The sequence below is a fragment of the Terribium retamae genome, assembly GCF_022347545.1.
Taxonomy (GTDB): domain Bacteria; phylum Pseudomonadota; class Alphaproteobacteria; order Rhizobiales; family Rhizobiaceae; genus Mesorhizobium; species Mesorhizobium retamae.
Map to the genome: position 1 here is coordinate 1 of NZ_JAKREW010000003.1, position 54,973 is coordinate 54,973.

The following is a 54,973-nucleotide window of genomic DNA, read 5'->3' on the forward strand; positions in this document are numbered from 1 at the left end:
GGGGGGCGGGCTCGGTGATCCTCGTGGCCGGGCGGCGTGGGGGGGTTTGGGCCCACACCGTTTAATTTTTTTTTAATTTTTTTTTTTAACCGGCGGGACTTTGGGGGGGGCGTTTTCTTTTGGCGGCGCGCTATCCTCAAGAGCCAAGGGTCCTGGCGACGTTGTCGCTAAAGACGGGCTTTGCAATCGTCGCTATTATCACTGCAATGCTTGTGCCTGCAGTTCGCAAGAATCGAGGCGGCACAACGGCGACTCGAACATCCCGGCCTCTTCATGCAGACCTTCGAATGGATCATTGTCCTCCTGCTCGGCGCCGCGCTGCTCTCGGCACTGGCGCGTCGCCTTGGCGTGCCCTATCCGGCCTTTCTGGCCATCGGCGGTGCGTTGATCCCGTTCCTGCCGAACAGTCCGGAATGGACACTCGATCCACATCTGGCGCTCACCCTGTTCGTAGCCCCGGTCCTGGTTGATTCCGCCTACGACACATCTTTGCGTGATCTGCGGGACAACTGGATCCCGGTCGCGGGTCTCGTGTTGATGGCAGTGGGCTTGACGACGCTCACCGTGGCTTTGGCGGCGCGATGGCTGGTGCCGGATATGTCCTGGGCCGTTGCAGTCGCGCTCGGCGCCATCGTGGCGCCGCCGGATGCAGCCGCGGCGACAGCCGTCATGCGGCAGGTCAAACTTCCGCACCGGCTGCTGAAGATCCTCGAAGGCGAAAGCCTGCTCAACGACGCCAGCGCGCTGCTCCTTTACAAGCTGGCTGTCATGGCCGTGCTGGGCGGTGGGCTTTCGCTATCGAGTGGGGCACCGGTCTTTCTGCTGACGGTTTTCGCGAGTGTTGCCGCGGGATACGTCCTGGCGCGCGTGCTCACGCCGGCAACACGTTTCGAGGACTTTCCGACTTCGATCATCGTCCAGTTCGCCATGACATTCGGCATCTGGATCGCCGCCGAGGCGGTCGGCCTTTCGGGCATCCTGACCATCGTCGTCTATGCAATGACGATCGCCAACACACGTGGGCCGAGCATGCCGGCCAGGCTGCGGGTGCCGGTTTATGCCGTGTGGGAGGCTGTGGTCTTCATCCTCAACGCCATGGCTTTTGTGTTGATCGGCATGCAGATCGGCCCGATCTGGGAACGGCTGACGCCCGATATGCGCGACAACTATGTGCTGTTCGCCGCGGCTATCCTTGCTGTCGTCATTCTCACGCGCTTTGCTTGGGTGATGAGCTACAACAAGCTGATCCGCTGGCGCATAGAGCGGTACGGCTTCCACCCGCCTCGGCCGATGGCGCGACCGACGCGCGAGGGTGCGATCATGATCTCCTGGGCCGGCATGCGAGGCATCGTCACCCTTGCCGCCGCCTTTTCCATACCTGAGGTGCTGCGCGACGGTTCTCCTTTTCCCTATCGCGATCTGATCCTGTTCACGGCCTTCGCGGTGGTCTTTGGCACATTGGTATTGCAAGGACTGACGCTGAGGCCGCTGATCCTATGGCTGGGGCTTTCCGACAATGATCCCGTCGGACAGGAGGTGCGATATGCCCGCACCCAGGCTTACAAGGCTGCAGTCGCCTCCATTGGGGAGGATGACAGTCTTGCCGCCAAGCTGCTGCGTAAGGAATACGGCGCCATTGTCGAGCTGTGCGAGGTCGGCGGCGAGCCGTACCAGGCGGCCGGTATGCCGGGCGGTGCATTGCGTCTTCAAGCCATTGCCGCAGCCCGTGCCCGCGCAATCGAATTGAGGCGGACCTTCGTCATCGGTGACGACGCATACCATGTTCTGGAAGAGGAATTCGATTGGGCCGAACTCAGTGCTGTCGGTCGAGGCGAGCCGGCGTGATCCTGACGGAAGCACGCGAGACCATCCGATCCACCATCAGCGCTATATGAGCCTCGATCTCCTCGCGCAGATGCGCGCGGGCCACGCTGTCGCTGGTCACGAGGTAAAGATCGACCATGGTGCCGACAACGACGCTCAGGAAGCGCAACTGCACCGGTTCGACGCTTTGCTGGCTTGGGACATAGCGCGCGAGGAACGGCAGGAGCAGTTCCCCTGTTATACCGGTCTGACCGCCCCCTTGCTGGTCTGCTTCGATAGGGCGGATCGATCGCATCGCAGCGAGCAGGCCGGTGTGGGCAGGAATAGACTCTGCGGCCTCCAGATAGTGTGACAGCAGAATGCCTGCAGCTTCTGCTGCGGTAAGGTCTGCGGGCAGCGCCTCCAGCTTGCTCGCGCATTGCGCGACGATGCGCTTCACCGTCGCTTCATACGCAGCAAGCAGCAGCGCTTCCCGGTCGATGAAATAGCGATAGATCGTACCCACCGCCGTACCGGTTTCTGCGGCAACGCGGGTTGTCGTTACGGCCTCATGCCCATCAACCGCGACTATCGCCTCCACCGCTGCAAGCAAAGCAGCGCGTGTCTTCAGCGCGCGGTCCTGGCGCGGTTCGACGGGTTTCGAGGGAGGTGGTCGCTCCATAAGTGAAACATTTTCATCTTTATTGACAGCTGTCCAGCGCAAGCGCATTGTTTCGACATAGCGACGCTGCGCAGGGAGAGGGCGATGCGTTTACTCTTGGCACGGGGTGCAGTTCTCGCGAGCGGGATCTGCTTGGGCGGTTTCGCCTCGGCTGCCGAACTTAAGGTGGAAGCCGGCGACGGTGCGGCCGAGAAGCTGGTCGAGGTGCTGATTTCGGCACAACCGGGCGACACGGTGGTGATCGGCGCGGGGCGCATCGAACTTACCGAAGGCCTGTCGCTCGACGTCGACGACGTAACCGTGAAGGGCGCGGGGCCCGATCAGACGGTGCTTTCGTTGAAAGGTCAGACAGGCTCGGGGGAGGGGCTTCTGGTCACGTCAAATCGCGTTGTCCTGGAGGACTTCGCTGTCGAGGACGCCAAGGGCGATGGCGTGAAATCCAAGGGCTCCGACCAGATCACCTTCCGCAACCTGCGCGTCGAATGGACGAACGGGCCGAACGAAAAAAATGGTGCCTACGGCGTCTACCCGGTTTCTTCAAAGCATGTGCTGATCGACAAGGTGACCGTGCGAGGCGCTTCGGATGCCGGAATTTATGTCGGCCAGAGCGAGGACGTCATCGTCCGGAATTCGAGGGCGGAATACAATGTCGCCGGCATCGAGATCGAGAACTCGATGCGCGCAGATGTCTACAAGAATGTCGCCACCCACAATACCGGCGGCATCTTGATATTCGATCTTCCTAACCTGCCGGTGCAGGGTGGGCACGATATCCGCGTGTTCGACAATGACGTCGTTGACAATGATACCGCGAATTTCGCCCCGAAGGGCAACACCGTGGCTATGGTTCCGAAAGGCACCGGCATCATGGTGATGGCGAACCGTAACGTTCATGTGTTTGGCAATCGCCTGTCCGGCAACGGCACGACGCATGTGCTCATCGGGGCTTATCCCAAGGACTACGACGACAAAAACTACATGTTCGTTCCGCGCGGCGTCTTCGTGCATGGCAACACTTATGGCGAGGGCGGCAACGCGCCCGACGGCGAAGTGGGTAAGATGATCACGGATATTTCCGGCTCGCCCGTGCCGGATATCGTATGGGACGGGGTGACGAGGATCCCTGAATATCTAAGCTGGGTTTCGGCCGAAAACCGAGTCTATGTAGACGAGGCGGAAGGCACCAGCTTCGTCAATCTGAAGATGCTCTCCCAGCTTCTGCTGCCCTGGGGCTGGTGGCCCGATACCGATATTGCGGACTACAAAGGAAGCCTCCCCGAGCCCCAAGCCGTCAAACTGCCACAGGATGGCGGGGCGTGAAGATTCGAGGGTCTGTCCGGTCGTTGATTGCGGCGGCGGCAGCCGTCATTTCGCTCGGCACTCCCGCTCAAGCCATCTCCGATACAGCCATTCTGGCCACGAAGCCGCCGAAGCAATTGTCGGAATTCGATTTCTTCGAAGACGCACAAAAGCAAATACCGGCAACGGGTGTCTTGCCATTTCGGTTGGCGACGCCGCTTTTCTCGGACGGTGCCGACAAGTTCCGTTTCGTCTATCTGCCGAAAGCACAGCCAGCGAAATACGATCCCGTCGAAGCTTTCGGCTTCCCTGTCGGAACAGCATTGATCAAGACTTTCGCCTTTCCCGCAGATCACCGAAAGCCAGGCGAGAAGCTGCGCTTGATCGAGACTCGCGTGCTCCTGCATCAAACGGATGGCTGGCAGGCATGGGCCTATCTCTGGAACGACCAGCAGACAGATGCGACGCTGAAGATCGCCGGGGCCAAGGTCGGCATTTCAACCGTCGGAACCGATGGTGCACAGCTTTCCTTCGAATATTCCGTGCCCAACAAGAACCAGTGCAAGGCCTGCCACGCCTTCAACGGCAAAATCACGCCACTCGGGCCGAAGGCCCGTAACCTCAATACCGATTATGCCTATGCGAGCGGAAGTGAAAACCAGATCGCTCATTGGGCGGCTGCCGGTCTGCTCTCGGGGGTGCCAACTCCGGCCGAAGTGCCCGCGGCAGCCGACTGGCATGATGCGACGGCGCCGCTGGAAAAACGCGCGCGCACATGGCTCGATGTCAACTGCGCGCATTGCCATCGGGCTGAGGGGCCTGCCAGCAACACCGGGCTGTTCCTCACATTCAACGAGGATGTTCCGGTGCGATACGGCGTCATGAAGCGACCGGCAGCGGCAGGCCGGGGCTCAGGGGATCGTGAGTTCGATATCGTGCCAGGGAAGCCTGATCGTTCGATCCTGATCTATCGTGTGGAAAGCACGGTGCCGGGCATTATGATGCCCGAACTCGGGCGGCACATCGCGGACCGGGATGCGGTTAAGCTGTTGTCTGATTGGGTCGCTTCCCTGCGCTAGTGCGCAGCCAATCTACCCTCGAAGCACGCCCATTTGAACGTGTGCATCCTGCTCTCCGAAAGCCGATCCCGATCATCGGAAAACCGTAGCAGCCAACAAAAAAGGGCCCTCGAACCCGACGGTTCGAGGGCCCTGACGTTCGATGGGTCAAGCCGCTTGATTGCCCTTCAGTCGCTTGCTGCACAGGCTGTAATAACCGCCGCCCTTCTGAATCCAGCGCAGTCCGTTCAGCGTGCCGGCTTCCTTGTTGGCGTGATACTGCTTGAGGCAGGAATGCATGCGTGCCTTTGCCGGCGTCTCGTTCTTGAAATCGGCGGCGATTTCAGTCGGGAACGTAACCCCGGCTGGTGCTTCTGCCGGATTGGAGGTGGCTTTCGCTTCCTTCTTGTCCAGCGAATGGCCGCATTCCGCGGTTCGGTATTCGTCCCATCCGCGTCCGTTCAGCTGATCGTTGCGCTTGGCTTCCTGATAGCGTGCGCCACACTCCTTGAAGGAAACGAAGGCCTTTGTCGCTTTTGTGGCTGCTGCTGCGTCGCTCGTGTTGGCCACGGTAGCGCCAGTATCAGCTGACGCAGCATCGGCGTCTGCCGGCGCGCTGCTGTCAGCCGTAGCTGCGCCGCACTCCGCCTTGCGGAAGGCGGTCCAGTTCATTCCGTTCAGCGTGTCGGCCTCTTTCGCGGCCTGATACTTGGTGCTGCATTCTTTCATCGTCAGTGCACTGGCAGGCGCAGTGCTGAATGAGAACATGATGGTCGCGGCAGTGGCCGCCAGATAGAGAACTCGCATAAACCCCTCCGGTGAGTGCTAAATACTCTATCTGTATACTATTTGTTCTTTCTATGTTCCAGCAGATTCTGCAGCGGGGGACAAAAAAGAATCGCGCAGACGAATCCGCGCGATTCCAAAATGCTTCGTCTTGGCGTGTGCCGTCGATCAGCTCTTCAGACGGGCGTTGCAGAGGCTGTAGTACCCGCCGCCCTTCTGGATCCACTTCAGGCCGCCGAGTGCGTTGGCGTCCTTCGCAGCATAATATTGGTCAAGGCAGGTGTGCATGCGGGCCTTGCCCGGAGCTTCCGAGGAATACTTCCTCGAAATGACGTTCGGGAACTTGACGCCACTTGGAGCCTTCGCGGTCGGGGTTTCCGGCTCGTTGGTGTAGGTGGCTTCATCGGCGGCCGGCACGGTGTCGTCGTCATTGGCGCTGGCGCTGCAATTGGCCTTGCGGAAGTCATTCCATTTCAGGCCACCCAGTGTGCCGCCGCTCTTGGCGGCCTGATATTTGGTCGAGCATTCGGCCATGGTCAGACCTTTGCCGCCGGCTGCATCGGCTGCCTTGGTCGACGCCTTGGTAGGCTTGGTCTCGATCGCAGCCGTGGCGCCAGGGCCGCACTCAGCTTTGCGGAAGTCGTTCCACTTCATACCGTTCAGCGTATCGGCCGCCTTGGCAGCCTGGTATTTGGCAGAGCATTCCTTGGCCGTAAGGCCCTTGGCGTCGTCATCGGCCGCTGCCGCGGCCTTGGTTTTCTTGGTCGTGTCAATGGCTGCAGTGGCACCCGGGCCGCACTCCGCCTTGCGGAAGTCGTTCCACTTCATGCCGTTCAGCGTATCGGCCGCCTTGGCAGCCTGATACTTGGCCGAGCATTCCTTGGCTGTAAGGCCCTTGGCGTCGTCATCGGCCGCAGCCGCTGCCTTCTTGGCGGGCTTGCTGTCGTCCGTGCTCGCCTTCGCTTTCTTCGCCGGTTTGGTTTCTTCGGTGGCGCTGGCATCCGTACCGCACTGCGCCTTCCGGAACTGGTTCCAGGTCTGGCCGTTCAGCGTGCCGGCGTCCTTGGCCGCGTTATACTTGGTGCTGCACTCTGCCATCGTGAGCGCACTGGCCGGCTGGGCCAGGAACAATGTCACGACGGCAAGGCCCGTCAATGTAGCAAGTCGATCGATGAGCATAGCGTTCTCTCCGTTGTGCCACTCACAATCAATCCCATGCGAGCAATAGCGCGTAAGGCTTGCTTGCGCCAGCACGACAGCCGCATCTTCCGCCGTGCATTCGTGTGAGCATCGGAACCAATGCGACACATTTTTGGCGGGGCAATAAATTTCTAAGATTCATAACGTAGAATAACACAAAGTGATGGCTTGGCACGGGGCAGTTGTGGCATTAGCAGCCTTCGGGCAAACAGCCAGGGACTCATAGTAGATGTCGGGACGTTATTTCGGAACGGATGGTATTCGCGGGCGCGCCAACAAGTTCCCGATGACTGCGGAAATCGCCATGAAGGTCGGCATGGCCGCCGGTCTCTCCTTCCAGCGTGGCAGTCATCGTCATCGTGTCGTGCTGGGCAAGGATACCCGGCTTTCCGGTTACATGATCGAAAATGCACTGGTCGCCGGTCTGTGTGCGGCAGGCATGGATGTCTTCCTGCTTGGCCCGATTCCGACGCCGGCGGTGGCGATGCTGGTCCGCTCGCTGCGCGCCGATATCGGCGTCATGATCTCGGCGTCGCACAACCCCTATTACGACAACGGCATCAAGCTGTTCGGCCCCGACGGCTACAAGCTTTCCGACGAGATCGAAGAGCGCATCGAAGCCATGCTCGACGAGGATGTCGAGATGGCGCTGGCCGATTCCGACAGTCTTGGCCGTGCCAAGCGTGTCGACGGCGTCCATGACCGCTACATCGAATTCGCCAAGCGGACCATGCCGCGCTCCATGTCGCTGTCCGGCCTGCGTATCGTCATCGATTGCGCCAACGGCGCCGGCTATAAGGTTGCGCCCGCCGCCCTTTGGGAATTGGGCGCCGACGTGGTCGCGATCAATGTCGAGCCGAACGGCTTCAACATCAACAAGGAGTGCGGTTCCACCCATCCGGCGGAACTGCAGAAGAAGGTTCACGAAGTACGCGCCGACATCGGCATTGCGCTCGACGGCGATGCCGACCGCGTCGTCATCGTGGATGAGACCGGCACGATCGTTGACGGCGATCAGATCATGGCGCTGATCGCCGAATCCTGGCACCAGAACGGCCGTCTCGCCGGCGGCGGCGTCGTTTCCACCGTCATGTCCAACCTTGGCCTGGAACGTTTCCTGACCGATATGAAGCTGCAGCTTCACCGCACGAAGGTCGGCGACCGCTATGTCGTCGAGCATATGCGCGCGCATGGCTTGAATGTCGGCGGCGAACAATCTGGCCACATCGTGCTTTCCGATTTCTCGACCACCGGCGACGGTCTGGTTTCCGCGCTCCAGGTGCTTGCCTGCGTGAAGCGCCAGAACCGGCCGGTCAGCGAGCTGCTCAGGAAATTCGAGCCGGTGCCGCAGCTTTTGAAGAATGTCCGCTTCTCCGGCGGCAAGCCGCTCGAGGAAGCACCGGTCAAGGCCGCCATCGAAGAGGCGCAGAACAGGCTCGGCAAGAAGGGCCGGCTGGTCATTCGTCCGTCCGGTACGGAACCTCTCATCCGCGTCATGGCCGAAGGCGACGATCCCAAGCTGGTTGAAGAAGTCGTCAATGACATTGTCGGCGTGATTGCCGAAGTGCGCAGCGCCGCCTGAAGCTTACCCGCCATCGCAGATCTGAACGCAAGGCCCGCTTTTGCGGGCCTTGCGCTTTTTTCGGGCGAAGTTGTGAGCAGCATCTCCAGACAATTCTAAGCAATTATAGTTAACTGATACGGTTAAACGCCTTTTAACCTTTGCAATTCATTATCCACACCCGAGGTCAATCATGTTCGGGCACGAACCCGACGTCTCAAGGGTGACAAGGATGTACAATTTCGGAAGGAAGGCAGCCGTTGCCGGCTTGCTGCTATCCGGCCTCGCTGCGCCGGCTCTGGCGGCGGATATAGCCGAGCCGCCGGTCGTGGAAGCGCCGGCGCCTATGGCGCCGGTCTATGAAGAGGCCGACTATGGCGGCTGGTACATCCGCGGCGATCTCGGCTACCGCAAGTCCAATATGGACAGTCCGGAATATGTCCTTCCCTTCGGCCAGGTCGGCCGTTTCGACACCCACGAGCTGAAGGGCGGCTTTTCGGTGGGCGGCGGTGTCGGTTATCAGGTCACCAAATACTTCCGCACCGACCTTACGCTGGATTATTGGTCAAAGACCAAGTTCAACGGCGGCACGTCAGGCTTCTGCGGTACCGGCCTGCCCTGTACCTCGACCGACACCAGCTCTTATTCGGCGCTGCTGCTTTTGGCCAACGCTTATGTCGACATCGGCACTTGGCACGGTATCACGCCTTACGTCGGTGCCGGTATCGGTGGTGCGAACCTCAAATGGAACAGCCTGATCAACACGGATCCTGATGGCGAATTCGAACATGAGGGACATTCCAGCTGGCGCTTTGCCTATGCGCTCATGGCTGGTGCTTCCTACTGCCTGACCGATACCACCAAGCTCGACGTCGGTTACCGCTTCAGCCACATCAATGGCGGCCGCATGTTCGGTTATAGGGCGGGCGGCGGCCCCGGCTTCGACGATGGCATCAACACGCATGAAGTGCGCGCGGGCCTGCGCTACCAGTTCGGTGGCCGGTCGGATTGCGCACCGCCTCCGCCGGTCTACGTGCCGGAGCCCGAGCCGGAACCGGTTTACACAAAGTAGTTCCTGCCTCAAAAATTCCAGAACCGCCCGGCAATGCTGGGCGGTTTTCGTTGGAACATCAGCGGATCACCAGCCCAGCCACAGCGCGATAAGCGCCAGAAAGGCCGGGATGGCTTGGACGTATAGAATCTTGCGGTTTGCAGTGGCGGCGCCGTAGAGGCCAGCCACGACAACGCAGACAAGAAAGAAGGTCTTCACCTGGAAGCCGGGCTCTCCGAGATAAAGCCCCCAGACCAGGCCGGCTGCGAGGAAGCCGTTATAGAGACCCTGATTAGCCGCCAGCACTTTCGATGCCTTGGCGAAATCCGGCGTTAGCCCGAATGCCTTATGGCCGCGCGGTGTGTCCCACAGCACCATCTCCAGATAGACGATATAGGCGTGGATCAGTGCGACCAGGCCGATAAGCACGGTAGCGATCATTGTTTCCCTCCCGCATGAAATGCCCATCGATGTTCCTGTAGACTTTGACGCCGTGCAAGGGGCACGGATGGGCTTGCGAACGCAGCCGGCTTGATGTCTGTTCGCGCCAACTCAATCACAATTCCTGGTGAAGCAATGTCGTTCGAGAAACTGGATGAACTTGGCCGTAAGCTAGAGGCGTTGGAACACGCCCAAGCCATACTTGGAGCGGATGAGGCCACCCATATGGCGGTCGGCGGCGGTGAAAAGCGCGCCGAGGCGATGGCGACCTTGGCCGGTATATATCATCGCCAGGCCACGGCACCGGAAGTCGCTGACTGGATCGGCGCTGCCAAGACCGAGAGCCTGGACGAAGATCAGCAATCGGCACTGAGGGAATTCGAACGCCAATATACCAACCTGACCTGCCTGCCGGCGGAATTCGTCGAGCGGCAGACAGCGGCACGACTGCGTTCGGAGCAGCTGTGGCGGGATCTTCGCGCCAAGAACGATTGGGCGGGGTTTCGCCCGGCGCTCGAAAACATCGTCGCATTGGTACGCGAAGAGGCAGGCATGCGGGCGGATGTCCTCAAGCTGTCACCTTATGACGCGCTGATGGAACAATACGATCCGGGAAACCGTGCTGCCGATATCGCGCCGGTTTTTGCCGAACTCAAGATCTTCCTGACGGATTTCGTGCCGGAAGCTCTCGCTGTCCAAGAAGAACGGCTGGCGAACCGGCCGCTGAAACCGCTGTCGGGGGTCTATCCGATTGAAAAACAGCGGGAACTGGGCCTAACTCTGATGGCCGCGGTCGGGTTCGACCTCAACCACGGTTCGCTTTCGGTGTCGCACCATCCGTTCTGCGGCGGTGTACCCACCGATGTGCGTATCACCACCCGCTACAAGACCTCGGATTTCCTGTCGGCATTGATGGGCGTGCTGCATGAAACCGGCCACGCGCTTTACGAACAGAACTTGCCAAAAGCGTGGTCGCACTGGCCGCTTGGCAAGGCACGCGGAATGGCTGTGCATGAAAGCCAGAGTCTGTTCGTGGAAAAGCAGCTCGGCCGCAACCCAGCCTTTTGGCGCTGGGCGCTGCCGGTGGTCGAGAGGGACCTTGGCGAAGCCTGGACGCTGGAAGATCTCCTGCCACACGTGCATCGTGTCGAGCGGGGGCTGATCCGCGTCGATGCCGACGAGGTCACCTATCCGCTGCACGTCATCTTGCGCTTCGAACTGGAGCAGGATCTGGTCTCGGGCCGTCTGGAGGTCGCCGAGCTACCGGAAGCGTGGGATGCCAAGATGCGTGCATATCTTGGGCTTTCCACCATCGACAATGCGGCCGACGGACCAATGCAGGACGTGCATTGGCCTTCTGCTGCCTTCGGTTATTTCCCCTCCTATACGCTGGGTGCCATGATGGCAGCGCAGCAATGGGCGGCGTTGACCCGTGAGCATCCCTCCGCGGATGACGATATCGCTCGCGGCGATTTCGACGCCGTCAACGCCTGGCGGCGGGAGCGCATCTGGTCGCAAGGTTCGCGCTACTCCACGCCGGAACTTCTTGAACGCGCGACCGGCGAAAAACTGAATGCTGCACATTTCATCGCGCACCTGAAGCGGCGCTACGGCAAATCGTGATAGGTTCGCAGCGCGAAGAACAATGCCGGACCGCCTTTCGTGACCGAACGCGACACCCTTTCGACAGCGCAGCAAGTTGCATCAGCTATCGCGCAGGCCGTGCGTGGCGGTCATCTCGTACCAGGCCAGCGTCTCACCGAGGCCGAACTGGCCTCCCGGCACGGCGTATCGCGCTCTTCAGTTCGGGAGGCGTTCCAGCGGCTGACGGCTGACAGGCTGCTTGCTTTCGAACCCCATCGAGGGGTGACGGTACGCAGGCTGTCGCGCAAGGAGGTCGATGATCTTTTTGCGGTGCGTGGTGCACTTGAAACATTGGCTGTCGGCCTTGCTGTGCCGGTGCTGCGCGCATCGCCGGCAAGGCTGCTTGCCCTGCAGGCGGAGATGGACGACGCGGTCGCGGCCAATGATATGACGAAGTTCTCCAACGCCAACACGCGTTTTCATGCCTTGTTTCCTGAGGTCATCGATAACGCCCTGCTGGCTGAAACACTGACCAGGCTGTCCAACTCGCTCTACTGGCTGCAGTTCCGCATGCTGGTCGATCGTCAGGACGTCTTTGCCAGCAATGCCGAACATCGCCGCATCGTCGAAGCCGTTCTAGCCGATGACAGACTGTCTGCAGAAATGGCGATCCGGGAACACATCATCGCTTCCGGCGCGCTCATCCAGAGGCTGTCCGACGATCATTTCGCACCCGCCTGACGGTTTTCCCCCCAAGACGCTTCGCTCGGGGTGCGACTTGCACGTTCCCGGATTGTAGGACAATATTGTTAGACAATCCAAGGGAGCGCCCGATGAAACCGACCGCCGGCTACCAGCCGATTCCGTTGCCAGATTTTCAAGAGCTTCCGCTGGAAACCATGCGGGCGAATGCCGAGGCCTTTTATGCGGAAATGCGCGCGCGCCACACCGTGCGCGAATTCTCGACAAAGCCGGTGCCGCGCGACATCATCGAAACCTGCATCCTGGCGGCGGGCACGGCACCGAACGGCGCCAACCATCAGCCTTGGCATTTCGCGGTGATCGGCGATGCCGCCATCAAGAAACGCATCCGCGAGGCAGCTGAGATCGAGGAGCGAGCCTTTTATGAGGGCAGGGCCGGCGAGGAGTGGCTGGCGGCGTTGGCCCCGCTCGGCACTGATGCGGACAAGCCGTTCCTGGAGGAGGCGCCCTGGCTTATCTGTATTTTTGGCGAGCGCCGCAGCCGTTCGGCTGATGGTGTGATGCGCAAGAATTATTACGTACCGGAGTCGGTGTCGATCGCGACCGGTTTTCTGATCACCGCCATCCACCGCGCTGGCCTCGTCGCGCTGACACACACACCGAACCCGATGAGCTTCCTGAACGAGATTTGCAGTCGCGACCTGCACGACAAGCCCTATATCCTGCTGGTTGTCGGCTATCCGAAGGAAGGCGCAACCATCCCGCGGCATGCGATCGAGAAGAAGCCGTTGGCGGAAATAGCCACCTTCCTTTGAGGCGCCTGGAGGGTTTTTTTCTGGAGCTGCCCCTTCCGATCCGCAGCGTCCGGCGCCATCCTGTCTAGAATGAAGCCGGATGAGGAGGCCGCATTGTCGCTGACCAACCAGGATCTGATCGAGCTCACGGCATGGCGCCGCAAGTTGCACCAGCATCCCGAGATATCGAACGAGGAAGCCGCCACCGCCAAGGAGGTGGTCGCCTTTCTCGATGACACGGGGCCGGACAAGGTGCTGACCGGACTTGGCGGTCATGGCGTTGCCATGGTCTATGACAGTGGCAGGCCAGGGCCGACGGTCTTGTTTCGCTCGGAACTCGACGCTTTGCCGATCGAAGAATTGTCCGGCGTCGAGCACTCTTCGCTCGTGCCCGGCAAATCGCATATGTGTGGCCATGATGGACACACCGCGATCCTGGCGGCACTCGGCCGCCAGTTCGGGCGTGACCGCCCGAAAAAGGGCCGTGTCGTCCTGATGTTCCAGCCGGCGGAAGAAACCGGCGACGGGGCGGTCGGCGTGGTAGCCGATCCGCGCTTTGGCGAGATCGCTCCGGATTTTTCTTTTTCGCTGCATAATCTGCCCGGCATCCCTTTTGGCGAGGTGAGGCTGAAGCCCGGTGTCGTCAACTGCGCCTCGCGCGGGATGCGCATCGTGCTCGAAGGCAAGACCGCGCATTCCTCGATGCCCGAAACCGGCATTTCGCCGATGCTCGCGGTGAGCAAGCTGATGCCGGCACTGGCGAAGCTTGGCGGCGGCGCCTTCAGCGATGATGATTTCGGTATGGTGACCGTCACCCATGCCACCATGGGCGAGGCCGTGTTTGGCGTGGCGCCCGGTCGGGCAGAAGTGTGGGCGACGTTGCGCACACGGCTCGATGATCGGATGGCGGGCCTATGCGCTGCCGCGGAGGCGCTTGTAAGCCAGGTCGCCGGAGAGGCCAGCCTGACCTTCGCGATCGATTATCACGAGATCTTCGTTGCCAGCATGAACGCCCCGGTTGCGGTCGATCATCTGAGCACGGCTCTCGATCAGGAAGGCGTCATCCATAGCGAAGACAGCCTGCCCATGCGCGCTTCGGAAGACTTCGGCACCTTCGGGCGCAACGCGCCTTCCGCAATGTTCTTCTTGGGAGCCGGTGAGCGGCATCCGGCGTTGCACAACCCCGACTATGATTTTCCGGACGATCTGATCCCGATCGGCTCGAGGGTTTTCATGCGCACTGCACGCAATCTTTTGGGATAGTCACTCCGCAGCGCCCATGAAGGCGTTGGCGCCGGTCTCGAATTGCAACTTGGCGAGTTTGGCGTAAAGGCCGCCTTTGGCCACAAGGCTCTTGTGCGTGCCTTCCTCGACGATGCGTCCACCATCCATGACGAGGATGCGATCGGCTTTCAGCACGGTCGCCAGCCGGTGGGCGATGACGAGCGTGGTACGGCCGCGCATCAGATGTTCGAGCGCTTCCTGCACGAGCGTCTCGCTTTCCGCGTCGAGTGCAGATGTTGCTTCGTCCAGCAGCAGGATAGGCGCGTCGCGCAGAATGGCGCGGGCGATGGCGACGCGTTGGCGCTGCCCGCCGGACAAGGTGACGCCGCGTTCGCCGACCGGCGTGTCGTAGCCGTTCTGCAGCTTGAGGATGAATTCCTCGGCAAGGGCAGCTCTTGCCGCGGCCTCGATCTCGGCGTTTGAAGCGCCGGGTCGTCCGAAGGCGATATTGTCACGTGCGCTGGCGGCGAAGATGGTGACGTCCTGCGGCACGATGGCGATACGCCGACGCAAAGCGAGCGGATCAGCTTCGGTGATGTCGATGCCGTCGAGTTTCACCTGGCCGGTTTCGGGATCGTAAAAACGCAAGATCAGCGAAAACACCGTGCTCTTGCCCGCACCCGAAGGACCGACGATGGCGATCGTTTCACCGGGTTTCACCGAGAAGCTAAGGCCGTGCACGGCGGCGCGATCAGGTCTTGCCGGATAGGAGAAAGAGACGTCGGCGAATTCGATTGCTCCCTTGACCGTGGTGGGCAAGGGTCGTGGATGGACCGGTGCCTCGACGCCGGGCTTTTCGGCCAGAATCTCGGTTAGCCGTTCAGCTGCACCTGCGGCCTGCGACAACTCCCCCCACACTTCCGAGAGCGCCCCGAGCGCACCGGCAGCGAACACCGAATAAAGCAGGAACTGGCCAAGCGTACCGGGTGACAGCGTACCATTGAGCACGTCACGTGAGCCGAACCATAGAACGGCGACCACCGAGGAGAACACCATGAAGATGGCAAAGAAGGTGAGCAGGGCGCGCGCAAGCACGGAGGCGCGGGCGGCGGCAAAGGCGGCCTCGACAGCTGAAAAAAAACGGCCTGTAACGAGCCCTTCATTGGTGAAGGCCTGCAAGGTGCGTACGGCACCGATCTGCTCGCTGGCATAGGCGGTGGCATTGGCCAGCGTGTCCTGCGCCTGCCTGGAACGGCGCCGCACCGAACGGCCGAAGGCGACCAGGGGCAGCACAATGACCGGGATTGCCGCGATGACCAGGCTGGAGAGCTTGGGGCTGGTCACCACCATCATCGCCAGCGCACCGAATCCGAGGATGACGTTGCGCAGCGCAACCGAAGCGGTTGCACCCACCGCTGATTTGATCTGGGTGGTGTCGGCAGCGAGGCGCGAGACGATCTCACCCGATTGCGACGTATCGAAAAACGCCGGCGATAATGTCGTGACATGCGAGAAGACGTCGCGGCGAATGTCGGCGACGACGCGTTCGCCAAGGGTGATGACGAAATAGTAGCGGCCGGCGGAAGCCAGTGCGAGTACGGCCGCCATGATCATCAACATGCCGAAATAGCTGGCGATGAAGGCGGAATCGGAAGTGGAGAAGCCGTTGTCGATCATGCGTCGCACGGCGAGCGGCAGCGCCAGTGTGGTGACAGCCGCCAGCACCAGCGAAACACCGGCACCGATCACCAGGCCGCGATAGCGGGTGATGTAGGGAAACACGCGCTGAAGCGGCTTGAGCGAGCGTCTGCGCTCGTCTGCGCTGGTAGGGTCCGCCATCGTCCCGGTTCCTGTCCGAATTGGCTCCGGCACGGCCTTGTGATTCAATTTCGCCTGTTGTATAGGCACGCCGACCGTTTTTGAAGCCGTGGCTCCTCAATAGCTGCGGCTTCGAGTTTTAAAAAGGGGCGCTTCGCCGCAGGGCCGCCGTCCCAGCTAGCCAGGACAAGAGCGATGAAGGCTGACATCCATCCCGATTACCACACCATCAAGGTCGTCATGACGAACGGCACCGAGTACCAGACCCGTTCGACCTGGGGCAAGGAAGGCGACACGATGAACCTCGACATCGATCCTTCCACGCATCCGGCCTGGACCGGTGGTCAGCAGACGCTGCTCGACCGCGGTGGCCGTCTGTCGAAGTTCAAGAACAAGTTCGCCAATCTCGGCATCTAAGCCGGAAACGCGATATTGATCCGAAAAACCCGCCTCCAAGGCGGGTTTTTTGTTGCGGCTCGCCCACAATTCGCCACCGGACACTCAGCTCACGGGCTTGTGACGGCTTCAGCCGCGCGAGAGTTCTCCAAGTGCCATCCGCTTGTACGCGGTAACCAGCCGGTCGCCCTCAGCGCGGTCGACCGACACTGCAAGCCGCATCGTCGCTTCGCCGAGCTGCCAGATCAAGAAGGCCGAAGTCTCGAGCGCTACTGGATTCTCATCCGGGCGCAGGCGCATCAGCACTTCAAGCAGCATGCCGGCATTGGCACGGCTGTGGGCGAGCTCGAGTTCGCGCAATCCCTTGTCTGCCTGCGTACCTGACCAGATGTCGCGCATCACCGGCTCAGCCAGGAAGATGCCGTAATAGGTGTCGACCAGCGCCGAGAAGGCTTTTTCCAGAGCGTCCTTGTCTTTCACGCTTGCGAGAGCTTCGGCGATGCAGGCCTCGCTTTCCTTCTGGTAGCGGTCGGCGAGCGCGCGGATGATGGCGCTTTTGTCGGGAAAGAACTGGTAGAGCGAGCCGATCGAAACCCCGGCTTTCTGGGCCACTTCACCCATACGCAGGGCGTCGCTGCCTTTTTCCGCAATCAGATCCGACGCGACGGCGAGCATGCGCTCCACCCGTTCGCGGCTGCGCTTCTGTGTTGGTTCACGGCGTGGGCCGGGGGCGTCCTGAATGATGGCCTGTACGCTTTCCATGCTCTCTTCCTCGAATGCGGTCGGCTGCTGCCCGAAAATTGCTGCTTGACTCACAGAATATGAGAGTTTATCACATTTTGCAAACATGAGGATTGCTCATGTTTGTGACGTGGAGATAAAAGATGACCAGCATCACATCTAAACCCGTTCTGATCCTTGGCGGCACGGGCAAGACCGGCCGCAGGCTGGCCGAGCGGCTCGCCGCCAGGAATATTCCGGTCCGTATCGGTTCGCGTTCGGCGAGCCCGGCCTTCGACTGGACCGACAAGGCAAGCTGGGCTGGCGCCCTTGAAGACATCGGCGCCGTCTACATCAGCTACTACCCAGATCTGGCCGTGCCCGGCGCGGCGGAAGCAGTCGGCGACTTTGCAAGGTTGGCGGTAAGTCAAGGCGTGCGCCGGCTGGTGCTTCTGTCCGGTCGCGGTGAACCAGAGGCGCAGCACTCAGAAGAGTTGGTGAAAGCCACTGGCGCTGATTGGACCATCCTGCGCTGCGCCTGGTTCGCGCAGAACTTTTCAGAAAGCGCGTTCTTGGATGGCCTGCTGGCCGGGCAGATTTCTGTTCCCGCAGCCGATGTCGGCGAACCCTTCGTCGATGCCGACGATATCGCGGATGTTGCAGCCGAAGTCCTCTCGAAGGAAGGTCATGTTGGTGAGTTGTACGAACTGACCGGACCGCGTCTCCTGACCTTCCGCCAAGCCGTTGCCGAGATCGCCCGCGCTTCCGGTCGGAACATCGGCTTCAGCCGCGTCTCGCCGGAAGAGTTCAAGGCAGAACTTGCGGCCTATGGAACACCCGCCGATATCGTGTGGCTGCTCGACGAATTGTTCGTTCGGGTGCTCGACGGGCGCAACGAATATCTCGCCGATGGTGTCCAGCGGGCTCTCGGCCGCGAGCCCAAAGACTTTTCCGTTTATGTGCGCGAAACTGCCGCTACCGGCGTCTGGAACACGGATCTCTGAGAGGGAGAGAAAGATGTTTGCTCAAATCGTGGTTGCCATCACTTTCATTGCCGCGCTCGGCAGCGGCCTTATGGCGGGTCTCTTCTTCACCTATTCCAATTCGGTGATGCCCTCGCTGTCGCAAGTACCGGTTCCACAGGGCGTCCTGGCCATGAACACCATCAACGCGGTGATTCAGAATCCGTTGTTCCTGTCCATCTTCATGGGCACGGCGCTGCTGGGGCTGTTCCTGGTGCTGGCGGCCCTGCTCGGCTGGGGTGTCCCGCGGCCCGGCTGGGCGCTGATCGGTGCCGCGCTTTATGTGCTCGGCAACATCGTCGTCACCATGGCCATCAACGTGCCGATGAACGATGCATTGGCGGCCACGGCGCCCGACAGCCAGGCCGCCGCGCAGCTCTGGGCCACCTATCTCGATCGCTGGGTGTTCTGGAACCATGTGCGCGCCTTCGCCTGCACCGGTGCCTTGGCTGCCTTCATCGCGGCGCTGATGTAATCAGGGCTGGTGGCCTGGCACGCTTGTTGCGCTTGCCACCACGCCCGGCATATGGCCGGATTTGTCCCGGCCGCTTCGCCTCAAGCCTGGCGCTTCCAGCGTGCCACGGCGTGCTCAATGAGCCGGTCTACCAGCTCAAAATAGGAAACGCCCGACACAGCCATCGTCTTGGGATACATGCTGATATTGGTGAAGCCAGGAATGGTGTTCACCTCATTGACGAGAACGCGACCGTCGGCGCGCATGAAGAAATCCACCCGAGCCATGCTCTCGCAGCCAAGCGCCAGGAAGGCGGCACGGGCTATTTCCTGCAACCTTGCGGTCGCCGTTTCCGGCAGATCGGCGGGCACGCGCAAGACCGCGCCGTCGGCATCGAGATACTTAGCCTCGTAAGTGTAGAAGCGATGGTCTGCAGCCGGCACGATCTCGCCCGGCAGCGAGACGAAAAGCGAGCCGTCGGGCTGTTCGAGTACCGCGAATTCAATCTCGCGGCCCGCGACAAACTCTTCGATCAAGACCTTGCGGTCGTGTCTGAACGCCTCGGCGAGAGCGATATCCAGCTGTTCCGCGCTTTCGACCTTGCTGACTCCGACGGAGGAACCTTGTCGTGCGGGCTTGACGAAGAGGGGCAGGCCGAGTTCGGCCGCTATTGCGGAGAATGAGGGTGGTTCGCCGACATAGGCTGTGCGAGCGCGGGCGACCGGGATTCCGGCTTCCCTCATCAAACGCTTGGCCACATCCTTGTCCATCGAACTGGCCGAACCGAGCACGCCACAGCCGACATAAGGCAGGTCCGCGACTTCGGCGAGGCCCTGGACCGTTCCATCCTCGCCGAACGGGCCGTGCAATATCGGAAACAGCACATCGACCCGGGGCAACTCAGAAGCCAGCCCGCCAGGGGCGATAGCAACCAGACGCCCTTTGCCGCCCGGCAGAAGCGCTACTTCCATACCGTGCCCTGCTACAGCTTTTGGCAGTGTGCCATCATGGTCGAGTTCAGCCAGATACCAGCGGCCGTCGCGGCTTACGCCGATCGGCACGACCTCGTATTTGGAGGTGTCGATCGCCTTGACGACATTGCTCGCCGACATGATGGAAACGTCATGCTCGGCGGAACGCCCGCCAAACAGCACCGCGATGCGCAGTTTCGATGCCATGTTTTCTCCGGCCTTGCCTGAACAATGTTCAACGAGCAGCCTGTCGGATGACCAGCAATTCCAGCTTATCTGTGACGCCGGTCGACGAAGCTGTGCAAGCGTTCAAGCCTGGTCCCCGCCCTTTCGGCGATTGCGGTCGGAATGGCCAAGATCGCGCTCAGGATCAATCACATCGCGCACCAGCTGCTTCAGCCTGGCTGCATCCGGAAAACCGCCATCGCGCTTGCGGTCCCAGATCAGATCGTCGTTGCATGCAATAGTGAAGATACCGCCTGTGCCCGGCACAAGAACCACTTCGCCGAGATCCGTGGCGAAAGTCGACAGCAGTTCCTGGGCCATCCAGCCGGCACGCAACAGCCACTGACACTGTGTGCAATAGGTGATGACGATGCGGGGCCCAGTAGCGTCAGTCATCAAAACCTCGTGGAGCAAATCCCAGCAAAAGGTCGCAGCGGTGTTGCTTCCGAATTGCGTAAAAACAAAGAACTAGAACGTTTCCGCGTCTCCGAAAACGCGGGCGCTGCAGATATGAGAAAGGAAAACGCCCCGGGCTTGCCGGGGCGTTTCAGGTCAGGCCGCGCTGAGCTTGGCCAAGGTTGCGTCGTCGACTTCGAAATTGGCATAGACGTTCTGGACGTCGTCGTCGTCCTCGAGCGTCGCGACCAGCTTCATCAGTGATTGCGCGCGTTCTTCGTCGACCGGAATATTGTTCTGCGGCCTCCAGATGGCTTTCACCGATTCAGCTTCGCCAAGTGCGCTTTCCAAGGCCTTCGACACTTCGCCGAGATTTTCGAAGGCGCAGTAGATGGTGTGGCTTTCCTCATCGGTCTCGACGTCGTCGGCACCGGCTTCGATCGCAGCTTCCATCACCTTGTCGTCGCTGCCGACCTTGGCCGGGTAGACGATTTCGCCGATGCGATCCCACATGAAGGATACCGAGCCGGTTTCGCCGAGCGCTCCGCCTGCCTTGGTGAACGCCGCGCGTACGTTGGAAGCGGAGCGGTTGCGGTTGTCCGTCAGCGCCTCGACGATCAGCGCGACGCCGCCAGGCCCATAACCCTCGTAGCGCACTTCCTCATAATTTTCGGCATCGCCGCCGGATGCCTTGGAGATGGCGCGCTGGATATTATCCTTCGGCATCGACTCGGCCTTGGCGTTCTGGATCGCCAGACGCAGGCGCGGGTTCATCGCTGGATCGGGAAGACCCTGCTTGGCAGCGACGGTGATTTCACGCGCAAGCTTGGAGAAGATCTTCGAGCGGACCGCATCCTGGCGGCCCTTGCGATGCATGATGTTCTTGAACTGTGAATGGCCAGCCATGGCACCCCTATGGTCGTTTGCGGCTGTCGAACCGTCATGCGCCTGAAAAGACGCGCCAAAAACGATCTGACATATTGATTGGGCAGCGGTTGCGGTCCGATGCCGGAATGGCGGGCTTATAAATAAATCGGCTCAAAACGTCCAGATATGCCAGACCCGCACCACAAAAGCATGATCAATAACCCGCTTTGATCTTCTCGAACTCGGCGATCATGCGCTGTTTCAGCTCCACCGGCAGAGGCTGTTGGAACAACGTCTTGTCGAGGAAAGCATTCAGATTGTCGAAGCCGCGTTCGGCGAGCACTTTCGTGTCGATCGCTGCCATGCCGGCGGCGTTGCCGTGACCATAGCCGAAGGCCGTCACCAGGTAGTTCGAAACGTTGGGCGCATTGACGGCGTTGAGGAAATCATAAGCTTCGTCGACATGCGTGGCATCTTTCAACAGCGCATAGCCGCACACCCAGGTGGATAGACCCTCCTTGGTATCCTGGTTCATTTCCAACGGCACGCCCTGACCTTTCAACGTGACGTAGGTTTCGGCCCAGCCCCAGGCGAGGTCGATCTCGCCGCCGGTGAAGGCCTGATTGATCGAAGTATCGTCGGTCCAATAGAAGCGCACATTCTTGTGCACCTGGCGCAGGAAATCGGAAGCCTCCTTGAATTGTGCATCCGTCATCTTGGTCCAGTCCTTCAGGCCAACGACGAGAGAGGCCAGTGCATAGGCGTCGTCGACATTGTCGCCGATGGTGACACGACCCTCGAATTTCGGATCGGCGAAGATGCGCAGCGATTTCGCGTCGTCGGCTGTGACCTTGTCGGTGCGATAGATGAGCGAGGACGTTCCCCAATCGAACGGCAATAGCCAGGCTTTTCCGTCGGCGGTGCTGACAAGATCCTTCATCTTCATCAGGCCGGGGTTGATATCTTTCCAGCCGGCGATCCGAGACGTGTCCAGCGGCTGCAGCAGACCCGCTTCACGCCATTTCACCACGCTCTGCGCACAAGGATGGCTGACATCGGCCTTGAAGCCGGCTCGCATTTTCTCGAAGGCTTCGTCCTCATCGCCGAAAAATGAGAAGCTCGGTTCACCACCTTGCTTGGCAGCGTAGTCGGTATGCAACTGCGGGTCTTCGTAGCCCGACCAGTCAAAGACAACGAGGTCTCCGCCAGCGGCGAGTGCCGCGGTCGCGGCGATCGTTCCGGCCAGTGTTGTGGCCATGATGATTCGGCGAAAAGTGAAGGCCATGACGCGAGAGCTCCCCTATCGCAAAACCGCATTCCCGCGACGGTAGAGGAGTTTTTACTGGCTGACGAGAGGCAGAAAAGCTTAGGCCAGCGGGTCCAGGCCGACCGGCTGGTGGAACATCTCCAGCACCGCTTCGGCAGTGAGGCGGCCACTGATGATAGCGCCTTCGATATAGCCCGGAAATGAAGGCGAGAGTTCGGAACAGGCGAAATGAACTGGCGGTGCGCCAGCACGGAGCACGTCCTCAGCGTCATGCGCGGAAAAATCGGCAACAATGTCGCTGTAGCCGCCGCCGCTCCATGGATCGTCGGTCCAGTCGCGGATCGCGAAGTCGAGCGGGCCGCGCGCCTCGGTTCCCAGCGCAGCAGCGAGCCGGTCGATCACCTCAGCTCTCATTCGGCCTTCGCTCGATTGCCGCAGCCGCAACGCCAGCGGCCCCCCGGCAAAGACCACCAGTGCAGGATGGTTGTCGTCGCGGCTGGTGTCGCAGGCAAAAAGTCCGTGGACGTCGCGCCATAGAACCATGCCGTTGCGGCCCTGGTCCCGCCAGAAGGCGCGGGGGTATCGCAAGCGCATTTTGATGACGGCGCCGCTGCTCCAGACGCCAAGTGCATGGGTAAGTGTAGGCGGGAGGCGCGGCGAGAAGACGATCCGATTTGCCATTACAGGTGGCACAGCGATGATTACATGCCGCGCCTGCAAAAGGCCCTGCGATGTCACCACCGACACGCCGTCTGCGCCGTGCCGGATTTCCAGTGCAGGTGTCGACAGATGAATACGGCCTTCGAAACCCGCTACAAGATCCTCGGCCAGCGCATGCATGGTCTCGCCCAGGAAGTATTGCAGCTCCGGGACTTCGTTGGTTATGCGGCGATCATTGTCGATGAGGTGCCAGACCGGCATGGTCTCGATCGCCTGGCACCAAAGACCTTCGATCGTCGAGCGAAACGCCGATTTCGCCTGTGTATCGTCCTGCTGTCGCGCCAGCCAATCCGCTACGCTAAGACAGCGGATGCCTGGATCGTTCGGATCGATTGCATTCATGCGGTCGCGGATCGCGGCGCTTGCAGCCCAGAGCGCCGCGCCGTCCTTTTCCGGCATCGGAGGTTGCAGGGTGAAGGCGCCATCGACCGGCGTCGATACCAGCGTTCGGGCATGGCGCCTTGCCAGCCCCATCACTTCCGGCATGTCCTCGCACAGGAACTGGCCACCACTGTCGTATCGTTCACCCAGGGAATTGGTCTGCGCCTCGACACGCCCGCCGATACGCTCGCGCGCTTCCAATACCAAGACGTCGAGCCCGTCATCACGCAGGGCAAGCATTGCCGAAAGGCCGGCAAAGCCGGCGCCGACAACGATGACGTCGTGAACCATCAGTATCCCGCTTTGATCTTCTCGAACTCGGCTATCATCTTCTGCTTGAGTTCCGTCGGAATGGGTGACTGGAAAAGGGTCTTGTCGATGAATTTCTCGACGTCGTCATAGCCCTTATCCTTCAGCAGTTTCGCATCCACGGCAGCCATGCCCTTGGTGTTCGCCTGGCCGTAACCCCAGTCCTTGACCAGCACATTGGCGACGTCCGGCTCATTAATGGCATTGAGATAATCATAAGCCTGGTCGGCGTTGCCGTATGCGTCCTTCAGGCGGACATAGCCGCAGACCCAGGTCGAGATGCCTTCTTGGGTATCCGGCTTGGCCTTGATGGGGGCGTCGGCTAGCACCGACTGTGCCGTGGCGTCATTCCAGGCCCAGGCCAGATCGATCTCGCCGCCAGTCAGTGCCTGCACGATGTTGGTGGTGTCGGTCCAGTAGAGGCGGACATTCTTGTGCACCTGGCGCAGGAAATCCGATGCCTGCTGGAACTGCTCGTCGGTCATCTGGGTCCAGTCCTTGAGGCCGATGACCAGGGAGGCCAATGCATAGGCGTCGTCGACATTGTCGGGGATGGAGACGCGACCCTGGAATTTCGGATCGGCGAGGGATTTCAGCGACTGGATGTCCTTTTCGTCCACCTTTTCCGAATTGTAGGTGAGCTGCGAATTGCCCCAGTCCCACGGCATGAACCAGGCCGTACCATCGTCGGAGGTGGCGAGATTCTTCATCTTCATGATGCCGGGATTGAGATCCTTCCAAGCGTTGATCTTCGTCGTATCGAGCGGCTGGAGCAAACCCGCGTCGCGCCACTTCACGACGCTTTGGGAGCAGGGATGAGCAAGATCCGCCTTGAAGCCGGACCGCATTTTCTCGAAGGCTTCGTCTTCATCGCCGAAGAAGGTGAAGGTTGGAGCATCGCCGTACTTCTCGGTGTATTTCGGATGGAACTCGGGCAGTTCGTAGCCAGCCCAATCGAAGATCACGAGATCGCTGCCCGCCGCACGCGCTGCCGCCGGTATCGTCAAGGTGCTCGCCACGGCGAGCGCTGTCATCCAATGACAAATCTTCGTCTTCATTTTTCGTTCCCCTTGGTTATGCGGGCTGATGCCCGTCTGATTGTCGTGTCCTCTGTCACTTCATGAGGAGAGGCGCTTCCCGGGTATCAAGTCTCTGAAGGCCGTTTTTCTCGCTGGTGTAGTGCTTCGGGAAAGCCGTAAGCAGGAACGCGTTTGCCGCCTGCAATGCAGTCTCACGGCTGACGTCTTCCAATCCCATCATCAAGCGCAGCCAGAGTCCTTCCAAAAGGGCGCTGAGCGCCAGCGCCAGAGCCTGGGGTTCGAAGTCATAACCAGCCTCGGTTTTCAGCCTGCTGCATAGATCGGAGAGCAAGTTCTGGTAGGCGGTGTCGCGCGCACCCGACAGCGCCTGATAAGTAGGGCGGGACTTGGCCTCGCCCCAGAAGGCACACCATGCCGCCAGCTTGCGCTTGTTGCAGATGGCGCGGTCGAAATCTGCCGCAACCAAGGCCTTCAACTGGTCGGCAGTGTTGTCGCCGGCCTTCTCATAGGCGTTGCGCCAATGCGCCGAATACTCGTCATACATATATTGCAGCGTCGCAACGAGCAGCTTTTCCTTGCTTTCGAAATGGAAGTTGACAATGCCGCGCGACAGTTTCGCGCCATCCGCCACATCCGCCATCGTCGTTTCGGAATAGCCGCGCTTGGCCAGTGAATCGATCGTTGCCTCGATGAGCTGCTGGCGGCGGACTTCCTTGGAAGCCTTGCGACCGCGTTTCTCAGGGCCACTTGGACGATCCACCTCGGTGGGCTCGTCTTCCATCTCGATTGTCTTCATTGGCAAAACATCTCCGGCCGCGGTGATCTCATCGTTTTATCGCATGATCTTTGACCGAAAAATCTGACGCAGCAAAGCCTAACCGGTCAGTGTGAAAACGCAACAAAATTTGCTGAACATTCATTCAATATAGACAAGGCAAACATGCCTGTGCCAAGATCACGACAGGCCGCCGCCAGCGCTGGCCGAGCAAATATGGGCTGCCACGATGACCGAACGGGACGAGACGGAAGCGGCGGAACAGTGGATGCTGGTCAGGACGCCGCTGGGGCAGCCTTGGTCGGGCCGCACGCGTTATGCCGCGGCCATGTATTTCTATAAACTTGGCGAGATGAACGCCGAGACCCTCGAGGTCTACCGCATCTGCTCTAGGCTGGATGCGGAAGACCCCTTGCCGATCATCCGCAATCGCGGTGTCGGCGAGACATGGCTGAAGCGGGTAGGCAACGGATAAGCCGAAGATACTATCCGATCGACTTTTCCAATACGCGCACCCAGTTGCGGTAGGCGATCTTCTCGATCAGCGAGCGGCCGTAGCCATGCTTGGCCAATGCATCGAGAAGCTTCGGCAGGCCGGCAGCGTCGCCGATCGCAGCCGGGATCATGGCACCGTCGAAATCCGAGCCCAGGCCGACGCGGTCTTCGCCCAGCGCCTTCACCAGATAGTCGACGTGGCGCACCATGGTTTCCAGCGGCGTGTCCGAGTTCATGCGGCCATCCTCACGCAGGAACCCCGTTGCATAGTTCAGGCCGACCATGCCGTCGGTGTCGCGGATGGCACCGAGTTGCCAATCGGTGAGGTTGCGCGAATGCGGACACAATGCATGTACGTTGGAATGGGTGGCGACCAACGGTGCATTGGAAAGCCGGGCAACGTCGCGGAACCCCTTCTCGTTGAGGTGGGACAGATCGATCATGATCCTGAGCTGGTTACAGGCCTTGACCAAGGCCTTGCCCGCTTCGGTGAGACCGTCGCCGGTGTCAGGCGAGGACGGAAAACGGAACGGTACGCCGTGACCGAAGGCGTTGGGACGGCTCCAGACGATACCGAGCGAGCGGAGGCCTGCGGCATGAAGCACGTCAAGCATGGCAAGATCGGTGTCGATCGCCTCGGCGCCCTCGATGTGGAAGACAGCCGCGATCGACTTATTTTCCATAGCCGCGCGGATGTCGGCGGCGCGACGGCAGATGGTCAGCGCGCCTGCTCGTTCCAGACGCAGCAGGATCGAGGCCATGCCGAGTGTCGTCTCCCGAGCGAATTCGCGCGACAGTTCCGGCGGCAACGGCTCGTTGTCGGACGGCATGGCCGGCACGCCGTCGTCCTTGGCCTTGCGCTCCTCCTGCGGCGGTGGGAAGATCGCGAACATGCCCCCGGCGAGCCCGCCCTTCCTGGCCCGCGGCAGGTCTATGTGCCAGCTGGCCGGCGATCCTTCGATGAACAGCTTTTCGACGTCGGAGCGGCCGGACTGATAGAGTTTGAGCAGCGTATCGTTGTGGCCGTCGAAGACGGGGATCAGGTCGGTCTCGGTCATGGCGGGCTTTCAGCTGTTTGAAGGGGACGCGACCTACTTAGGGCGCGTTGTAGGCACACGCAAATGCCAGGGAAGGGCTTGTGCTTGTCACTGCGTGAAAGCCGTGCTGGAAAGAGCATTCGTTTCGAACCGCCGGAGCCTTGCTTGACCAATACGCTTTACGACGCGCTGTTTCGGCCGCACGAAGCCAACGACGGTGCTTTCCTTGCCCTTAGAGATGGCTCCAGCATCTCTTATGCCGCGTTTCTGAAACTGTCCGCGCGCATCGCGCATGCCATGGTCGGCGCCGGGATACAGCCTGGCGATCGCGTGGCGCTGCAGGCGAAGAAATCGCCGGAAGCGCTCGCGGTCTATGCCGCCGCCGTGCGAATGGGTGCGGTGTTCCTGCCGCTCAACACAGCCTACACAGCCGCCGAGGTCGACTATTTCGTCAGCGACGCCGACGCAAAACTTCTGATCTGCGACGGTGCTGATGCAACGGCGCTGCAGCCGGTGGCGGACAAGGCGGGAGCCGTGCTGCTCACCCTCAATGGCGACGGTTCGGGCACGCTTGCGGAACGCGCCGCCGGGCAAACGGAAAGCTACGAGCCCATCGAGCGCGGTCCACATGACCTCGCCGCTTTCCTCTACACCTCCGGCACCACCGGGCGCTCGAAGGGCGCGATGCTGACGCATGACAATCTTCTGTCGAATGCGGAGGCGTTGGTGGGGGCATGGCGCTTCACGAAGGACGATGTGCTCATCCACGCCTTGCCGATCTTCCATACGCACGGTTTGTTCGTTGCCACCAACGTCATCCTGCTCGCCGGCGCGTCGATGATCTTCCTGCCCGGTCTCGATATCGACGATCTCGTGGCGAACATGCCGCGCGCGACCACGATGATGGGCGTGCCGACCTTCTACACGCGGCTGCTTGCCGACACGCGCCTGACGCAGGATCTGGTCCGGCATATGCGCCTGTTCGTTTCCGGTAGCGCGCCGCTGTTGGCCGAGACCCATCGCGACTTCGAAGCGCGCACGGGGATGCGTATCCTTGAGCGCTACGGCATGACCGAAACCAACATGAACACATCGAATCCGTATGATGGCGAGCGCCGCGCCGGCACCGTGGGCCAGCCGCTGGCCGGCGTTTCGGTGCGCATCGCGGAACCGGATACGGGAAAGCCTGTCGCGGCAGGAGAAATCGGTGTGATCGAGGTGAAGGGCCGCAATGTCTTCAAGGGCTATTGGAATTTGCCGGAGAAGACCGCACAGGAATTTCGCCCGGACGGCTATTTCATCACCGGCGATCTCGCCACGCAGGATGCCGACGGCTACGTGACCATTGTTGGCCGCGCCAAGGATCTCATCATCGCCGGCGGGTACAACATCTATCCCAAGGAGATCGAGCTTGTGCTCGACGGGATGCCAGGCGTAGCGGAATCGGCGGTGATCGGCGTGCCGCATCCTGATCTCGGCGAAGGGGTCGTTGGCGTGGTAACTGCAAGCAGGGGAGCTGTGCTGGACGAAACCAACCTGCTGGCCGGACTGACATCACATCTCGCGCGCTTCAAGCAGCCGCGCCGCATCTTCGTGGTCGATGAACTGCCGCGCAACACGATGGGTAAGGTGCAGAAGAATCTCCTGCGCGTGCAGTTTGCCGAGACCTTTACGGCGAAGGGTAGAGACGCAGCGCTCTAAGACATTTTGTCGAGCTTGCGCTGCATGGCAGCGATCTGTTCCTTAAGCTCCTGCAGATCGTCTCCCTTTTCCGACGGTTCGGACTTGGCCGGCTCGGGGGCATTGTTCGATGGGGCCGATCCTGCGCCCGGGAACGGCGTGAACATGCGCATGGCGTTCTGGAACATCTCGATGTTGCGACGGGTCTGCTCCTCCAACGCTTTCATCGGCGTGGGCAGTTTCATCATGTCCATCGGCGTCTTGCCGAGCGCCGACTTCATCTGGTCGCGGAAGCGCTCCTGCTCCTTGGAGAAGGCAATCATCGACTGTTCGAGGAAGGACGGCACGATCATCTGCATCTGGTCGCCATAAAAGGCGATGAGCTGACGCAGGAAAGGTATGGGCAGCATGTTCTGCCCGTCCTTGTTTTCCAGCTCAAAGATGATCTGGGTGAGCACCGGGTGGGTGATGTCGTCGCCTGTCTTGGCATCCTGGACGGTGAACTCCTCGCCTTTCTTCACCATTTCGGCGAGATCCTCGAGGGTCACGTAGGTGCTGGTGCCTGTGTTGTAGAGCCGGCGGTTGGCGTATTTCTTGATGACCACCGGTTCGTCTTTCGCCGCCATTCAGCATCCTCCCGCGGATACCGGCACGCTGGTAAGCAGCCGGTAACGATTACTCCCTTGTCGAGGATATGCGCAAAACCGTCACAATTCCAAGCGGTTTGTGCAGTGCGGAAGTTCCAGTCATCTTTTCCGCGCTGCAATATGCTGCGCAACATGCCGCAACATGCTGCGCAGCATGGTTTGCACAGCTGAAAAGCGGGTGAAAAGGGGACGGATTTCCAATTTGACTCAAGCGCTCGAACCAGCAAGAAAAGTCATACCGAAGGTTTCAAACCGCTCAAATCGAGGTCTGGAGAAGAACATGTCCGCATCCAATGCCATCGTCGTCGCTAGTGCCGCGCGCACAGCCGTCGGGTCCTTCAACGGAGCCTTCGCGGCGACGCCCGCGCATGAGCTGGGTGCCGTGGTGATCCGCGAGTTGCTGTCGCGGGCGGGCGTCGAGGCTGGGGAAGTCGATGAGGTTATCCTCGGCCAGGTGCTGACCGCCGCTCAGGGCCAGAACCCGGCGCGACAGGCGTCGATCAACGCCGGTCTGCCGATCGAGACGACGGCCTGGGGCCTCAACCAGGTCTGTGGCTCGGGCTTGCGCGCGATCGCCATCGGCATGCAGCAGATCTCCAGCGGCGATGCGAAGGTGATCGTGGCCGGCGGCCAGGAATCGATGTCGTTGTCGACGCATGCGCAACATCTGCGCGCCGGCGTGAAGATGGGCGACTACAAGATGATCGATACCATGATCAAGGACGGCCTGTGGGACGCCTTCAACGGTTATCACATGGGCATCACCGCCGAGAACGTCGCCAAGCAATTCCAGATCACCCGCGATGATCAGGACGCTTTCGCCCTTGCCTCGCAGAACAAGGCGGAAGCGGCGCAGAAGGCAGGCAAGTTCAAGGACGAGATCGTCGCCTTCACCATCAAGGGCAAGAAAGGCGATACGATCATCGATCAGGACGAGTACATCCGTCACGGCGCCACGTTGGATGCCATGACCAAGCTCAAGCCGGCTTTCGACAAGGACGGTACGGTGACCGCTGCCAACGCTTCGGGCATCAATGACGGCGCCGCCGGCGCGTTGTTGATGACGGAAGCGGAAGCCGCCCGCCGCGGCATCACCCCGCTCGTCCGTATCGCCTCCTGGGCGACTGCCGGCGTCGACCCTTCGGTGATGGGCACAGGCCCGATCCCGGCTTCGAAGCGCGCGCTGGAAAAGGCCGGTTGGAAGGTTTCCGATCTCGATCTCGTCGAAGCCAACGAGGCCTTCGCAGCGCAGGCTTGTGCGGTCAACAAGGGGCTCGGCTGGAATCCGGACATCGTCAACGTCAATGGCGGTGCCATCGCGATCGGTCACCCGATCGGCGCTTCGGGCGCGCGCATCTTCAACACGCTGGTCTACGAGATGAAGCGGCGCGGGGCGAAGAAGGGGCTGGCCACCCTATGCATCGGCGGCGGTATGGGCGTGGCGATGTGTGTCGAGGCACTCTGATCGAAAATAGAACGGGCGGCCAAAGTGCCGCCCGTTTCATGTCAAAGGCTCGTCACAAGGGTCAGGTTCAAGAAGTCCGCTACACGGACCAATCAAAATGAAGATGCAGCAAAAAGGGGAAACGCATGAGTAAAGTCGCACTCGTCACTGGTGGGTCGCGCGGTATCGGCGCCGCAATCTCGATCGCTTTGAAGAATGCCGGCTACAACGTCGCCGCAAATTATGCCGGCAACGACGAGGCTGCGGCAAAGTTCTCGGCAGAAACAGGGATCAAAACCTACAAATGGTCGGTCGCCGATTACGAGGCCTGCGCGGCAGGCATCAAACAGGTCGAAGCCGACCTCGGCCCGGTTTCAGTGCTGGTCAACAACGCAGGCATCACCCGCGATGCCATGTTCCACAAGATGACGCCACAGCAGTGGAAGGAAGTGATCGATACCAACCTTTCCGGCGTCTTCAACATGTCGCATCCGTTATGGAACGGCATGCGTGACCGCAAGTTTGGCCGCATCATCACCATCTCGTCCATCAATGGGCAGAAGGGCCAGGCTGGCCAGGCGAATTATTCGGCGTCGAAGGCCGGCGACATCGGCTTCACCAAGGCTCTGGCTCAAGAAGGAGCGCGTGCGGGCATCACCGTCAACGTGATCTGCCCCGGTTACATCGCTACCGAGATGGTGAAAGCGATCGACGAAAAGGTGCTCAACGAGCGTATCATTCCGCAGATTCCAGTAGGACGCTTGGGCGAGCCGGAAGAGATTGCGCGCTGCGTCGTGTTCCTGGCCTCCGAGGAAGCGGGTTTTATCACCGGTTCCACAATCTCGGCCAATGGCGGGCAATACTTCGCCTGAGGAACCTTGTTTTAGGGCGGGCCGCTTTGCGGCCCGTTTGCTTTTCCGAACCATTGGACGGAAGGCATGGGCGCGCCGACGGCATTGCGCTTGGCTGTGCCGATACGGCACGCAAACGTTAACGACGGATCGGTGCGAATTGAACAAACATTCCCCAAGACTGTGAATCATCGGTGGACAAGCTGTGCACAACACAACATGTTGGGGTGAACAAAGCGGGAAAATTCTCAGATCGCCGATTCGTCGCCGATTCGTTCTGTCTTTGGTCGAAGCGTTAATGAAAATCGCGGCTCGGATTACATAAACGCTTAATTCTATTTAAGAAAACCTTACGATTTCAGCTGGTTAGGGGAAACCCTCCGTTACCCGGCGTTGGTTCGGATATCGATTGTCGGCAAAAGTTAATAGCCGCTGGGTTCCATGTTCGCCTGGAGCGTTTAGCCGATTCAGCATATGGTGCGAATCCCCATCGAAGCGCCCACATATAGCCGTGAACAAAACACGAATCACGACGAGTCAGCGATTCGTCGCCGATTCGTTCCAGACTCGTTCCGAATGTTAATCGGGCGGTGCACATCGTTCGTTGGAGCTTCCGGATGCGACGGTTTTGCGAACATTCTGCTTTCGCTCGTGCCTGTGAATGCCTATGTGTGCGCTGTCGCCGGGCGGGACCGGTCCCAAATATGACAAAAGGCTTTTTTCTTCGGGCCGATGAACATTCACCCCAAACCTACCGGGCCTTTGATCCTGTCCGGACGCGACGTCACGGCGGTGCTTGGGCCTACCAACACCGGCAAGACGCATCTCGCCATCGAACGCATGGTTGCGCATGAGAGCGGCCTGATCGGTCTGCCGCTGCGGCTTTTGGCGCGCGAGGTCTATGCGCGGCTTTGCGAAAAGGTCGGTGCAAACAAGGTTGCGCTGGTGACCGGCGAGGAGAAGATTCAGCCGGCCGGGGCGAAATATTCGGTGCACACCGTCGAGGCGCTGCCGCGCGAGACCGACGCCGCTTTCGTTGCCATCGACGAGGTGCAGTTGGCTGGCGATCTGGAGCGCGGGCATATCTTCACCGACCGTATCCTCAACTTGCGTGGCCGGCAGGAGACGCTGCTGCTTGGCGCGGCCACCATGCACGGCATTCTGCAGAAACTGCTGAAAGGCGTGTCGGTGGTGACCAGGCCGCGCCTGTCGCATCTTGCCTATGCCGGTTCGAAGAAGCTCACCCGCTTGCCGCGCCGATCTGCCATCGTCGCCTTTTCAGCCGATGAGGTCTACGCCATTGCCGAGCTGATCCGTCGGCAGCAGGGTGGTGCGGCAGTTGTGCTGGGCGCGCTGAGCCCACGCACGCGCAATGCCCAGGTCGCACTCTACCAGTCAGGCGACGTCGATTACCTAGTCGCGACCGACGCGATAGGCATGGGGCTTAACCTCGATGTCGATCATGTCGCCTTCGCGCAAAATAGGAAGTTTGACGGCTATCAATACCGCAACCTGACCGCTGCCGAACTCGGCCAGATCGCCGGCCGCGCCGGCCGCCATCTGCGCGACGGCACCTTCGGTGTCACCGGGCAGGTCGATCCCTTCGACGAAGATCTCGTGCAGAAGATCGAAAGCCACGATTTCGAGCCGGTGAAGGTGTTGCAGTGGCGCACAGCCAGCTTCGACTTCTCCAGCCTCGATGCGCTGAAGCGCTCGATCGAAACCAATGCACCAGTGGAAGGGTTGACTCGGGCGCTGCCGGCTGTCGATGCACAGGCGCTGGAGTTTCTGTCGAAGGACGGAGAGATCAGGGCGCTCGCCACCGGCCGCGAACGGGTAGCCCTGCTGTGGGAAGCGTGCGCGCTTCCGGACTATCGCAAGATCGCGCCGGCTCAGCACGCTGACCTCATCGCCTCCATCTACATGGACCTTGCCAAGCGGGGCCATGTCGACGAGACCTATATGGCCGAACAGGTACGACGCGCGGACACGACTGAAGGCGACATCGATACGCTTTCGCATCGCATCGCGCAGATTCGCACGTGGACTTTCGTATCCAATCGTCCAGGTTGGCTTGCCGATCCGACACACTGGCAAGAAAAGACACGGGAAATCGAAGACAGATTGTCAGACGCGTTACATGAGCGGTTGACGAAACGCTTCGTTGATCGCAGGACTTCCGTCCTCATGCGGCGCCTTAGAGAAAATACCATGCCTGAAGCCGAAATCAGCCCTACCGGAACCGTCCTCGTCGAGGGCCATCACGTCGGCGAATTGCAGGGGTTCCGCTTCACGGCAGACCCCGGCGCCGGCGGCGAGGATGCCAAGGCCGTGCGCACCGCTGCGCAAAAGGCGCTGGCCTCGGAGTTCGAGGCACGCGCGGAGCGCTTCGCGGCGTCCGGCAACAACGATATCGCACTGGGTTCCGATGGCGTGCTGCGCTGGATCGGCGCGCCGATCGGCACGCTGGTCGCTGGCGAAGACGCGCTCAAGCCCCGTCTGGTGCTGCTGGCCGACGAGCAACTCACCGGCCCCGCCCGCGACAAGGTGGCGGCGCGTGCCGAGCGTTTCGTCAATTTCCAGATCGAGCTTCTGTTGAAGCCGCTGGTGGATTTGAAGAACGCCGAACAGCTCACCGGCATCGCACGCGGCATCGCCTTCCAACTCGTCGAACATTTCGGCCTGATCAATCGCCGAGACATCGCTGAAGAAATGCGCTCGCTGGATCAGGAAGGCCGCGCCGCGCTGAGGCGGCTTGGCGTGCGTTTCGGTGCCTACCATGTCTTCGTGCCATCACTGATCAAGCCGGCCCCGGCAGGCCTGGTGACCTTGCTCTGGGCGTTGAAGGACGACGGCAAGGACAAGCCGGGCTTCGGCGACGTTGTGCATGCACTGGCTTCGGGGCGTACCTCCATCGTGATCGATCCAGCCTTCGACAAAGCGTTCTACCGGCTGGCCGGCTATCGCAATCTTGGCCGCCGGGCAGTGCGTGTCGACATATTGGAGCGGCTGGCTGACCTTATACGGCCGGCAACCAACTGGAAGCCGGGTTTGGGCGCGCGTCCGGACGGAGCCTATGACGGCCAGTCCTTCATGGTCACGCCGCCGATGATGTCGATCCTCGGCGCCACCGCGGACGATATGGAAGAGATCCTCAAAGGTCTCGGCTACCGCGCCGAGCCGAAGCCGGCAGCCGACGTGAAGGCCAAGCTCGAGGCGCTGGACCAGGCCGCTCGCGAAGCCGCGGAAGCGAAAGCGGCGGAAGCGAAAGCGGCGGCTGATGCCGCCGCGAAGACGGTCGAGCAAGCCGAAACCGTGGCTGCCGAAGAAAGTGCGCAGGGTGACTCTGCTGCAACCGACGTCGAACCGACGTCCGAGCCGGTTGCTGAAGCAACGGAGGTCGAGGTCGCAGACGCATCTGAAACCAAAGGCGCCGATGCGGGCACCGACGCTGTTGAGACCGCAAAGTCGGCAGAGGTGATCGAAGCTGAGGATCAGCTAGACGCAGCAACGACCGCTGATGTTGCGACGGAAACGGTTGAGGCCGTCGAGCCACATGCCGACGAGACCGCGCAGCAGGCGGAGGCCGTCGCGAACGAAAGCGCGGACGCAACGCCGAACGGCGAGGCGGCGAAGACAGAGGCAGAAGAGCCGAAGCCGATCCTGTTGTGGCGCCAGGCGCGTTTCGATCATCACCGCCGCGACAATCGCCATCAGCGTGGCGCTCGCAACCCGCAAGGCGATCAGAGCCGCCAGCGCTCCGAGCGCGATGGCACCGACCAGGGCAATGGCCGCGAACGCTTCTCGCGCGACCGCTTCAAGGGTCGCGCCAACGGCGAGGGCGGGCGGCAGGACCGCCCCGTCGGCAAACCGCACGGTGAACGCCAAGACAGGCGCGACGGTCGTCCAGACTGGAAGGGCAAGCAGGATGGTCGCCGGCCGGAAGGCAAGGGCGGCAAGCCCTCGTTCCAGGGGAAGCCCCGCGAGGAGCGCCCGGCTCGCTTCGATCCGGACTCGCCTTTCGCCAAGCTGGCCGCACTGCGCGACCAGCTGAAGAAGTAGATGGCCGGCCTGCGTCCCCCGGCGCGCTGCCATGGTCTTTGAACCGATGGTTGCCGAGGGACGTCAGCGCATCGACAAGTGGCTGTTTTTTGCCCGTGCGGTCAAATCGCGCTCGCTTGCGGCGAAGCTGGCGGTTGCAGGACGGGTTCGCATCAACCGCGACAAAGCAGCGCAGGCGTCCGATCTGGTGAAGGTAGGTGACGTTCTCACCATCACCCTCGACGGGCGTATTCTCGTCTGGAAAGTTCTTGCGCCCGGGCTGCGGCGAGGTCCGGCCGAAGAAGCGCGGACCCTCTATGAGGATATGTCGCCCGTTCCGACGGCCCGCAGGGAAGCGCTGCCCGACGCGATCGTGCCCCTGCGCGATACGGGTAGCGGCCGTCCGACCAAGAAGGAAAGGCGGCAAACCGATCGCCTGCGCGACGAGGATTGAGAATCTTGGGATCTATTGCGGTAGTGCCGTTGGAATTCAAAACCCGCCTGGGCTAATTCGTTAGAACATGCCGGCCTTGCAAGCGTTGGTCAAAGACGTTACCTGACCGGCAACAATAGAGAAGAGAACGGGGTTTTCCCGGAGCAGGCCATGACCTACCTCGTCACCGATAATTGCATCAAATGCAAATACATGGATTGCGTCGAGGTCTGTCCGGTCGACTGTTTCTATGAAGGCGAGAACATGCTCGTCATCCACCCGGACGAGTGCATCGACTGCGGTGTTTGCGAGCCGGAATGTCCCGCCGACGCGATCAAGCCGGACACCGAGCCAGGCCTCGACAAATGGCTGCAGATCAACACCGAATACGCCGAGAAGTGGCCCAACATCACCACCAAGAAGGACGCGCCGGCCGACGCCAAGCAGTTCGATGGTGAGACCGAGAAGTTCGAAAAGTACTTCTCCGCGGAGCCGGGTGGCGGCGACTGACGCTTCAAGACAGACCGCTGCAACAGCAGGATTGTGCTAACCGTCTTGACAGGCGCGGTAGTGCTTGTCCTTCGCGCATGCAGCAAAATCTTGATTCTTGCGACTTTTTGTGTTACACATAAAAAACATGCCGGTGACACAACGTCGATTTATGGCGCAAACGCCCTTAATCATCGAAAGGTGAATTCCAATTTCCGGACCAGAGCATTCTGGGCCAGGCGAACGCAATTGTGCGGTTGGCCGGCGCAGGCTTTTTCCGGAGGATTTCGCTTGTTGTGTGGCATCCCAGGCCGGACGTGATCCGGCAGCCCCAGTTCTGCCGGCAGAGGCCTGCCGGCGTCACAACAAGGAGTTCAGGGCGTAATGGCAACCACAACCCCGCAGAAGAAGTCCGCATCAGCAGCCCGTCACGGCTTCAAAACCGGCGAGTTCATCGTGTATCCGGCGCATGGCGTCGGCCAGATTGTCTCGATCGACGAGCAAGAGGTAGCGGGCCACAAGCTGGAGCTGTTCGTCATCGATTTCCAAAAGGACAAGATGCGCCTGAAGGTACCGGTTGCCAAGGCGACCTCGATCGGCATGCGCAAGCTTTCCGAGACCGACTATGTCGACCGCGCGCTGAAGGTCGTACAGGGCCGCGCTCGCGTGAAGCGCACCATGTGGTCGCGCCGCGCCCAGGAATACGATGCGAAGATCAATTCCGGTGACCTGATCTCGATTTCGGAAGTCGTACGCGATCTCTATCGAGCCGAAAACCAGCCGGAGCAGTCCTACTCCGAGCGCCAGCTCTATGAAGCTGCCCTGGACCGTATGGCCCGTGAGATCGCGGCTGTGAACCGCATGTCGGAAACCGAAGCGGTCCGGTTGATCGAGGTCAACCTCAACAAGGGCCCTAAGCGTGGCGCCAAGGCCGACAACGAGGAAACCGAACAGGAAGAAGCTGCCTGATCGGGCCTTCTGTTTGACTCAAGAACCCGGCCATGCGGCCGGGTTTTTTTGTTGGCTGACGTGCGCAACACGACAAAGAACGGGATCAGTGTTTTCGCGACAATTGTTTTGTCGCGGTTTCGAGGCCGGTCAATGTCAGCGGATACATGCGGCCGCCGAAGATGTCGTGGATCATGCTGATGGAATGGGTGTAGCCCCAATGCTGTTCGCGGGTGGGATTCAGCCAGACCGCGTTCGGCCACTGATCGAGTACTCGCTGTAGCCAGATGGCGCCCGCTTCCTTGTTCCAGTGTTCGACCGCGCCGCCAGGGGAGACGATTTCGTAAGGGCTCATCGAGGCGTCGCCGACGAAGATCACCTTATAGTCGTGGCCGTATTTGTGGAGCACGTCGAAGGTCGGGATCTTCTCGCTGTAGCGGCGGCGATTGTCCTTCCAGACGTCCTCATAGAGGCAGTTGTGGAAGTAGAAATATTCAAGCTGGCGAAATTCGGCGCGGGCCGCCGAGAACAATTCCTCCACCACCTTGATGTGATCGTCCATCGAGCCGCCGACATCGAAGAACATCAGAAGCTTGACGGCATTGCGCCGTTCCGGCCGAGTCTGCACGTCGAGATAGCCATGCTCGGCTGTGGCATGGATGGTGCCCGGCAGATCGAGTTCTTCTTCCGCGCCCTCGCGCACCCAGCGACGGAGGCGCTTCAGCGCCACCTTGATGTTACGCGTGCCAAGCTCGACGGAGTCGTCGAAATTCCTGAATTCGCGCTTGTCCCACACCTTCACCGCGCGACGATGCCGGCTTTCTGCCTGGCCGATGCGCACGCCTTCGGGATTGTAGCCATAAGCACCGAAAGGTGAGGTGCCGGCCGTGCCGATCCATTTCGAACCACCCTGGTGGCGGCTCTTCTGCTCCTCCAGCCGCTGTTTCAGTGTCTCCATCAGCTTGTCGAAGCCGCCGAGCGCTTCGACGAGCTTCTTCTCATCTTCCGTCAGTGTCTTTTCAGCCAGCCGGCGCAGCCACTCTTCCGGCAATGCGGCAGCGTCGACGCCGCCTTCGCCCGAGATGGCCTCCACTCCTTTGAAATAGTGCGAGAAGACCTGGTCGAAGCGGTCGATATGCCGCTCGTCCTTCACCAGCGCGGCGCGGGCGAGGTAATAGAAACCCTCGACGTCATAGCTGACGAGATCCGCTTCCAGGCTTTCCAGCAACGTCAGATACTCCCGCAGCGACACGGGAACCTTGGCGGCTTTCAGCTCGAGGAAGAACGGGATGAACATGGTGCCAATGTGCGTCGGGGAGGTCGGAGAGGCAAGGGCGGGTCGACACTGCCGCGTTGCCACACTCATGGTAAAAATAAGATTCAGCCTTTTTTGGTAATTTCCCGTTAGCAATTCCCTTGGCGGGAGTTTTGGTATCGATGCCCGTCTCCGGTTCTTGTTTTGCGTACGGGTTCTCATGCGTTTCACCACGGTGTCGGCAATCCTGCTTGCCTGCGCGGCGCTCGCCGGCTGTGCCTCCAGCTCGGGCATGGACGACGTCCTGGCGCCGGGACCATCATCCGAGACGACCAGTTCGATCACCCGGCCGAACAGCCCGGTGCCGACCGCCAGCGTGGGCACAGAACTGCGTGACGCGCCTGCGCCGCAAATGGCGATGACGGCGCCAATTCCGGAAGCGCCCATTCCCGGAACCGGGTCCTTCGCGGGCTCCGAACCCAGCATGCCCCTGCCGGCCATGAGGCCGGCGATACGGACCCCATCGGAAAAGCCGGTGATCCGCAAGGCAGCGATCGTGCGCGGCGAGGTCTATGCACGTCGCTTCCGTGACGCCAAGCCGATCAATTTCGGCCGCGCCACCTCGCCGAGGCAGCTTGCCGTACACGGCGTGGACGTTTCACGCTGGCAGGGCGACATCGACTGGGCAAGGCTGCGCAGCCAAGGCGCCAACTTCGCCTACATCAAGGCCACCGATGGCGGTGACCATCTCGATCCGATGTTCAGGAAGAACTGGCGCGAAGCACACGAAGCTGGGTTGCGTCGCGGTGCCTATCATTTCTTCTACTGGTGCCGCGTCGCCAGTGAACAGGCCGACTGGTTCATTCGCAACGTGCCAAAAGTGCCGGGTGCTTTGCCGCCGGTCATCGATGTCGAATACAACGGCGAATCCAGCTGCAAGCGCCGTCTTTCACGCGAGAAAGTGCTGGAGAAGATGCAAGTGTTCATGGACAGGCTGGAGCGGCATTACGGCCAGCGTCCGATCATCTACACCGCGCCCGACTTCTACCGCGACAATCTGAGGGGAGCCTTCCTGGACTATCCGTTCTGGTTGCGCGCGGTCGCCCAGCATCCGTCCAAGGTCTATCCCGGCCGCAAGTGGGTGTTCTGGCAGTATTCGGGTTCAGGCCTGTCGCATGGCGTGGCCGGCAAGATCGACCTCAACGCCTTCCATGGTTCCGAAGACGAGTGGCACGATTGGGTCGCCGATAAATCCAGCTGAGGAAAAGCGGGACCGAGCGGTCCCGCCATCTCTTGTGACTACATCAGATCGTATTCGATGAAACCTGTGCGGCGAGCCACGCGGTCGTAAAGCTTGCGCGCCGTGGCATTGGTTTCATGCGTCATCCAGTAGACATTGATGACGCCAACCGCCTTGGCGGCCTGCCTGACCGCATCGATCAGGGCTGTGCCGACGCCTTTGCCGCGAATTTCGGGATCAGCGAACAGATCCTGCAAATAGCAGTTGTTCGCTTCGGCCCAGCAGGAGCGATGGTACATGTAGTGGGTGAGGCCGACAGGCTTGCCGTCGACGAGGGCGATGAAGCCGCGCGGCTCGTAGTCGCCAGGCGTGAACAGCCGCTTCCAGGTGAGCTGATAGGTCTCCTCCGGTAGAACGGTGTTGTAGAATTTGAGGTAGGCGGTCCACAGCCGGTGCCATTCGGCGTGATCCGACTGTTCAAGCGGGCGGACGGTAACGGTCATGGTTCGGGTCCCCTTTGGTGCCCGGCCCTTGTATCTGCCCGGCTGTGCCAATGCGATGGCACAGCCGACGTCTTTCCGTTGTTAGATAGCTTCGGTTTCGGAAAAACAGATGCGCCCTTTGAAGGCCGCTGCCGTTTATCCCTGGCGCCTCGCCATGAAAGCCAGGCGTTCGAACAGATGCACGTCCTGCTCGTTCTTGAGCAGTGCGCCATGCAGTTTGGGCAGGGCGTTCTTCGGATCTCCACGCAGGTCTTCCGGCGAGACGTCGTCGGCGACCAGCAGCCGAATCCAGTCGAGCGCCTCAGACGTCGATGGCTTTTTCTTCAAACCCGGCACCTCGCGGATCTCGTAGAACTGAGTCAGCGCCGCGCGCACCAGGTTCTGCTTGATGCCGGGGTAGTGCACGTCGACGATGCGATGCAGCGTGTCGACATCGGGGAAGCGGATGTAGTGGAAGAAGCAGCGGCGCAGGAAGGCGTCCGGCAGTTCCTTCTCGTTGTTGGACGTGATGATCACGATCGGGCGCACAGTGGCACGGATCGTCTCTCCGGTCTCGTAGACGAAGAACTCCATGCGATCGAGTTCCTGCAACAGGTCGTTGGGGAACTCGATGTCGGCCTTGTCGATCTCATCGATGAGCAGCACGATCTTTCTGCCGGCCGCAAAGGCGTCCCATAGTTTACCGCGCTTGATGTAGTTGTGGATGTCGTTGAAGCGCGCGTCGCCCAACTGGCTGTCGCGCAGGCGCGACACGGCGTCATATTCGTAGAGGCCTTGCTGTGCCTTGGTGGTGGATTTCACGTTCCATTCGATGAGATCGAGGCCAAGGCCGGCGGCCACCTGGCGGGCGAGTTCGGTCTTGCCGGTGCCCGGTTCGCCCTTGACCAGCAGCGGTCGTTCCAGCGCGATTGCGGCATTCACCGCCACCATCAGGTCCTTATCGGCGACATAGGCCGACGTTCCTTCAAAACGCATCGATAACTCCTCATTCGCCGGCGCGAGCCTAAGGAGGGGAATGGCGGGGTGCAAGGGCAGTCGGCAATCGAATGCCGGCTGCCGAATTCGCAATTCGCTGGCGCTGGGGAAAAGTAATCCCTATATTTGCCGGCGACGGTCTGCGCCTCGCGGCAGGAGAGACATTTCCCCGGGGCCTTATTGATCTCGAAGGGAGCTGTCCCTGACCGGACCCGTGGGTTCGGACATATGGCGCCCACCTACTTTGTAGGTTCCCGGGATCAACTTCTCCACCGGTTGCGTGGATCGTCGCTTTCCTCCCTTTTCCGCCCTTAACGCACTGTGTTGCCCGAAGGTCGCCGTTGCGACAGCGCCGTTTGGCGTGTCATGGCATAGGCAAGCTGTCGGAGAGGAACGCGCGCCGCCATGCACAAGGAACGCAAGAAACAACTGCGCAAGGAAGCGCTGGCACGCCGTGACGCGCTCGACCCATTCTGGCGCATCGAAGCGTCGCTGGAGATGGCTGAGACCGCACGTGACAATGTCTCGTTCGAGCCTGGCGCTATCGTCTCAGGCTTCTGGCCGATGCGCTCGGAGGTCGATGTAAGGCCGATGATGTTCGCATTGCGTGAACATGGTGCGCGGCTCTGCCTACCGGCAATCCTCGACAAGACCACGATCGCCTTTCGCGAACTGGTACGCGGCGCGCCGCTGGTCGAGATGGGGTTCGGCACGCATGGCCCCGGCGAGGAAGCCGAGGTACTGGACCCGGATATCATGCTGATCCCACTGGCCGCTTTCGATCCCCGCGGCCACCGCATCGGCTACGGCGCCGGCTACTATGACCGGGCGATCAGCCGACTTCACGACGCCGGCAAACAACCGCGCCTGATCGGCATCGCCTTCGACTGCCAGGAAGTGCCCGAAGTGCCGGACGAGCCACACGACGTGGTCATCCCCGAAATCCTGACCGAGAGCGGCTTGCGGCGGTTTACCCAGCAGTTATAGATGACCGCATGAGGCTGCTTTTTCTGGGCGACATGGTGGGCAAGACGGGCCGCACGGCGGTGTGGGAACAATTGCCTGGGCTGATCTCCGATTTCAAACTGGATTTCGTCATCGTCAATGGCGAGAACGCCGCCGGTGGCTTTGGCATCACCGAGGAGATTTTCCGCGAGACGATTGCCGCCGGTGCCGATGTAGTAACCACCGGCAACCATGTCTGGGACCAGCGCGATGCGCTGAATTTTGCGCCGCGCGAGGAACGCTTCCTAAGGCCGGCCAATTTCCCGAAGGGCACGCCAGGGCGCGGCTCCGGCGTCTACATCGCGCGCAACGGTGCGCGTGTGCTGGTCGCAAACATCATGGGCCGGGTGTTCATGCACCCCGAACTCGATGACCCGTTCCAGGCGGGCGAGCGTGAACTCGCCGCCTGTCCGCTCGGCGAGCAGGCCGACGCGGTTGTGATCGATTTCCACGCCGAGGCGACCAGCGAAAAGATTTGCTTCGCACATTTCGTCGATGGACGGGCCTCGCTGGTGGTCGGCACGCACACGCACCAGCCGACCGCGGATCACCAGATCCTCAATGGCGGAACCGCTTATCTGACAGACGCCGGCATGTGCGGCGACTATGATTCCTCGCTCGGCATGGACAAGGAGGAACCACTCAACCGGTTTCTCTCGAAAGTTCCGAAAGGCCGCTTCGAAGCAGCCAATGGTCCTGCTACGCTTTGCGGCGTCGGCGTCGATATTTCCGACCGTACGGGTCTGGCGGAACGCGTTGCGCCGTTTCGTCGCGGGCCGAGACTGGAAGAAACCGTTCCTTCCTTCTGGTTGTGAGATTGAAGACGGGGACCATCGTACTTAACTGCCGCTGAAACTGCTTCAGATCGTTCAAGGGGAAGACGACCTCCATGCAGATCATCGAGTTTCTTGCGCCGTATTTCACCTTCGTCAACGATCCGACCGCCTGGGCTGCTTTGCTGACCCTGATCGCGCTCGAGATCGTTCTCGGCATCGACAATCTCATCTTCATCTCGATCCTCACCAACAAGCTGCCGGAAGCCCAGCGCGCGCAGGCGCGCCGGCTGGGCATCGGTGCGGCCCTGATCATGCGGCTCGTGCTGCTTGCCACGATATCCATCATCGTCGGGCTGACGGCGCCGGTTTTCAGTGCCTTTGGTCATGATTTCTCCTGGCGCGATCTCATCCTGATCGCCGGTGGCCTTTTCTTGGTGTGGAAGGCCACGAAGGAGATCCATCACACGGTCGATCCAGAGGACCATCAGGATTCGATGATCGGCGAGACGCTGCAGATCAGTCTTGGCGGTGCCATCTTCCAGATCCTGCTGCTCGATCTGGTGTTCTCCATCGATTCCATCATCACTGCGGTCGGCATGACCGACGAGATTGCCATCATGTACATCGCGGTCATCATCACCGTGGCAGTCATGCTGCTGGCTGCTGCGCCGCTGGCCAATTTCATCGCCAAGAACCCCACCATCGTGATGCTGGCGCTGGGTTTCCTGCTGATGATCGGCATGACGCTGATCGCCGACGGCATGGGCTACCATGTGCCGAAGGGCTACATCTACGCCGCCATGGGCTTCTCGGCGCTGGTTGAAGCGCTCAACATGCTGGCGCGGCGCAAGAAAGCGAAGAAAAGCGACGGGCATTAAGGCCGTCTTGCCCGTCTCCCGCGGGGATGGGCAAGGTCTTCAAGCCGTGCCGAACATGACTTTGCGGCCGTCGGGATCCGTGACGGTGATGACGACATCGTCCGTCGCGAAGGGCTCGATGGCGAGTTCCTTCAATCGAGCCAGAAAGGTTTCCCTGTCGTCTATCTGGAAATAGAGATGAGTCAGGTTCGACCCGGCCAGGGGCGGCTGGCTATAGGCGGCGAACGCGGCTGCGTCATGGATGGCCAATTGAACCCCGTCGCGGTCGAGGCGCCAGTAAATGTAGCTGTTCGGTGTACCGACCTGTTCGAGCGGCAGTCCTGCCACATGGCGATAGAACGCAGCGGTTTCGGCAGGGTTCGCCGACGTCAGGAAAATTCCGCGAAACACCGTGTGCATGAATTGCGCCTACGTGGCCGGCGCGCCGGCTGGATGCCGATCTGCGATCAATCCAAGCGTGACGCCGTTTTCCAGCCAGGCCTTCGCGCCTGAGAGCACAAGCGAAAAACCGTCCGTGGAGTCCACCGCGGTCTTGACCTGCTGGTCCGCATCGCCCTGGAAGCCGGAATTTCGGATGGTGACGAAGGTGGCGGTGCCGTCAAGCATCGGCTCGAAGGTCCATTCCACTGTCGTGGCCGGCTCACCCCAGCCGACGACGATCTTCCGGTCTTTGACCAGTTCCCTGACGACGACCGGAGATTTGAAGTCGTACATGCGCCACTCCCACTCGATGGCACGACCCGAATCGAGCCGGTTGCTGCCATGTGTGAACCAGAATTTCGCGGTGATGGCTGGATCGATGAAGGCTTCATAGACTTCGGCCGCCGGCTTGCGGATCAGCATTCCGGTGTTGGCGACAGGGGCTTCACGCAGTTCCATCGGGATCCTCCGTTCGGGCTTCGGCATAGGCAGAGAGGTTGGTGAGGTGATGCTGCCACCCGGCGAAGTGGTCGGCCAGCAACCGTGCACGGCGCCCGGGCTGGAATATTTCCCAGCCGTCATGCACAAGTTCGAGATGTGAAGCATTGCCGGTCTGGGCGGCGATCGTCAGCATCAGGCGCGTCGTCTCCGGCCAGTCATCATCGCTCCAGGCCAGCACGAGGCGGCTGGGAGGGACTGCTTCCAGCACCGTGCCGGAGGTGGTCACCATGCGATCGCCGTTGCTCCATGTCTCACGGAAGGAGCCGCCGACGTGCGGCTGCAAGCTAACGTGATTGCCCCACCAGTGGTGGATATGGGCATTCTGCGTCAGCAGCGCCCAGAGTACAGCCGGCGTGACCCGGACCGTGCGTGTCAGCCGGATGGCCTCGTCGGTCGTGGAGAGGTTTCCGTCCATGGCCTTCGTTCAGCTGTCACCAGGCGTCGGGTTCGCGCACCATGTGCACGATGTTGGCAGGGTTCATGATCCAGCCGCCGCGAAAACCCTCCCCGAGCGGCTCGATCGGGTCGCAGCGCACCACGCCCGCTTCGGCTAGCCGCTGCAGCGCGCCGCCGGAATTGGGCGTGAACAGCTCCAGCCAGACTTCGGCCTGGCTCATCGTCGCGTCTTCATCGATCCAGAGCTGATTGGGACCGAGCTTGAAACCGACGGCAGGCGCTTTTTCGGGGATCGGCGCCAGGCCAACCGTGTCGCGATAGAACGCGACTGTCGCCTCGTATTGATGGCTCGGCACTTTCATGGCGATGTTGATGCCGCCTTCGATCTTCGTGGTCATGGATTTCCTCAATACAGATTGTAGATTGTGAGATCGGATAAGGCGGTCAGGGCAGATTGATTTGCCAGGAGACGCCGAAGCGGTCGTTCAGCCAGGCGAAGCGCCGGCTAAAGCCATAATTGTCGAGCGGCATCAGCATTTTGCCGCCTTCGCCGAGTTCCTGGACGATCCGGGACTGCTCGGTTTCGGAGGTGCATGTGACGAACAGCGATACCGATGGCGTGAAGGTGAAGGCGTGCTTGACATGGCTGTCGCTGAACATGACCTCGAGGCCGGCGATTTCGGCGCGCGCCAGCTTGATCGAGCCCTCAGGTCCGGCCTCGCCCGCGCCGTAGCGGTCGACATCAACAACGCGGCTTTCTGGAATGGTCTTGCAGTAGAAGGTCAGGGCTTCCTCGGCCTTGCCTTCGAACATCAGGAACGGTGCTGCTGTCGTCATGGCGTGTCCTCGTCTGGATGGGATCAGATGTTGTCGGGATTGGCTGGTTCGCCTCTCATTTCCGAGCGGTAGTAGCCGTCGCGCAGATTGATGCCGTATTCGACATAGGCCTTCATACAGGCCAGCATCTGCGACCAGCCTTCGCAATTGATGTAGGAGCGCTTCCGACCTGCTTCGTCCTCGCGCCAGCCCTCCTCAGCGATGGTAACGAAGGTGCCTCCGTCGTCGAGCTGTTCGAAATTCATCTCGATGCGGGTCTTGTAGGAAGACTTGTCGTCCGGTCCGCTGCCGTCCCAGCGCAGGACGATGCGGCGCTCGGGCACGACTTCGTCGACTTCGACCGGAATTTCGCCCCACCACACCACCGTGGTGCCGGCGACCAGCGGGGCGGAGGCTCCGCGAATGGTGGTAAAATAGCCGCTGAGCTTGGTCGGATTGACGACGGCGTCGAAGACCTCGGAAACGGGTTTTCCGATGCGCCCTGAAACCCTGATTGCGATGGACATGTCCACAGCCTCCTGCTTGAAATTTCTCCTATCATGTTATAAAAACATAACATGTCAAGCGAAGCAAAAGACGACCATGTTTTCAAGGCCTTGGCACATCCGCGCCGGCGCCTTCTGCTCGACGAACTCAAGGATGGGCCCAAGACGACAGGCGCCTTGTGCGATATCTTCGCCGACATGGATCGCTGTACGGTCATGATGCATCTGAAGGTGCTGGAGGAAGCCGGGCTGGTCGTTGCCCGCCGCGAAGGTCGCGAGCGCTGGAACCATCTGGACGCGCTGCCGATCAAGCGTATTCACGACCGCTGGATCAGCGAGTACGCGACCCATGCCGTCTCGATCCTTGATCGCCTGAAGGCAGATCTGGGCTGATTTTCTTATGCCAAAGGTCCTGGATGTAGATTGTTCGCGCCAATGGGCGTGGTGCGCGGTCGCGCGCTCCAACGGTCATTCAATATGACCGTTGGTATTATTCTGCCATCGCGACCAGCGCGTCGCGGTCATAGGCAAGCCGGATAGGCGCTCCGACAGGGATGTCGTCAGCGCCGAAGTCGTTGGTTTCGGTCACCGATAGTGGTTTTTCCAGACCTGGTATCTCAACGATCAAGTGTGTGATCTCGCCGAAATAGTGCCGCTCGACCACCGTGCCGGACACTTCGTGTTTGGCGGTCGCGCTGTCCCACAACACGCGCAGCCTCTCCGGCCGGATGCCGAGCGTGGTGCCGCCGCCGCTGCGATCGAAAACCTTCGGCTTTTCCGTCGTGATGCGGCCGAAGCCCAGCGTGTCGACGGTGATCGAGGAGCCATCTTCCTCGACGATCTCGCCCTTCACGAAATTCATCCCGCCAAGGAAGTCGGCAACCTGACGGTTCACCGGGCGCTGGTAGATTTCCTTCGGCGAGGCGATCTGGGCGATGCGCCCCCCGAACATCACGGCGATACGATCGGACATGGCAAGCGCTTCATACTGGTCGTGAGTGACCAGGATGAAGGTGATGCCGACTGCCTGCTGCAGGCGGCGCAGCTCGACCTGCATCTGTTCGCGCAGTTTCTTGTCCAGCGCCGACAGCGGTTCGTCGAGCAGCAGCACTTTCGGTCGCATCACCAGCGCGCGGGCCAACGCTACGCGTTGGCGCTGGCCGCCTGAGAGTTCATGTGCGCCCCGCTTGCCGAGACCGTTCAGAGAGACCATGGCAAGCACTTCGTCGACACGGCGCTTCTCTTCAGCCGGACCGAGCTTCAGCCGCTTCAATCCATAAGCGACGTTCTGCTCGACATTGAGGTGCGGGAAGATAGCGTAGCTCTGGAACACCATGTTGGTGGGACGCCGATTGGCCGGCACGCCGACCATCTCCTGCCCGCCGACGGCAATGGTGCCGCTGGTGGGGTTGTCGAAGCCGGCGATCATCCTGAGCAGTGTGGTCTTGCCGCAGCCGGACGGTCCGAGCAGGGAAAAGAACTCGCCTTCGCGGATGGCGAGGCTGCAGTCGTCCAGCGCCTTGAAGGCACCGTAGCTGCGCGTGACGCTCCTGATTTCGATCATCGTGCGCTCCGGGGCGTGGCGATCGGGCATTGGCCGGTCAAGCATGCAGAAGTCCCTCGAACTGGGTGCGTCGCGCAGCGCGGCGGCGCAGGATTTCGGCAATCGACAGAAGCACGAAGGAGCCGACGAGCAACAGCGTACCGAGCGCCAGCACGCCCGGCAGCTTGGCTGCGAAACGCAACTGGCCCCAGATGTAGATCGGAAGCGTCGCCTCGGTCCCGGTCAGGAAAAAGGCGATGATGAAATCGTCGAGCGATATGGTGAAGGAAACAAGCAGGCTGGAGATGATGGCCGGCGTGACCATGGGCAAGGTCACGCGCCGGAAGGTGCCGAAGGCGCTCTCGCCAAGGTCGGCGGATGCCTCCTCGATGCTGCGGTCGAACCCTTCGAAGCCCGAGGTCAGCACCGACATCGAATAGGGAATGCAGATCAGCACGTGGCCGAGAACGACGGTGAAGAGCGAGAGGCTCAGGCCCAACTGAAGCATCACCAGAAGCATGGAAATGGCGACAATGACTTCGGGCAGCACCAGCGGCGCCATGATCAGGCCGTGAATCGGCCGCCTGCCGGGAAAGCGGTAGCGGGTGATGGCGCGGGCAGCGAGAATGCCGAAGGTCGTGGCAAGGACGGCAGCCGAGACGCCAACGATCAGGCTGTTCCAGGCGGCGTCGATAAGCGCCGGCGTCTTCGGCAGGTCGCGGTACCATTGCAATGTGGTGCCGGCGAGGGGGAATTTCGGCGAGGCCGAGGTGTTGATCGAGAAGATCGGCAGAAACACAACCGGCAGATAAAGAAAGCCGATATAGAGGAAAGCGTAGGCGGTGAGCCAGGAACTGCCGCCGGGCAGGAAGCGCCTGAGAGCAGTCATCGTGCCAACCTCGCGACCGCGCGGACGAGAAAGACGACAGCGCCGGCCATCAGACTGACCACGACCATGGTCGTCACCGAAAGGGCGGCACCCAGCGGCCAATTCGCCGCCTTGCCGAACTGGGCCTGAATGGCATTGGCGATCATGACGCCGTCCTTGCCGCCAACCAGCTTCGGCGTGACATAGTCGCCGACTGTCGGGATCATGACGATGAGCAATGCCGAGATGACACCTGGGGTCGACAGCGGCAGCGTCACGCGCAGGAAGGAGCGCAGCTGCCCGTCACCGAGATCCTTCGCTGCCTCGATCAGGGTGCGGTCGACTTTTTCCAGCGAGACGAAGATCGGCAGGATGGCAAAGGCTGCCCAAGCGTGGGTGAGTGTGATGACGACGGCGCTGGTGTTGTAGAGCAGGGCCGTAGAAGGCTCGCTGATCAGGCCCAGGCCCATCAGGCCGGAATTGAGCACGCCGTTGTAGCCGAGGATGACCTTCCAAGACATCACACGCAGCAGGTAGCTCGTCCAAAACGGGATGGTGATGAGGAACAGCCACAGGCCCTTGTGACGGCCGCCATGGAAGGAAATGAAATAGGCGATCGGATAGGCCAGCACCACGGTGAACAGCGACACGAGAAGCGATACGAAAAGCGATCGCCATAAAAGGTCGAGATAAATCGGTTCGGTCAACGCGGCGCGGTAATTCTGCAGCGTGAAGGTATGGTCGATGGTGAGGTAGTTCTGCGTCCAGAAGGAATGGGCGAACACCACCAGGATCGGCAGCAAGAGCAGGATGAGAGCGTAAAGGAAAGTCGGGCTGATCAGGGCCAGGCCCTGGACGGATTCTGATTGCAGAAGCGGTGGCCTTCGCGGGATGCCGTCCGAAGCAAGCGGTGGCGATCCTTCCGCGGCTGCCGTCATTGCAGCGCTCCGGGTGCGTATCTGATCGCCGGCCTGGATTGTCCCGCCATGCTGCTTCCCCTTCGGCGCCGGTCGTTCCCGCTTATCGTCGAGCTCCAGTCACGCAGTGCTCGCGCCGATGTGGCTGTTCTCTTTGCCGGCCTCCATCATCATGGCCGTATCAGCCGGTTGAAATCAAGCGATATTTCTGCGATGTTGATTGAACAGCCATTCAAAATATGGAACAAAAATCCCTGTTTTCCGGCGGATTGATTGGCTTAGAAAACTTGAAATGGAAGCGAGGCGGGTGATGGCTGCGGTGCGCGAGACAGGAAGCGGTGGGGCGAATGCAGGGATACCGGAAAATGCGGTAGAGATCGCGCGGCGCCATCTCGTCCAGCCCTGGCCGGTTGCGGGTTCCGTCGGTGCGGAAGCGCGTGCGCTGATCGATGACGGTGAGGGTGTCTATATCACCGACGGAGACGGCAAGCGGCTGATCGACGGTCCGGCCGGAATGTGGTGCACCAATCTCGGTCATCGCCGCGAGGAACTCGCACGGGTGATGTACGAGCAGGCGATGCAGCTCTCCTACAACACGCCCTGGTACACGATGAATGCGCCCGCAGCGGAGTTGGCGCGGCGTATCGCTGCCGCGGCGCCTGGCGAGCTGAGCCACGTCTTCTTCACCACGGGCGGCTCGTCAGCGGTGGAGACGGCGCTGCGTTTCATGCAATTCTACAACAATGTACGCGGTCGGCCGGACAAGAAGCTGATCCTGTCCCGCGGCGGGGCCTATCACGGCTCGACCTATCTGGCGGCCTCGTTGAATGGCCGTCCACGCGATCGCGACTGGATGGACGGCACCGACGATCTGGTGGTCAAGCTTTCCTCGCCCGATCCGTTCCGCCGGCCCAAGGGATTGGATGTCAACGCCTTTGCCAACCTGCTGGTCGAGGAGTTCCGCGACAGGATTGCGGCGATCGGTGCAGACAAGATCGGTGCCTTCGTCGGCGAACCTGTACAAGCCTCAGGTGGCGTCATCGTGCCGCCGGACGGCTATCTGCAGCGAATCCGCGAAATCTGTCGTGAGAACGATATCCTCTATATTTCCGACGAGGTGGTGACGGCTTTCGGCCGGCTCGGCCATGTCTTTGCTTCCGGCGACGTGTTCGGGCTCGATCCGGACATGATCACCTTCGCCAAGGGTGTCACCTCCGGTTATTTCCCGCTCGGCGGTGTGGTCATTTCCGAGCGGCTGCTGGAGGAACTGCGCCGCTCCAACCATCCCGACGCCATGTTCGCGCATGGTCTGACTTATACCAGCCATCCGATCGGCTGCGCGCTGGCGCTGAAGAACCTCGACATCCTGGAGGACGAGGTGCTGGCGCACGCACGCGAAGTTGCGCCCTATTTCCAGACACGGCTGAAGACGCTGGAAGACCTGCCGCTGGTCGGCGAGGTACGCGGGTTGGGCCTGATGGCCTGTGTCGACTGTGTGGCCGATCGCGAAAGCAAGAATCCGCTGCAACTCGACAAGGCAGTCGGGGCGCGCATCGACGCGCATTGCCACGAACTCGGACTGCTGGTGCGGCCGCTCATCAACATGTGCGTGATGTCGCCGCCGCTGATCATCACGCACGAGCAGATCGACACGATGGTGGCGATCCTGCGCGAAGGCATCTCGCGCACGATGGAGGATTTGCGCCGGGAAGGGTTGTGGCAAGGCTGACGCTGGAGGTTTTTACGGAAACGCCCTAACGTTTGTTTCTATGAGGGTCCGGAGGCAAAACCGCCGCACACTTTTGCTGGAATTGCGTTCAGCCGTCGCCACCGCCACTATCACCACCGCCATGACTGCCACCGGAATGATGGTCACCGCCGAAATGCGTCCCGCCATCGCCGGGCACAAGGGAACCGCCGACGAGCGGCACCATGAACCGGCGACTTGAATTGCGATACCTGATGCCGAGGAAGATCGCGACGATGATTGCGAAGGGGATCGCCAGGTAGAGCCATGCGTTCATGGTGCCATCGTCCTCCTGCTAGGCGTCTGACTATCGCACGCCAGTCGAGGTTTGTGGACCCCTTCGGCGATCGCGGAATATTGAACTCGGTTGTTCGCTCTAGGCTGCCGGCTCCTCGACGCTGACGGTCTTGCTCTGCCAGAGCAAGATGAGGCCGGCGAAGACGATGAGGGCTGCACCAACGATGGTGGCAGGCCCGGGAACCTCGTTGAAGGCGAGATAGCCGATGATGGCAGCCCCCACGAGCTCGAGATAGACGAGCGGCGCAAGCACCGACGTTTCGGCAAACCGGAAAGCGACAATCAGCATGAAATGGCCGATCAGGGAAAAGATGCCGACGCCGGCGAAAAAGATGAGGTCGCTCCATGCTGGTACCGACCAGGTGAACAGCGCCTGCGGCAGCAGGATCAGTGCCCCGAAGGCGCACTGGAACGCCAGCGTCTTCAGCGGATCACTCTCCAAGGCAGCCTTGCGGGTGACGATCATGTAGAAGGCGAAGGACAGGCCGGATGCAAGCGCCAGGAGAATGCCCGGCTCAATCGCACCACCCGGCCGCAGGATCACCATGGCGCCGGCGAAACCGAGCACCAGGCTAATCCCTTTCAGCAGCGTCATCCGCTCTTTGATGATGAGAACCGACAGCAGCATGCCGAGGATGGGCGCGATGAAATAGGCGCTGATGGCGGTCGCCAGCGGAATGAAGGTGATGGCGACAAAATAGAGCGACATTGCCGTCACCAGCAGAATGGTGCGCAGCATATGCGCGCCGAGGCGTTCAGAGGGGAAGATGTGCCGGCCATGACGTGCGAAGGCGTAAGGAAGCAAGATGATGGTCGCCACCGCATAACGCGCCCAGCCGATGAAGAGCGGCGAATAGTCGGCACTGAGATATTTCGCCAGTCCGTCGACGATCTGGATGGCAAAGGCCACCGCAGCCATCAGCAGGATGCCTCTGGTTTGCGGGGATAGGCCTACGGGTGCGCTCATGCATGGCTTCTAGCGCGAAGCCTCATACCGTTACAGCCAAACACGTTGATCCAGATCCCGGAGTTCCGGGCGGGACGCTGCGCTTCGATCCCTTCCCCTGAAGGGGAAGGGGCGCTGACAGAACTACTCGGCCTCACCACCGCGTCAGACCGAGCAGCTTCTCGCCGAGCGGTGTCAGGGTTGCGGTCGTCGCGTTGTGTTTTTCCCACTCACGAGGATCGCCCGGGAAGGCATCGCGCTGCGGATGGTCGAGTTCGCGCCACAGGCGGATGCGTTCCCGGCGTTCCGATTCATTCTCCCATTCCGCCGGGTGCATGGAAATGTACTGCGCCATGCGCACACGGCTGTCGGAATGGTTCGGGCGCACACCATGGGCGAGCAGCGAGTTGAAGATCATCAGGTCGCCGGCTTCCATCTCGATGTTGACGGTCTCCAAGCCGGTCATGTCGGGGTGCATCGGATCGCGGTCGGCAGGCTGGGTTTTTTCCCACGCCTCCAAATCGGAGAACAGCTTCGGTACGCATTGGAAGCCGCCGACATCACCATCTTGCTTCTGCAGGCTGAGCACACCCTGCACGCCAATCGGCAGCGGGCGGATCGAGGTGTCTACGTCCCAGTGGATGAAGCCGTTGGGATTGCCCTTGACCTTCTTCGGGGGGTTGAGATTGGCCCGGTCGATCGTCACCCACAGATCCTCGCGATCCCAGATATCGACGAAGGCGTCGTAGATGCGCCGCTCCATGCGATTGTCCCAGAGATACTGGTGATTGTAGATCTCCAGCATGCCGGTGTTGTTGAGCTCCTTCATCTTGTGCTCGCGCCGCTGCGGCGCATACCAGGTGGAAGGATCGGCGGGATCCTTCTCATCGAAGCGCCACAGAAGATCCACCAGACGCTTGACGTTCTCGGCGGGTACCGCCTGACGCACGATGACGTAGCCGTTGGTGATCCAGTGCTGCCAGTCATCTTCCGAAAGCACGCGCAGCGGCAGCGTCTTCTCGATATCCTTCAACTGGGTCGACATCGTCGTGGTCGGATGGTGATCTTTTACGGCTGCTGCTTGCATGGCGTTCTCTCCCTGGCTGATGCCCAAGTGAGGGCATGAGTGGAAGAATAGCGAGACGAGCAAGGCAATGTTGTCCTGCACCAGCGAATTTTGATACTATTCTGGCGTTTATGACTACGAGCAGCGCCGCATGAAGCCCTATCTTGAACGGGTGCCACCGAGCCCCGACGCCTCCTGGAGCATGCTGAACCGGCGCCTCGACGACGGCATCCCGTTTCAATGGCATCACCATCCCGAGCTCGAACTGACCTTGACGCTGAATTCGCGCGGGCACCGTTTCATCGGAGATCACGTCGGCACCTTCGACGGTATCGATCTGGTTCTGGTCGGTTCCAACCTGCCTCACACATGGTCGTCTTCGGAGAAACTGGACCCCACCCTCCCGCATGTGGCGTTGGTGGTGTGGTTCCGGCAGGAATGGATCGAAGCGATCACCAAATCGTCGGTAGAGCTTGGCGCTGTCGCCGCGCTTGTCGCCGGCGCCGGCACAGGGCTGCGCTTCTCGAAAGCGTCGGCTATCGCACTTGCCGACGATTTTGAGCGGTTGTTCGAGTTGCCGGCGCCGGAGCGGCTTCTTGCCATGCTCGCCATCCTCAACAGGCTGGCGTACGATGCCGAAGCTGAGCCCCTTTCCAGCGAGGCGCTGGTGCCGATGGAGCGGGATGCGGGTGCCGAGCGCATCGACC

Annotated in this window: 58 protein-coding genes and 1 other RNA gene (1 of these 59 cut by a window edge); 29 read left to right on the plus strand and 30 right to left on the minus strand. The window is 60.8% G+C overall.

Going from position 1 to position 54,973, the window contains the following annotated elements:
- Window positions 1-273: 273 nt before the first annotated feature.
- Entirely contained in the window at window positions 274-1,845 is a 1,572-nt protein-coding gene (locus L4923_RS04900) for a cation:proton antiporter (RefSeq protein WP_239362496.1), read from the plus strand.
- Here the strand turns inward: L4923_RS04900 and L4923_RS04905 are convergent.
- Entirely contained in the window at window positions 1,814-2,485 is a 672-nt protein-coding gene (locus L4923_RS04905) for a TetR/AcrR family transcriptional regulator (protein WP_239362498.1), read from the minus strand. The two genes, L4923_RS04900 and L4923_RS04905, sit on opposite strands and share 32 nt — an antisense overlap.
- A gap of 84 nt (window positions 2,486-2,569) precedes the next feature.
- Between L4923_RS04905 and L4923_RS04910 the strand changes: the two genes are divergently transcribed.
- Both L4923_RS04910 and L4923_RS04915 read left to right on the plus strand, forming a co-directional pair.
- Entirely contained in the window at window positions 2,570-3,805 is a 1,236-nt protein-coding gene (locus tag L4923_RS04910) for a parallel beta-helix domain-containing protein (RefSeq protein WP_239362501.1), read from the plus strand.
- Window positions 3,802-4,863 (plus strand): SO2930 family diheme c-type cytochrome, encoded by a 1,062-nt coding sequence (locus L4923_RS04915; protein ID WP_239362504.1) that lies wholly within the window; start codon window positions 3,802-3,804, stop codon window positions 4,861-4,863. Before L4923_RS04910 ends, L4923_RS04915 begins: the two co-directional genes overlap by 4 nt.
- A 147-nt stretch (window positions 4,864-5,010) precedes the next feature.
- On the opposite strand, the gene L4923_RS04920 is transcribed toward L4923_RS04915, so the two are convergent.
- Window positions 5,011-5,649 (minus strand): antifreeze protein, encoded by a 639-nt coding sequence (locus tag L4923_RS04920; protein WP_239362507.1) that lies wholly within the window; start codon window positions 5,647-5,649, stop codon window positions 5,011-5,013.
- A 147-nt stretch (window positions 5,650-5,796) separates the two neighbouring features.
- Window positions 5,797-6,456, minus strand: a complete 660-nt coding sequence (locus L4923_RS04925; protein WP_425530905.1) for a hypothetical protein — start codon at window positions 6,454-6,456, stop codon at window positions 5,797-5,799.
- Window positions 6,457-7,057: 601 nt separating this feature from the next.
- Between L4923_RS04925 and glmM the strand changes: the two genes are divergently transcribed.
- The gene (glmM, locus tag L4923_RS04930; protein WP_239362512.1) at window positions 7,058-8,410 is read left to right on the plus strand and encodes a phosphoglucosamine mutase; all 1,353 of its coding nucleotides are present in this window, start codon (window positions 7,058-7,060) and stop codon (window positions 8,408-8,410) included.
- 211 nt (window positions 8,411-8,621) lie between these two features.
- Entirely contained in the window at window positions 8,622-9,461 is an 840-nt protein-coding gene (locus L4923_RS04935) for an outer membrane protein (protein ID WP_239362513.1), read from the plus strand.
- A 66-nt stretch (window positions 9,462-9,527) separates the two neighbouring features.
- Here L4923_RS04935 and L4923_RS04940 read toward each other — a convergent pair whose 3' ends face one another.
- The gene (locus L4923_RS04940; protein ID WP_239362514.1) at window positions 9,528-9,881 is read right to left on the minus strand and encodes a DUF1304 domain-containing protein; all 354 of its coding nucleotides are present in this window, start codon (window positions 9,879-9,881) and stop codon (window positions 9,528-9,530) included.
- 135 nt (window positions 9,882-10,016) lie between these two features.
- On the opposite strand from L4923_RS04940, the gene L4923_RS04945 reads away from it, so the two are divergent.
- From L4923_RS04945 to L4923_RS04960, 4 genes are all read left to right on the plus strand, one after another.
- Complete coding sequence (locus L4923_RS04945; protein WP_239362515.1) at window positions 10,017-11,504, plus strand: carboxypeptidase M32; 1,488 nt, start codon at window positions 10,017-10,019, stop codon at window positions 11,502-11,504.
- A 39-nt stretch (window positions 11,505-11,543) separates the two neighbouring features.
- Entirely contained in the window at window positions 11,544-12,206 is a 663-nt protein-coding gene (locus L4923_RS04950) for a GntR family transcriptional regulator (protein ID WP_239362516.1), read from the plus strand.
- 92 nt (window positions 12,207-12,298) lie between these two features.
- A complete protein-coding gene (locus L4923_RS04955; protein WP_239362517.1) occupies window positions 12,299-12,982 on the plus strand; it encodes a nitroreductase family protein in 684 nt (227 codons plus the stop codon).
- 93 nt (window positions 12,983-13,075) lie between these two features.
- On the plus strand, window positions 13,076-14,224 hold the full coding sequence (locus L4923_RS04960; RefSeq protein ID WP_239362518.1) for an amidohydrolase: 1,149 nt from the start codon (window positions 13,076-13,078) through the stop codon (window positions 14,222-14,224).
- Here L4923_RS04960 and L4923_RS04965 read toward each other — a convergent pair whose 3' ends face one another.
- Window positions 14,225-16,024, minus strand: a complete 1,800-nt coding sequence (locus L4923_RS04965; RefSeq protein WP_239362519.1) for an ABC transporter transmembrane domain-containing protein — start codon at window positions 16,022-16,024, stop codon at window positions 14,225-14,227.
- A 174-nt stretch (window positions 16,025-16,198) separates the two neighbouring features.
- Between L4923_RS04965 and rpmE the strand changes: the two genes are divergently transcribed.
- Window positions 16,199-16,420 carry a 50S ribosomal protein L31 gene (gene rpmE, locus L4923_RS04970; RefSeq protein ID WP_024922908.1) on the plus strand — a complete coding sequence of 74 codons (222 nt, stop codon included), beginning with the start codon at window positions 16,199-16,201 and terminating at the stop codon, window positions 16,418-16,420.
- Window positions 16,421-16,528: 108 nt separating this feature from the next.
- Here rpmE and L4923_RS04975 read toward each other — a convergent pair whose 3' ends face one another.
- Entirely contained in the window at window positions 16,529-17,161 is a 633-nt protein-coding gene (locus L4923_RS04975; protein WP_239362520.1) for a TetR/AcrR family transcriptional regulator, read from the minus strand.
- Window positions 17,162-17,283: 122 nt separating this feature from the next.
- Here L4923_RS04975 and L4923_RS04980 point away from each other — a divergent pair, with 122 nt between their 5' ends.
- Both L4923_RS04980 and L4923_RS04985 read left to right on the plus strand, forming a co-directional pair.
- Window positions 17,284-18,123: an NAD(P)H-binding protein gene (locus L4923_RS04980; protein WP_239362522.1), complete on the plus strand. Its 840-nt coding sequence runs from the start codon at window positions 17,284-17,286 to the stop codon at window positions 18,121-18,123.
- A gap of 13 nt (window positions 18,124-18,136) precedes the next feature.
- Complete coding sequence (locus L4923_RS04985) at window positions 18,137-18,616, plus strand: anthrone oxygenase family protein (protein ID WP_239362525.1); 480 nt, start codon at window positions 18,137-18,139, stop codon at window positions 18,614-18,616.
- An 80-nt stretch (window positions 18,617-18,696) separates the two neighbouring features.
- Here L4923_RS04985 and L4923_RS04990 read toward each other — a convergent pair whose 3' ends face one another.
- The 7 genes from L4923_RS04990 to betI form a co-directional block, all read right to left on the minus strand.
- Complete coding sequence (locus tag L4923_RS04990) at window positions 18,697-19,773, minus strand: D-alanine--D-alanine ligase family protein (protein ID WP_239362527.1); 1,077 nt, start codon at window positions 19,771-19,773, stop codon at window positions 18,697-18,699.
- Window positions 19,774-19,875: 102 nt separating this feature from the next.
- Window positions 19,876-20,187, minus strand: a complete 312-nt coding sequence (locus L4923_RS04995) for an Rdx family protein (RefSeq protein WP_239362530.1) — start codon at window positions 20,185-20,187, stop codon at window positions 19,876-19,878.
- 156 nt (window positions 20,188-20,343) lie between these two features.
- Window positions 20,344-21,093 carry a YebC/PmpR family DNA-binding transcriptional regulator gene (locus L4923_RS05000; RefSeq protein ID WP_239362531.1) on the minus strand — a complete coding sequence of 250 codons (750 nt, stop codon included), beginning with the start codon at window positions 21,091-21,093 and terminating at the stop codon, window positions 20,344-20,346.
- 175 nt (window positions 21,094-21,268) lie between these two features.
- A complete protein-coding gene (locus tag L4923_RS05005; protein ID WP_239362871.1) occupies window positions 21,269-22,312 on the minus strand; it encodes an extracellular solute-binding protein in 1,044 nt (347 codons plus the stop codon).
- A 108-nt stretch (window positions 22,313-22,420) separates the two neighbouring features.
- On the minus strand, window positions 22,421-23,713 hold the full coding sequence (locus tag L4923_RS05010; RefSeq protein WP_239362532.1) for a flavin monoamine oxidase family protein: 1,293 nt from the start codon (window positions 23,711-23,713) through the stop codon (window positions 22,421-22,423).
- Complete coding sequence (locus L4923_RS05015; protein WP_239362533.1) at window positions 23,713-24,789, minus strand: ABC transporter substrate-binding protein; 1,077 nt, start codon at window positions 24,787-24,789, stop codon at window positions 23,713-23,715. Before L4923_RS05015 ends, L4923_RS05010 begins: the two co-directional genes overlap by 1 nt.
- A 55-nt stretch (window positions 24,790-24,844) precedes the next feature.
- Window positions 24,845-25,567 (minus strand): transcriptional regulator BetI, encoded by a 723-nt coding sequence (betI, locus tag L4923_RS05020; protein ID WP_239362534.1) that lies wholly within the window; start codon window positions 25,565-25,567, stop codon window positions 24,845-24,847.
- 208 nt (window positions 25,568-25,775) lie between these two features.
- On the opposite strand from betI, the gene L4923_RS05025 reads away from it, so the two are divergent.
- Window positions 25,776-26,021: a hypothetical protein gene (locus tag L4923_RS05025; protein ID WP_239362535.1), complete on the plus strand. Its 246-nt coding sequence runs from the start codon at window positions 25,776-25,778 to the stop codon at window positions 26,019-26,021.
- A gap of 10 nt (window positions 26,022-26,031) precedes the next feature.
- On the opposite strand, the gene L4923_RS05030 is transcribed toward L4923_RS05025, so the two are convergent.
- On the minus strand, window positions 26,032-27,099 hold the full coding sequence (locus L4923_RS05030; RefSeq protein WP_239362538.1) for a dipeptidase: 1,068 nt from the start codon (window positions 27,097-27,099) through the stop codon (window positions 26,032-26,034).
- A 144-nt stretch (window positions 27,100-27,243) separates the two neighbouring features.
- Here L4923_RS05030 and L4923_RS05035 point away from each other — a divergent pair, with 144 nt between their 5' ends.
- Entirely contained in the window at window positions 27,244-28,779 is a 1,536-nt protein-coding gene (locus tag L4923_RS05035; RefSeq protein ID WP_239362540.1) for a malonate--CoA ligase, read from the plus strand.
- Here L4923_RS05035 and phaR read toward each other — a convergent pair.
- Window positions 28,776-29,384 (minus strand): polyhydroxyalkanoate synthesis repressor PhaR, encoded by a 609-nt coding sequence (gene phaR, locus L4923_RS05040; protein ID WP_239362542.1) that lies wholly within the window; start codon window positions 29,382-29,384, stop codon window positions 28,776-28,778. The two genes, L4923_RS05035 and phaR, sit on opposite strands and share 4 nt — an antisense overlap.
- A 301-nt stretch (window positions 29,385-29,685) precedes the next feature.
- On the opposite strand from phaR, the gene L4923_RS05045 reads away from it, so the two are divergent.
- The 6 genes from L4923_RS05045 to L4923_RS05070 all read left to right on the plus strand — a co-directional run bounded on the left by L4923_RS05045 (window position 29,686) and on the right by L4923_RS05070 (window position 37,632).
- Window positions 29,686-30,870, plus strand: a complete 1,185-nt coding sequence (locus L4923_RS05045; RefSeq protein WP_239362544.1) for an acetyl-CoA C-acetyltransferase — start codon at window positions 29,686-29,688, stop codon at window positions 30,868-30,870.
- 125 nt (window positions 30,871-30,995) lie between these two features.
- The gene (phbB, locus tag L4923_RS05050; RefSeq protein ID WP_239362546.1) at window positions 30,996-31,721 is read left to right on the plus strand and encodes an acetoacetyl-CoA reductase; all 726 of its coding nucleotides are present in this window, start codon (window positions 30,996-30,998) and stop codon (window positions 31,719-31,721) included.
- 711 nt (window positions 31,722-32,432) lie between these two features.
- The gene (locus L4923_RS05055) at window positions 32,433-35,762 is read left to right on the plus strand and encodes a helicase-related protein (protein WP_239362547.1); all 3,330 of its coding nucleotides are present in this window, start codon (window positions 32,433-32,435) and stop codon (window positions 35,760-35,762) included.
- Between the two features lie 46 nt (window positions 35,763-35,808).
- Complete coding sequence (locus tag L4923_RS05060; protein WP_239362872.1) at window positions 35,809-36,195, plus strand: RNA-binding S4 domain-containing protein; 387 nt, start codon at window positions 35,809-35,811, stop codon at window positions 36,193-36,195.
- 150 nt (window positions 36,196-36,345) lie between these two features.
- The gene (fdxA, locus tag L4923_RS05065; RefSeq protein WP_024922886.1) at window positions 36,346-36,684 is read left to right on the plus strand and encodes a ferredoxin FdxA; all 339 of its coding nucleotides are present in this window, start codon (window positions 36,346-36,348) and stop codon (window positions 36,682-36,684) included.
- A 363-nt stretch (window positions 36,685-37,047) separates the two neighbouring features.
- Window positions 37,048-37,632 (plus strand): CarD family transcriptional regulator, encoded by a 585-nt coding sequence (locus tag L4923_RS05070; RefSeq protein WP_054313823.1) that lies wholly within the window; start codon window positions 37,048-37,050, stop codon window positions 37,630-37,632.
- A gap of 85 nt (window positions 37,633-37,717) precedes the next feature.
- Here the strand turns inward: L4923_RS05070 and L4923_RS05075 are convergent, their stop codons facing one another.
- Window positions 37,718-38,908, minus strand: a complete 1,191-nt coding sequence (locus L4923_RS05075) for a vWA domain-containing protein (RefSeq protein ID WP_239362548.1) — start codon at window positions 38,906-38,908, stop codon at window positions 37,718-37,720.
- Window positions 38,909-39,086: 178 nt separating this feature from the next.
- On the opposite strand from L4923_RS05075, the gene L4923_RS05080 reads away from it, so the two are divergent.
- Window positions 39,087-40,127 (plus strand): glycoside hydrolase family 25 protein, encoded by a 1,041-nt coding sequence (locus L4923_RS05080; RefSeq protein WP_239362549.1) that lies wholly within the window; start codon window positions 39,087-39,089, stop codon window positions 40,125-40,127.
- Between the two features lie 38 nt (window positions 40,128-40,165).
- Here the strand turns inward: L4923_RS05080 and L4923_RS05085 are convergent, their stop codons facing one another.
- Complete coding sequence (locus L4923_RS05085; protein ID WP_239362550.1) at window positions 40,166-40,609, minus strand: GNAT family N-acetyltransferase; 444 nt, start codon at window positions 40,607-40,609, stop codon at window positions 40,166-40,168.
- Window positions 40,610-40,744: 135 nt separating this feature from the next.
- Window positions 40,745-41,584, minus strand: a complete 840-nt coding sequence (locus tag L4923_RS05090) for an AAA family ATPase (protein WP_239362552.1) — start codon at window positions 41,582-41,584, stop codon at window positions 40,745-40,747.
- Between the two features lie 134 nt (window positions 41,585-41,718).
- Here L4923_RS05090 and ssrS point away from each other — a divergent pair.
- The 4 genes from ssrS (at window position 41,719) to L4923_RS05110 (ending at window position 44,243) form a co-directional block, all read left to right on the plus strand.
- A non-coding RNA gene (gene ssrS, locus L4923_RS05095) (6S RNA) lies at window positions 41,719-41,875 on the plus strand.
- Between the two features lie 114 nt (window positions 41,876-41,989).
- Window positions 41,990-42,571 carry a 5-formyltetrahydrofolate cyclo-ligase gene (locus L4923_RS05100; RefSeq protein ID WP_239362554.1) on the plus strand — a complete coding sequence of 194 codons (582 nt, stop codon included), beginning with the start codon at window positions 41,990-41,992 and terminating at the stop codon, window positions 42,569-42,571.
- Window positions 42,572-42,579: 8 nt separating this feature from the next.
- Window positions 42,580-43,404 carry a TIGR00282 family metallophosphoesterase gene (locus L4923_RS05105; protein ID WP_239362555.1) on the plus strand — a complete coding sequence of 275 codons (825 nt, stop codon included), beginning with the start codon at window positions 42,580-42,582 and terminating at the stop codon, window positions 43,402-43,404.
- 74 nt (window positions 43,405-43,478) lie between these two features.
- Window positions 43,479-44,243 (plus strand): TerC family protein, encoded by a 765-nt coding sequence (locus L4923_RS05110; protein ID WP_239362556.1) that lies wholly within the window; start codon window positions 43,479-43,481, stop codon window positions 44,241-44,243.
- A gap of 39 nt (window positions 44,244-44,282) precedes the next feature.
- Here L4923_RS05110 and L4923_RS05115 read toward each other — a convergent pair whose 3' ends face one another.
- The 6 genes from L4923_RS05115 to L4923_RS05140 are packed head-to-tail and all read right to left on the minus strand — an operon-like array spanning window position 44,283 to window position 46,903.
- A complete protein-coding gene (locus L4923_RS05115; RefSeq protein ID WP_239362557.1) occupies window positions 44,283-44,642 on the minus strand; it encodes a VOC family protein in 360 nt (119 codons plus the stop codon).
- A 9-nt stretch (window positions 44,643-44,651) separates the two neighbouring features.
- Window positions 44,652-45,122 (minus strand): SRPBCC family protein, encoded by a 471-nt coding sequence (locus tag L4923_RS05120; RefSeq protein WP_239362558.1) that lies wholly within the window; start codon window positions 45,120-45,122, stop codon window positions 44,652-44,654.
- Window positions 45,109-45,579: an SRPBCC family protein gene (locus L4923_RS05125; RefSeq protein ID WP_239362559.1), complete on the minus strand. Its 471-nt coding sequence runs from the start codon at window positions 45,577-45,579 to the stop codon at window positions 45,109-45,111. Before L4923_RS05125 ends, L4923_RS05120 begins: the two co-directional genes overlap by 14 nt.
- Before the next feature lie 16 nt (window positions 45,580-45,595).
- Window positions 45,596-45,958 (minus strand): hypothetical protein, encoded by a 363-nt coding sequence (locus L4923_RS05130; protein ID WP_239362560.1) that lies wholly within the window; start codon window positions 45,956-45,958, stop codon window positions 45,596-45,598.
- Between the two features lie 46 nt (window positions 45,959-46,004).
- Window positions 46,005-46,397 carry a VOC family protein gene (locus L4923_RS05135; RefSeq protein ID WP_239362561.1) on the minus strand — a complete coding sequence of 131 codons (393 nt, stop codon included), beginning with the start codon at window positions 46,395-46,397 and terminating at the stop codon, window positions 46,005-46,007.
- Between the two features lie 23 nt (window positions 46,398-46,420).
- The gene (locus tag L4923_RS05140) at window positions 46,421-46,903 is read right to left on the minus strand and encodes an SRPBCC domain-containing protein (protein ID WP_239362562.1); all 483 of its coding nucleotides are present in this window, start codon (window positions 46,901-46,903) and stop codon (window positions 46,421-46,423) included.
- Window positions 46,904-46,954: 51 nt separating this feature from the next.
- Between L4923_RS05140 and L4923_RS05145 the strand changes: the two genes are divergently transcribed.
- Window positions 46,955-47,275 carry an ArsR/SmtB family transcription factor gene (locus L4923_RS05145; protein ID WP_239362563.1) on the plus strand — a complete coding sequence of 107 codons (321 nt, stop codon included), beginning with the start codon at window positions 46,955-46,957 and terminating at the stop codon, window positions 47,273-47,275.
- A gap of 97 nt (window positions 47,276-47,372) precedes the next feature.
- Here L4923_RS05145 and L4923_RS05150 read toward each other — a convergent pair whose 3' ends face one another.
- The 3 genes from L4923_RS05150 to L4923_RS05160 are packed head-to-tail and all read right to left on the minus strand — an operon-like array spanning window position 47,373 to window position 50,231.
- Window positions 47,373-48,446, minus strand: a complete 1,074-nt coding sequence (locus tag L4923_RS05150; protein WP_239362564.1) for an ABC transporter ATP-binding protein — start codon at window positions 48,444-48,446, stop codon at window positions 47,373-47,375.
- A gap of 37 nt (window positions 48,447-48,483) precedes the next feature.
- On the minus strand, window positions 48,484-49,314 hold the full coding sequence (locus L4923_RS05155) for an ABC transporter permease (RefSeq protein ID WP_239362565.1): 831 nt from the start codon (window positions 49,312-49,314) through the stop codon (window positions 48,484-48,486).
- Window positions 49,311-50,231: an ABC transporter permease gene (locus L4923_RS05160; RefSeq protein ID WP_239362567.1), complete on the minus strand. Its 921-nt coding sequence runs from the start codon at window positions 50,229-50,231 to the stop codon at window positions 49,311-49,313. Before L4923_RS05160 ends, L4923_RS05155 begins: the two co-directional genes overlap by 4 nt.
- A gap of 48 nt (window positions 50,232-50,279) precedes the next feature.
- On the opposite strand from L4923_RS05160, the gene L4923_RS05165 reads away from it, so the two are divergent.
- Both L4923_RS05165 and L4923_RS05170 read left to right on the plus strand, forming a co-directional pair.
- A complete protein-coding gene (locus L4923_RS05165; protein ID WP_239362570.1) occupies window positions 50,280-50,483 on the plus strand; it encodes a hypothetical protein in 204 nt (67 codons plus the stop codon).
- Between the two features lie 37 nt (window positions 50,484-50,520).
- A complete protein-coding gene (locus L4923_RS05170; RefSeq protein WP_239362873.1) occupies window positions 50,521-51,939 on the plus strand; it encodes an aminotransferase in 1,419 nt (472 codons plus the stop codon).
- A gap of 88 nt (window positions 51,940-52,027) precedes the next feature.
- On the opposite strand, the gene L4923_RS05175 is transcribed toward L4923_RS05170, so the two are convergent.
- The 3 genes from L4923_RS05175 to L4923_RS05185 all read right to left on the minus strand — a co-directional run bounded on the left by L4923_RS05175 (window position 52,028) and on the right by L4923_RS05185 (window position 54,287).
- Window positions 52,028-52,234 carry a hypothetical protein gene (locus tag L4923_RS05175; RefSeq protein WP_239362572.1) on the minus strand — a complete coding sequence of 69 codons (207 nt, stop codon included), beginning with the start codon at window positions 52,232-52,234 and terminating at the stop codon, window positions 52,028-52,030.
- Window positions 52,235-52,333: 99 nt separating this feature from the next.
- Window positions 52,334-53,221, minus strand: coding sequence for a DMT family transporter (locus L4923_RS05180; protein ID WP_239362573.1), 888 nt, complete (start codon window positions 53,219-53,221; stop codon window positions 52,334-52,336).
- A 133-nt stretch (window positions 53,222-53,354) separates the two neighbouring features.
- The gene (locus tag L4923_RS05185; protein WP_239362574.1) at window positions 53,355-54,287 is read right to left on the minus strand and encodes a phytanoyl-CoA dioxygenase family protein; all 933 of its coding nucleotides are present in this window, start codon (window positions 54,285-54,287) and stop codon (window positions 53,355-53,357) included.
- Window positions 54,288-54,417: 130 nt separating this feature from the next.
- Between L4923_RS05185 and L4923_RS05190 the strand changes: the two genes are divergently transcribed.
- Window positions 54,418-54,973: the 5' portion of a helix-turn-helix domain-containing protein gene (locus L4923_RS05190; protein WP_239362575.1), read on the plus strand. It continues 305 nt past the right edge of the window; the window shows 556 of its 861 coding nt (coding positions 1-556); it begins with the start codon at window positions 54,418-54,420; the stop codon falls past the right edge of the window.

Bases quoted from the DNA above. Each gene is read 5' to 3' on its own strand.
- L4923_RS04990 (WP_239362527.1), bottom strand. From the start codon at position 19,773: ATGGCATCGAAACTGCGCATCGCGGTGCTGTTTGGCGGGCGTTCCGCC.
- L4923_RS05170 (WP_239362873.1), top strand. From the start codon at position 50,521: ATGGCTGCGGTGCGCGAGACAGGAAGCGGTGGGGCGAATGCAGGGATA.
- L4923_RS05100 (WP_239362554.1), top strand. From the start codon at position 41,990: ATGCACAAGGAACGCAAGAAACAACTGCGCAAGGAAGCGCTGGCACGC.
- L4923_RS05130 (WP_239362560.1), bottom strand. From the start codon at position 45,958: ATGACCACGAAGATCGAAGGCGGCATCAACATCGCCATGAAAGTGCCG.
- L4923_RS04955 (WP_239362517.1), top strand. From the start codon at position 12,299: ATGAAACCGACCGCCGGCTACCAGCCGATTCCGTTGCCAGATTTTCAA.
- L4923_RS05080 (WP_239362549.1), top strand. From the start codon at position 39,087: ATGCGTTTCACCACGGTGTCGGCAATCCTGCTTGCCTGCGCGGCGCTC.
- L4923_RS04940 (WP_239362514.1), bottom strand. From the start codon at position 9,881: ATGATCGCTACCGTGCTTATCGGCCTGGTCGCACTGATCCACGCCTAT.
- L4923_RS04945 (WP_239362515.1), top strand. From the start codon at position 10,017: ATGTCGTTCGAGAAACTGGATGAACTTGGCCGTAAGCTAGAGGCGTTG.
- L4923_RS04900 (WP_239362496.1), top strand. From the start codon at position 274: ATGCAGACCTTCGAATGGATCATTGTCCTCCTGCTCGGCGCCGCGCTG.
- L4923_RS04910 (WP_239362501.1), top strand. From the start codon at position 2,570: ATGCGTTTACTCTTGGCACGGGGTGCAGTTCTCGCGAGCGGGATCTGC.
- L4923_RS05125 (WP_239362559.1), bottom strand. From the start codon at position 45,579: ATGGACGGAAACCTCTCCACGACCGACGAGGCCATCCGGCTGACACGC.
- L4923_RS04920 (WP_239362507.1), bottom strand. From the start codon at position 5,649: ATGCGAGTTCTCTATCTGGCGGCCACTGCCGCGACCATCATGTTCTCA.
- glmM (WP_239362512.1), top strand. From the start codon at position 7,058: ATGTCGGGACGTTATTTCGGAACGGATGGTATTCGCGGGCGCGCCAAC.
- L4923_RS05090 (WP_239362552.1), bottom strand. From the start codon at position 41,584: ATGCGTTTTGAAGGAACGTCGGCCTATGTCGCCGATAAGGACCTGATG.
- phbB (WP_239362546.1), top strand. From the start codon at position 30,996: ATGAGTAAAGTCGCACTCGTCACTGGTGGGTCGCGCGGTATCGGCGCC.
- L4923_RS05180 (WP_239362573.1), bottom strand. From the start codon at position 53,221: ATGAGCGCACCCGTAGGCCTATCCCCGCAAACCAGAGGCATCCTGCTG.
- L4923_RS05120 (WP_239362558.1), bottom strand. From the start codon at position 45,122: ATGGAACTGCGTGAAGCCCCTGTCGCCAACACCGGAATGCTGATCCGC.
- L4923_RS04965 (WP_239362519.1), bottom strand. From the start codon at position 16,024: ATGGCGGACCCTACCAGCGCAGACGAGCGCAGACGCTCGCTCAAGCCG.
- L4923_RS05045 (WP_239362544.1), top strand. From the start codon at position 29,686: ATGTCCGCATCCAATGCCATCGTCGTCGCTAGTGCCGCGCGCACAGCC.
- L4923_RS05175 (WP_239362572.1), bottom strand. From the start codon at position 52,234: ATGAACGCATGGCTCTACCTGGCGATCCCCTTCGCAATCATCGTCGCG.
- betI (WP_239362534.1), bottom strand. From the start codon at position 25,567: ATGAAGACAATCGAGATGGAAGACGAGCCCACCGAGGTGGATCGTCCA.
- L4923_RS04980 (WP_239362522.1), top strand. From the start codon at position 17,284: ATGACCAGCATCACATCTAAACCCGTTCTGATCCTTGGCGGCACGGGC.
- L4923_RS05185 (WP_239362574.1), bottom strand. From the start codon at position 54,287: ATGCAAGCAGCAGCCGTAAAAGATCACCATCCGACCACGACGATGTCG.
- L4923_RS05160 (WP_239362567.1), bottom strand. From the start codon at position 50,231: ATGACGGCAGCCGCGGAAGGATCGCCACCGCTTGCTTCGGACGGCATC.
- L4923_RS05085 (WP_239362550.1), bottom strand. From the start codon at position 40,609: ATGACCGTTACCGTCCGCCCGCTTGAACAGTCGGATCACGCCGAATGG.
- L4923_RS04935 (WP_239362513.1), top strand. From the start codon at position 8,622: ATGTACAATTTCGGAAGGAAGGCAGCCGTTGCCGGCTTGCTGCTATCC.
- L4923_RS05105 (WP_239362555.1), top strand. From the start codon at position 42,580: ATGAGGCTGCTTTTTCTGGGCGACATGGTGGGCAAGACGGGCCGCACG.
- L4923_RS05070 (WP_054313823.1), top strand. From the start codon at position 37,048: ATGGCAACCACAACCCCGCAGAAGAAGTCCGCATCAGCAGCCCGTCAC.
- L4923_RS05110 (WP_239362556.1), top strand. From the start codon at position 43,479: ATGCAGATCATCGAGTTTCTTGCGCCGTATTTCACCTTCGTCAACGAT.
- L4923_RS05145 (WP_239362563.1), top strand. From the start codon at position 46,955: ATGTCAAGCGAAGCAAAAGACGACCATGTTTTCAAGGCCTTGGCACAT.
- L4923_RS05155 (WP_239362565.1), bottom strand. From the start codon at position 49,314: ATGACTGCTCTCAGGCGCTTCCTGCCCGGCGGCAGTTCCTGGCTCACC.
- L4923_RS05140 (WP_239362562.1), bottom strand. From the start codon at position 46,903: ATGTCCATCGCAATCAGGGTTTCAGGGCGCATCGGAAAACCCGTTTCC.
- L4923_RS05165 (WP_239362570.1), top strand. From the start codon at position 50,280: ATGCTGCTTCCCCTTCGGCGCCGGTCGTTCCCGCTTATCGTCGAGCTC.
- rpmE (WP_024922908.1), top strand. From the start codon at position 16,199: ATGAAGGCTGACATCCATCCCGATTACCACACCATCAAGGTCGTCATG.
- L4923_RS05015 (WP_239362533.1), bottom strand. From the start codon at position 24,789: ATGAAGACGAAGATTTGTCATTGGATGACAGCGCTCGCCGTGGCGAGC.
- L4923_RS05055 (WP_239362547.1), top strand. From the start codon at position 32,433: ATGAACATTCACCCCAAACCTACCGGGCCTTTGATCCTGTCCGGACGC.
- L4923_RS05115 (WP_239362557.1), bottom strand. From the start codon at position 44,642: ATGCACACGGTGTTTCGCGGAATTTTCCTGACGTCGGCGAACCCTGCC.
- L4923_RS05075 (WP_239362548.1), bottom strand. From the start codon at position 38,908: ATGTTCATCCCGTTCTTCCTCGAGCTGAAAGCCGCCAAGGTTCCCGTG.
- L4923_RS04995 (WP_239362530.1), bottom strand. From the start codon at position 20,187: ATGACTGACGCTACTGGGCCCCGCATCGTCATCACCTATTGCACACAG.
- L4923_RS05025 (WP_239362535.1), top strand. From the start codon at position 25,776: ATGACCGAACGGGACGAGACGGAAGCGGCGGAACAGTGGATGCTGGTC.
- L4923_RS05135 (WP_239362561.1), bottom strand. From the start codon at position 46,397: ATGACGACAGCAGCACCGTTCCTGATGTTCGAAGGCAAGGCCGAGGAA.
- L4923_RS04925 (WP_425530905.1), bottom strand. From the start codon at position 6,456: ATGAAGTGGAACGACTTCCGCAAGGCGGAGTGCGGCCCGGGTGCCACT.
- L4923_RS05060 (WP_239362872.1), top strand. From the start codon at position 35,809: ATGGTTGCCGAGGGACGTCAGCGCATCGACAAGTGGCTGTTTTTTGCC.
- fdxA (WP_024922886.1), top strand. From the start codon at position 36,346: ATGACCTACCTCGTCACCGATAATTGCATCAAATGCAAATACATGGAT.
- L4923_RS04975 (WP_239362520.1), bottom strand. From the start codon at position 17,161: ATGGAAAGCGTACAGGCCATCATTCAGGACGCCCCCGGCCCACGCCGT.
- L4923_RS04905 (WP_239362498.1), bottom strand. From the start codon at position 2,485: ATGGAGCGACCACCTCCCTCGAAACCCGTCGAACCGCGCCAGGACCGC.
- L4923_RS05030 (WP_239362538.1), bottom strand. From the start codon at position 27,099: ATGACCGAGACCGACCTGATCCCCGTCTTCGACGGCCACAACGATACG.
- L4923_RS05010 (WP_239362532.1), bottom strand. From the start codon at position 23,713: ATGGTTCACGACGTCATCGTTGTCGGCGCCGGCTTTGCCGGCCTTTCG.
- L4923_RS05000 (WP_239362531.1), bottom strand. From the start codon at position 21,093: ATGGCTGGCCATTCACAGTTCAAGAACATCATGCATCGCAAGGGCCGC.
- phaR (WP_239362542.1), bottom strand. From the start codon at position 29,384: ATGGCGGCGAAAGACGAACCGGTGGTCATCAAGAAATACGCCAACCGC.
- L4923_RS04985 (WP_239362525.1), top strand. From the start codon at position 18,137: ATGTTTGCTCAAATCGTGGTTGCCATCACTTTCATTGCCGCGCTCGGC.
- L4923_RS05005 (WP_239362871.1), bottom strand. From the start codon at position 22,312: ATGGCCACAACACTGGCCGGAACGATCGCCGCGACCGCGGCACTCGCC.
- L4923_RS05150 (WP_239362564.1), bottom strand. From the start codon at position 48,446: ATGATCGAAATCAGGAGCGTCACGCGCAGCTACGGTGCCTTCAAGGCG.